Annotated in this window: 50 protein-coding genes and 1 pseudogene (1 of these 51 running past the window's edge); 5 read left to right on the plus strand and 46 right to left on the minus strand. The window is 69.3% G+C overall.

Translation table 11 applies throughout. The features are described from left to right. Window positions 1–212 (plus strand): hypothetical protein (locus ACIBBH_RS32675; protein ID WP_399410859.1); only part of this gene is annotated, 212 nt, incomplete at its 5' end. After that, window positions 212–478 carry a hypothetical protein gene (locus ACIBBH_RS32680; RefSeq protein ID WP_399410861.1) on the plus strand — a complete coding sequence of 89 codons (267 nt, stop codon included), beginning with the start codon at window positions 212–214 and terminating at the stop codon, window positions 476–478. The genes ACIBBH_RS32675 and ACIBBH_RS32680, both read left to right, overlap by 1 nt. A gap of 184 nt (window positions 479–662) precedes the next feature. Here ACIBBH_RS32680 and ACIBBH_RS32685 read toward each other — a convergent pair whose 3' ends face one another. From ACIBBH_RS32685 to ACIBBH_RS32705, 5 genes are all read right to left on the minus strand, one after another. Further along, window positions 663–1,424 carry a hypothetical protein gene (locus tag ACIBBH_RS32685; RefSeq protein ID WP_399410863.1) on the minus strand — a complete coding sequence of 254 codons (762 nt, stop codon included), beginning with the start codon at window positions 1,422–1,424 and terminating at the stop codon, window positions 663–665. Window positions 1,425–1,838: 414 nt separating this feature from the next. Then, window positions 1,839–2,396 (minus strand): telomere-protecting terminal protein Tpg, encoded by a 558-nt coding sequence (tpg, locus tag ACIBBH_RS32690; protein WP_399410865.1) that lies wholly within the window; start codon window positions 2,394–2,396, stop codon window positions 1,839–1,841. A gap of 3 nt (window positions 2,397–2,399) precedes the next feature. Next, complete coding sequence (tap, locus tag ACIBBH_RS32695) at window positions 2,400–4,523, minus strand: telomere-associated protein Tap (protein ID WP_399410867.1); 2,124 nt, start codon at window positions 4,521–4,523, stop codon at window positions 2,400–2,402. A 102-nt stretch (window positions 4,524–4,625) separates the two neighbouring features. Continuing rightward, window positions 4,626–5,291, minus strand: a complete 666-nt coding sequence (locus ACIBBH_RS32700) for a hypothetical protein (RefSeq protein ID WP_399410869.1) — start codon at window positions 5,289–5,291, stop codon at window positions 4,626–4,628. Window positions 5,292–5,370: 79 nt separating this feature from the next. After that, window positions 5,371–7,203: an Hsp70 family protein gene (locus ACIBBH_RS32705; RefSeq protein WP_399410871.1), complete on the minus strand. Its 1,833-nt coding sequence runs from the start codon at window positions 7,201–7,203 to the stop codon at window positions 5,371–5,373. Window positions 7,204–8,647: 1,444 nt separating this feature from the next. Here ACIBBH_RS32705 and ACIBBH_RS32710 point away from each other — a divergent pair. Together ACIBBH_RS32710 and ACIBBH_RS32715 are read left to right on the plus strand one after the other, a co-directional pair. Next, window positions 8,648–9,238: a replication/maintenance protein RepL gene (locus ACIBBH_RS32710; RefSeq protein WP_399410873.1), complete on the plus strand. Its 591-nt coding sequence runs from the start codon at window positions 8,648–8,650 to the stop codon at window positions 9,236–9,238. Window positions 9,239–9,256: 18 nt separating this feature from the next. Beyond that, a complete protein-coding gene (locus tag ACIBBH_RS32715; RefSeq protein WP_399410875.1) occupies window positions 9,257–9,652 on the plus strand; it encodes a hypothetical protein in 396 nt (131 codons plus the stop codon). 77 nt (window positions 9,653–9,729) lie between these two features. Here the strand turns inward: ACIBBH_RS32715 and ACIBBH_RS32720 are convergent. The 37 genes and pseudogenes from ACIBBH_RS32720 to ACIBBH_RS32900 form a co-directional block, all read right to left on the minus strand. Further along, a pseudogene (locus ACIBBH_RS32720) lies at window positions 9,730–10,092 on the minus strand (Ku protein); the annotation flags it as partial. 280 nt (window positions 10,093–10,372) lie between these two features. Continuing rightward, on the minus strand, window positions 10,373–11,188 hold the full coding sequence (locus tag ACIBBH_RS32725; protein ID WP_399410877.1) for an ATP-dependent DNA ligase: 816 nt from the start codon (window positions 11,186–11,188) through the stop codon (window positions 10,373–10,375). 288 nt (window positions 11,189–11,476) lie between these two features. After that, the gene (locus tag ACIBBH_RS32730; RefSeq protein WP_399410879.1) at window positions 11,477–15,112 is read right to left on the minus strand and encodes a LysM peptidoglycan-binding domain-containing protein; all 3,636 of its coding nucleotides are present in this window, start codon (window positions 15,110–15,112) and stop codon (window positions 11,477–11,479) included. 6 nt (window positions 15,113–15,118) lie between these two features. After that, the gene (locus ACIBBH_RS32735; RefSeq protein WP_399410881.1) at window positions 15,119–15,508 is read right to left on the minus strand and encodes a pilus assembly protein TadG-related protein; all 390 of its coding nucleotides are present in this window, start codon (window positions 15,506–15,508) and stop codon (window positions 15,119–15,121) included. 68 nt (window positions 15,509–15,576) lie between these two features. Then, complete coding sequence (locus ACIBBH_RS32740) at window positions 15,577–15,969, minus strand: TadE/TadG family type IV pilus assembly protein (protein ID WP_399410883.1); 393 nt, start codon at window positions 15,967–15,969, stop codon at window positions 15,577–15,579. A gap of 59 nt (window positions 15,970–16,028) precedes the next feature. Then, window positions 16,029–16,445, minus strand: a complete 417-nt coding sequence (locus ACIBBH_RS32745; RefSeq protein WP_399410886.1) for a TadE/TadG family type IV pilus assembly protein — start codon at window positions 16,443–16,445, stop codon at window positions 16,029–16,031. A 32-nt stretch (window positions 16,446–16,477) separates the two neighbouring features. Continuing rightward, window positions 16,478–16,666, minus strand: coding sequence for a hypothetical protein (locus ACIBBH_RS32750; protein WP_399410888.1), 189 nt, complete (start codon window positions 16,664–16,666; stop codon window positions 16,478–16,480). Between the two features lie 16 nt (window positions 16,667–16,682). Beyond that, the gene (locus tag ACIBBH_RS32755) at window positions 16,683–17,576 is read right to left on the minus strand and encodes a type II secretion system F family protein (RefSeq protein ID WP_399410890.1); all 894 of its coding nucleotides are present in this window, start codon (window positions 17,574–17,576) and stop codon (window positions 16,683–16,685) included. Then, entirely contained in the window at window positions 17,573–18,565 is a 993-nt protein-coding gene (locus ACIBBH_RS32760) for a type II secretion system F family protein (RefSeq protein WP_399410892.1), read from the minus strand. The genes ACIBBH_RS32755 and ACIBBH_RS32760 overlap by 4 nt, the downstream gene beginning before the upstream one ends. 43 nt (window positions 18,566–18,608) lie before the next feature. Then, window positions 18,609–20,213, minus strand: coding sequence for a CpaF family protein (locus tag ACIBBH_RS32765; RefSeq protein ID WP_399410894.1), 1,605 nt, complete (start codon window positions 20,211–20,213; stop codon window positions 18,609–18,611). Beyond that, on the minus strand, window positions 20,206–21,087 hold the full coding sequence (locus ACIBBH_RS32770) for a hypothetical protein (protein ID WP_399410896.1): 882 nt from the start codon (window positions 21,085–21,087) through the stop codon (window positions 20,206–20,208). Before ACIBBH_RS32770 ends, ACIBBH_RS32765 begins: the two co-directional genes overlap by 8 nt. 3 nt (window positions 21,088–21,090) lie before the next feature. Next, the gene (locus ACIBBH_RS32775) at window positions 21,091–21,735 is read right to left on the minus strand and encodes an SAF domain-containing protein (RefSeq protein WP_399410898.1); all 645 of its coding nucleotides are present in this window, start codon (window positions 21,733–21,735) and stop codon (window positions 21,091–21,093) included. A gap of 85 nt (window positions 21,736–21,820) precedes the next feature. Further along, window positions 21,821–22,687 carry an ATP/GTP-binding protein gene (locus ACIBBH_RS32780; RefSeq protein WP_399410900.1) on the minus strand — a complete coding sequence of 289 codons (867 nt, stop codon included), beginning with the start codon at window positions 22,685–22,687 and terminating at the stop codon, window positions 21,821–21,823. A 23-nt stretch (window positions 22,688–22,710) separates the two neighbouring features. Continuing rightward, window positions 22,711–23,319, minus strand: coding sequence for a hypothetical protein (locus tag ACIBBH_RS32785; RefSeq protein WP_399410902.1), 609 nt, complete (start codon window positions 23,317–23,319; stop codon window positions 22,711–22,713). Window positions 23,320–23,748: 429 nt separating this feature from the next. Then, window positions 23,749–25,200: a hypothetical protein gene (locus tag ACIBBH_RS32790; RefSeq protein WP_399410903.1), complete on the minus strand. Its 1,452-nt coding sequence runs from the start codon at window positions 25,198–25,200 to the stop codon at window positions 23,749–23,751. A gap of 725 nt (window positions 25,201–25,925) precedes the next feature. Continuing rightward, window positions 25,926–26,216, minus strand: coding sequence for a hypothetical protein (locus ACIBBH_RS32795; protein WP_399410905.1), 291 nt, complete (start codon window positions 26,214–26,216; stop codon window positions 25,926–25,928). Window positions 26,217–26,334: 118 nt separating this feature from the next. Continuing rightward, window positions 26,335–26,637: a hypothetical protein gene (locus ACIBBH_RS32800; protein WP_399410907.1), complete on the minus strand. Its 303-nt coding sequence runs from the start codon at window positions 26,635–26,637 to the stop codon at window positions 26,335–26,337. Next, window positions 26,634–27,566, minus strand: coding sequence for a replication-relaxation family protein (locus ACIBBH_RS32805; RefSeq protein WP_399410909.1), 933 nt, complete (start codon window positions 27,564–27,566; stop codon window positions 26,634–26,636). Before ACIBBH_RS32805 ends, ACIBBH_RS32800 begins: the two co-directional genes overlap by 4 nt. 37 nt (window positions 27,567–27,603) lie before the next feature. After that, window positions 27,604–29,784, minus strand: a complete 2,181-nt coding sequence (locus tag ACIBBH_RS32810; RefSeq protein WP_399410911.1) for an ATP/GTP-binding protein — start codon at window positions 29,782–29,784, stop codon at window positions 27,604–27,606. Then, window positions 29,781–30,254, minus strand: a complete 474-nt coding sequence (locus ACIBBH_RS32815; RefSeq protein WP_399410913.1) for a hypothetical protein — start codon at window positions 30,252–30,254, stop codon at window positions 29,781–29,783. Before ACIBBH_RS32815 ends, ACIBBH_RS32810 begins: the two co-directional genes overlap by 4 nt. A 162-nt stretch (window positions 30,255–30,416) precedes the next feature. Next, window positions 30,417–31,094: an endonuclease domain-containing protein gene (locus tag ACIBBH_RS32820; RefSeq protein ID WP_399410915.1), complete on the minus strand. Its 678-nt coding sequence runs from the start codon at window positions 31,092–31,094 to the stop codon at window positions 30,417–30,419. A gap of 20 nt (window positions 31,095–31,114) precedes the next feature. Then, the gene (locus ACIBBH_RS32825; RefSeq protein ID WP_399410917.1) at window positions 31,115–31,336 is read right to left on the minus strand and encodes a hypothetical protein; all 222 of its coding nucleotides are present in this window, start codon (window positions 31,334–31,336) and stop codon (window positions 31,115–31,117) included. 445 nt (window positions 31,337–31,781) lie between these two features. Next, window positions 31,782–32,042, minus strand: a complete 261-nt coding sequence (locus tag ACIBBH_RS32830; protein ID WP_399410919.1) for a hypothetical protein — start codon at window positions 32,040–32,042, stop codon at window positions 31,782–31,784. A gap of 140 nt (window positions 32,043–32,182) precedes the next feature. Further along, on the minus strand, window positions 32,183–34,180 hold the full coding sequence (locus tag ACIBBH_RS32835) for a hypothetical protein (protein ID WP_399410921.1): 1,998 nt from the start codon (window positions 34,178–34,180) through the stop codon (window positions 32,183–32,185). A gap of 364 nt (window positions 34,181–34,544) precedes the next feature. After that, entirely contained in the window at window positions 34,545–35,555 is a 1,011-nt protein-coding gene (locus ACIBBH_RS32840) for a hypothetical protein (RefSeq protein WP_399410923.1), read from the minus strand. Window positions 35,556–35,648: 93 nt separating this feature from the next. After that, the gene (locus ACIBBH_RS32845; RefSeq protein ID WP_399410925.1) at window positions 35,649–36,806 is read right to left on the minus strand and encodes a C40 family peptidase; all 1,158 of its coding nucleotides are present in this window, start codon (window positions 36,804–36,806) and stop codon (window positions 35,649–35,651) included. Continuing rightward, window positions 36,799–39,189 carry a hypothetical protein gene (locus ACIBBH_RS32850; protein ID WP_399410927.1) on the minus strand — a complete coding sequence of 797 codons (2,391 nt, stop codon included), beginning with the start codon at window positions 39,187–39,189 and terminating at the stop codon, window positions 36,799–36,801. The genes ACIBBH_RS32845 and ACIBBH_RS32850 overlap by 8 nt, the downstream gene beginning before the upstream one ends. Further along, the gene (locus ACIBBH_RS32855; protein ID WP_399410929.1) at window positions 39,186–41,732 is read right to left on the minus strand and encodes an ATP-binding protein; all 2,547 of its coding nucleotides are present in this window, start codon (window positions 41,730–41,732) and stop codon (window positions 39,186–39,188) included. Before ACIBBH_RS32855 ends, ACIBBH_RS32850 begins: the two co-directional genes overlap by 4 nt. After that, entirely contained in the window at window positions 41,732–42,331 is a 600-nt protein-coding gene (locus ACIBBH_RS32860) for a hypothetical protein (RefSeq protein ID WP_399410931.1), read from the minus strand. The genes ACIBBH_RS32855 and ACIBBH_RS32860 overlap by 1 nt, the downstream gene beginning before the upstream one ends. Beyond that, complete coding sequence (locus tag ACIBBH_RS32865) at window positions 42,328–42,612, minus strand: hypothetical protein (RefSeq protein WP_399410932.1); 285 nt, start codon at window positions 42,610–42,612, stop codon at window positions 42,328–42,330. The genes ACIBBH_RS32860 and ACIBBH_RS32865 overlap by 4 nt, the downstream gene beginning before the upstream one ends. A gap of 18 nt (window positions 42,613–42,630) precedes the next feature. Further along, window positions 42,631–43,734 carry a conjugal transfer protein gene (locus ACIBBH_RS32870; RefSeq protein WP_399410934.1) on the minus strand — a complete coding sequence of 368 codons (1,104 nt, stop codon included), beginning with the start codon at window positions 43,732–43,734 and terminating at the stop codon, window positions 42,631–42,633. Continuing rightward, a complete protein-coding gene (locus tag ACIBBH_RS32875; RefSeq protein ID WP_355858445.1) occupies window positions 43,731–43,997 on the minus strand; it encodes a hypothetical protein in 267 nt (88 codons plus the stop codon). Before ACIBBH_RS32875 ends, ACIBBH_RS32870 begins: the two co-directional genes overlap by 4 nt. 41 nt (window positions 43,998–44,038) lie before the next feature. Further along, window positions 44,039–44,932: a hypothetical protein gene (locus tag ACIBBH_RS32880; RefSeq protein WP_399410936.1), complete on the minus strand. Its 894-nt coding sequence runs from the start codon at window positions 44,930–44,932 to the stop codon at window positions 44,039–44,041. 692 nt (window positions 44,933–45,624) lie between these two features. After that, complete coding sequence (locus ACIBBH_RS32885) at window positions 45,625–47,340, minus strand: DUF2637 domain-containing protein (protein ID WP_399410938.1); 1,716 nt, start codon at window positions 47,338–47,340, stop codon at window positions 45,625–45,627. A gap of 280 nt (window positions 47,341–47,620) precedes the next feature. Further along, window positions 47,621–48,694, minus strand: a complete 1,074-nt coding sequence (locus ACIBBH_RS32890; protein WP_399410940.1) for a ParB/RepB/Spo0J family partition protein — start codon at window positions 48,692–48,694, stop codon at window positions 47,621–47,623. Then, on the minus strand, window positions 48,691–49,953 hold the full coding sequence (locus ACIBBH_RS32895; RefSeq protein ID WP_399410942.1) for a ParA family protein: 1,263 nt from the start codon (window positions 49,951–49,953) through the stop codon (window positions 48,691–48,693). Before ACIBBH_RS32895 ends, ACIBBH_RS32890 begins: the two co-directional genes overlap by 4 nt. Window positions 49,954–50,358: 405 nt before the next feature. Further along, on the minus strand, window positions 50,359–51,162 hold the full coding sequence (locus tag ACIBBH_RS32900; protein WP_399410945.1) for a hypothetical protein: 804 nt from the start codon (window positions 51,160–51,162) through the stop codon (window positions 50,359–50,361). Window positions 51,163–51,249: 87 nt separating this feature from the next. Between ACIBBH_RS32900 and ACIBBH_RS32905 the strand changes: the two genes are divergently transcribed. Then, window positions 51,250–52,068 carry an endonuclease domain-containing protein gene (locus ACIBBH_RS32905; RefSeq protein WP_399410947.1) on the plus strand — a complete coding sequence of 273 codons (819 nt, stop codon included), beginning with the start codon at window positions 51,250–51,252 and terminating at the stop codon, window positions 52,066–52,068. Window positions 52,069–52,215: 147 nt separating this feature from the next. Here ACIBBH_RS32905 and ACIBBH_RS32910 read toward each other — a convergent pair whose 3' ends face one another. The 4 genes from ACIBBH_RS32910 to ACIBBH_RS32925 form a co-directional block, all read right to left on the minus strand. Then, window positions 52,216–53,571, minus strand: a complete 1,356-nt coding sequence (locus ACIBBH_RS32910) for a hypothetical protein (RefSeq protein ID WP_399410949.1) — start codon at window positions 53,569–53,571, stop codon at window positions 52,216–52,218. 307 nt (window positions 53,572–53,878) lie between these two features. Continuing rightward, entirely contained in the window at window positions 53,879–56,368 is a 2,490-nt protein-coding gene (locus tag ACIBBH_RS32915; RefSeq protein ID WP_399410951.1) for a Helicase associated domain protein, read from the minus strand. A gap of 153 nt (window positions 56,369–56,521) precedes the next feature. Then, on the minus strand, window positions 56,522–57,478 hold the full coding sequence (locus ACIBBH_RS32920) for a hypothetical protein (RefSeq protein WP_399410953.1): 957 nt from the start codon (window positions 57,476–57,478) through the stop codon (window positions 56,522–56,524). Continuing rightward, window positions 57,475–57,671, minus strand: partial view of a hypothetical protein gene (locus tag ACIBBH_RS32925; protein WP_399410955.1) — the end only. Its footprint extends 805 nt past the window's final position; 197 of the gene's 1,002 nt are visible here — the last part of the coding sequence; its start codon lies beyond the right edge, outside the window; the stop codon is at window positions 57,475–57,477. Before ACIBBH_RS32925 ends, ACIBBH_RS32920 begins: the two co-directional genes overlap by 4 nt.

Raw genomic sequence — 57,671 nt, forward strand, 5'->3', positions numbered from 1 at the left:
GCCGGGCGACCGAGGGGAAGACGATGAGCGAGCGGGGCAGGGCGCGGACGCTGCGGATCGCGATGTGGGTGCTGATCGTGGTCGGCGTGCCGCTGTACCTGGTGTGGCTGGCCTGGGCCGGCTACCGGGCCGGCATCGGCTGTCCGACGGCGACACAGCACGGTGGGCGCCGGTGGTTCTGCTGCCTCCGGCCGCCGTGGTGTTCTGCGTGATGACTGGCTGGACGTGGTGGACGAGCTTGATGGCGCGCTCCGGCTCGCCGTTGCGGGAGCGGTGGGTGCTGGCGGCCCTGGTGTTCACGGCGGCGGCGTCCGTGTTCTGCGGCGTGGTCGGGGCGGACGACCCGTCGGTATCCACCGGCCTGCTGAGCGTGGTGGTCACCGGCCTGGGCATGGTCGGCTCTCTTCTTCATCCCAGCCGCCTGCTCTCGCCAGCTGCCGGACGTCATCCGTCGGCGCTCTGCCCAGGCGCCGGGTGACCTGGGCGCGTAGTTTGCCCAGCGCGGTGTGCTGGGCAGGCCGATGCGTGCATGAAAATTCGGGGGCCCACATTGCTGGCGACGCGCGCAGGTTCGGTCAGGTCTGGCACTGGCAAGACGCAGGGCGGATAAGCTCCGCACCTGGTGGGGCGCCCGAAACTGGAACTCGGGCGCCCCACCGCCGTCAGATCACCTCGGGCATCCGTTCCCTCAGGCCCGTGCTTCCCTTCCGTTGGACGGGCAGTTCTGATTCGTCCACGTCATGGAACGTGAACTTCAGGCATGAAATCCCAACGTCCCGTGCGTGTGCGTTCCATGCCTTGACCATCACGCCGTACATAGCCACCCGGTCCTTGAAAGCACGCATGCCAGCCCGGTGCTCCATACCCCGGCGGCGGAGCGCCAGGATGGGCGAGTTGCTGGCCAGCTCTGCGCCGCTCTTCAAGCGCTCCAGGAACAGCCCTAGCTTTTCCGGACAGCTTCCACGTGCCGCTTGGGCCAGCACGGCAAGCAAGGGCGCCGGGGGGAGGCGGCAAGCACGGAAGATTCGATCTGCTGCCTGGGCATAGTCCTGTACTTCTGGCCAGTCAGACAGCATGTCCAGGCAGGGCTTCACGTCCATCGCGAACTGGAAGCTATCCGGGACCTGTCCGTCGTTGGCTCGACATGCTTCAGCGAACCGAATCATGCCCAGGGCGCCGTGAATGCTGTTCGAGTGTTTGACGCGGAGAAACTGCGTTGGGCGCCTTGCCAGCCCCGTGTCTACCACGCCGAACGTATCGGGGTCCGCGCCGATGATCACCCACATCTGAACGGTGACACCGGACTGCACTACAGCGGCCAGCCTGTGCTGTCCGTCAATCAGTCGGCCAAGTGCATCGAAGGCGATGGGCTGGTGGGTGAGGAGGTATTCGCCAGCGAGCATCGCCGCGACCAGGCTGGCCACCGCCCGCTGAGACATGCGTCGGTTTTCTGGCCGATTGAACTGAAGCCAGGAGGCCGCAACTTGGGGTGTTACGAGGTACACACCACTTGCTTGTGGAACAAGAGGTGCGGGGAGGGGAAGCTGACTGGAACGCAGCTGCCCCTCAGCGAGGAGTCCACTACTCATAGTGACGGATCTTAGGGGCAAAAGCTCCTGGTGTCACATATCGTCAGGCGATTTGCCGTTATCCTCCTACGGAGAGTAACAACCTCTGTTTGGGGTGCGCCGCTCGCGAGTGCGGCAACGGTTCCACGAGCCAGCCAGAGGTGCGGCGGAAGCTCGTGAATGTCAGCCCGTCGACGGATCACCCGGCGGCAACAAGAGGGGGCCCCGAACCGGTGCGCGGCTTCGGGGCGCCACGGTGCGTGCGGACGATCACAGCTCGATCTCGATCTGCTCGATGTCGGTGAACTCCACGCCCAGGCCGTGCGCGCGGGTGTTGTTGGCGCGGAAGTACATCTGTGCGAGGCCTTCGGCGGCGATCTGCTGGAGCTGCCGCTCGGTGGCACCCTGCTCCCGGGCTGTGAACAGGCGGTCCGCGAACTCGGGCGGTAGGGCCTGGGTGATGTCCCGGATCCGGGCGTCGTCGGTCGTGCCCGGCGCTGCGGTGAACCCGAAACGGGCCCGGGTGGAGACGACCAGACCGGCAGTGGTCGCGGCCTTCTTCTTGGCCTTGGCCCTGACCTGCGGCTGCCACCGCTTTTTCACCTCGCGCTCTATGCGCTCGCGCAGCTCGCGGCGTGGCCGCTTCAGCTTCCCGGCCACGTACCGCTCTACGGTGCGCTGGGAGATCCCGAGCGCCTGCGCAGTGGCCGTTGTGCCCTTGAGCTGCTTGACCAGGTACTTCATCTGCGCCTGGGCGCTTTGCGGGATGCGGCGGGTGAACGCCCCCTCCAGCGCGCGGTCCAGGCTGTCCCCGATCGACTCAACCATCGGCTACTCCCCTTCTCCGGCCGTCGTGTCGCCCTTGATGAGGTTGGCGATGTTGAACACGCCGCCGTGCTGCTCGAACTGCTTCTCGGCCCACAGGACGGTCCGGGTGCCCTGGTGCTTGACCATCCCCGGCGAGATGCCGAGCCGGAAGGTGCCCGGCGTCGGCTTGCCCTCGGCCATGAGCGGCAGCACGTCCAGCGGGGACGGGCCGGGCGAGGGGTAGGCGATGGCGTCGGTGCCGATGGCGACCGGGTAGAGGTCGGCCGCCGCGGCGGTCTTCATCAGCTTGCGGTGCAGGCTGATCCGGTTGTTCGCCAGCACGGCGGCCCGGATGTCGGGGCGCCACGTCTCCCGCTTGAGCGCAGGATACGGCTCGTAGTACGGCACCTGGCCCCGGCTGCGCTGGCGCAGCTTGCCGATGCCGCCCTTCGCCGTCGCTTTGATCGCGCCTGCCAGCAGCGCCATCGTCGGGTCCACGCTCTTGGCGCGGGCCATCGCGTCCAGGAACTCCTGGCCGCTTAGGTCCGTGGTGACGCCGAGGTCGGCCATCGTCGCCACGTAGGCGTCGCGCAGCTGCTTGTACCAGGGATCCAGGAAGCGGCCGGTCTGGGTGCGCACGTACGCCTCGATCGGCGCGACCTCGAAGCCCAGTTCCTGGGCGTAGGCGACGGTGGGCGTGGCGTACCAGGCCGGGCCCGTCGGCCGTTCGCCGTTCGGGGTGAACGGGGAGGGCAGCCGGTCGCCGTCGACGGTGCGGCCGTTGATCTGCACGCGGGACAGGTCGACGTGGGACAGGTCGACCAGCCACGACCCGGGCAGTGACGGATCGAAGGGCGGGTTTCCGGTGAGGTGGGTCGGACCGTTCAGTCCGACGGTGAGGCCGTTGGCGGCCGCGGCGAACGACATGTTGACGTCGATCACGACCAGGTACGGGTTCATGCACTCGTCATCGGTCAGCGGCCGGCACCAGTCGTAGGGCTCCTCCATCAGCATCTCCGCCGGGGTGCGCATGTGGTGACGGGGGAACTTGCCCTTGAGGACCGGGGGCTCGTCCGGGACCTCGCACTCCACCACGGGGTAGAGCTGAGTGAGGGCGTCGGCGTTGAACGCCTGCTTGAACGCCCCGGTCTCCTCGTCCTTCTCCGCGCGCGTCGGCGGGCGCAGGGCGGTCATCAGCTCGAGGCCGGTCGTCGCGGTGGTGCCCCGCGGCGTCATCACCCGCTCCGCGTACGTGCCCAGGTACAGGGCGAGATCCGCCGGGTGCATGCCGGGCAGCTGCGGGTCGTCCTTGTTGTCCCACTCCCGCGCGTCCAGGGCGTTCCAGGCCGGGATGCACAGCTGGACGCAGTGGCGCTTGGATCCCTCGGCCTTGCGGTAGATCCGCGCCCACGGCCCGAATCCGCGCTGGGTCAGCAGCCAGCTCCCGCGGGCGAGCTGCTTGACCACCTTGTGGCTGTCCTTCAGCCGCCCGGCGCGCCGTTCCTCTTCCGACAGCTCGGTCGGCAGGCCGTAGCGCTCCAGCGCGGCCGGGGTGAGGACCAGGACCGGGTCGGCGTCCTTGCCGTGGCGGTGCAGCCGGGCCTGCCCGAGCTTCGCCTCGGTCAGCGTCCACTCCACCAGCGCGGGCAGGGACTTGGCGGGCACGTCCAGGACCAGGCCGCCGACGCAGTACGCCACCACCTGGTCGCCGTCGACGTCGACCACGGCCAGCGGGCCGTTCTCGAACCGCGGGTCGGCGGCCGCCGTGTTGGCCGGCCTCTTCGCCGCCTTCCTCGCACCCGGGCGCCGGGATGACGTCGACGGCCTGGTGCTGCTCGCCGCCGGACGCGACGGCGGGGCGCCAGCGGGCGCCGAAACCGGCTCGGGTTCCGGGGCTGGGGTCGGGCCGGTGAAGGCTTCCGGGACCGCTGGCGCCGGGGCAGTGGCGGGCGCGTCGGCGGCCCCCGCCCCTGCCGGCAGCCGAACAACTACGCGCCGCAGTCCACACCCTGCACCTGCGCGCATCTTTTGACCAGTCGCTCTTGCCGACCCGCGTCTGGCAGGCCTGCGGCGCACCTCCCGGACGCGGGGCACGCCGCAGTGCTGAGGGACTGCCGTCCGTGTGCCGGGGTCCGTGGTCGCCGGCACACGAGTGGTGTGGGTCAGTGGCGGTCGCCGCCCCGGCGGTCGCGGCGGTCGCCGCCGCCGGGGACAGGACGGGTCGGGCCCACGCACATGGGGCCTTTTCCGTCAGATGGTATAGACGAGCTGGCGGCTGTAGATGCGCCCGTTGACGAGGTACGCCGGCGCTACGAGGAAGGAGATCGGCGCATCAGGGTCGCACGACGCCCAGGCTTCCTGTCTGCCAGGGTCCGGGGGCGCTCCTACGGTGTGGGCGTAACTCCATTCATGTGCGAGCCCGACCTTGGCGATGCGGTCCGTCAGAGTGACACAGTCGGTCCGCAGCCGGTTGATCGCGGCCTCGATGCCGGGGTCTTCTGCTAGACGAAGGGACTGCTGGATGGACCAGCTGGACGCTGGCCTTTTGTCCAGGAGCTGTCGGATGAGCATGGACATGAGGTGCGCGGTACGTTCCCGGCGGGGCCGGTCCGTGTCGAGGTCGGTTCTGTCGCTGTACTGGCGGGCGAAGTTCTGGACTTGCTGCTCAATCAGTGTCCGGGTCTGGCGAGAGAGTTCCTGGTGCTCGCAGTGCTGTATTCCCGCGAGATCGTCGCGGCGATCGAGTTGGGCGGCAAGGAGGGTGCCGAGCTGCCGTTCGAGGCGGCTGATGTGCGCCCACATGCGCTGATGCTCGGTGGCCCCGCGTCGCACCTCGAACTCCAGCGCGTCGATCCGCTGAAGGGCGGTCTCCAGGGCTTCTTCGTTGCTTGGTACGGAGGCCGGGGGGATGCGCATGTCCCTGTCGGCGCCTGTGGGCCAGCTGTCAGTCTCCCGCGGAGGTTGCCGGGGCTCACGGAACATCATGAGTCTCGGATCAGTAGTTGGAGTGGAAACGGACCTGTGTAGCGGCTTCGCCGCCTCCTTGCACCAGTTCGGAGCGGACCTTGACCTCGGTCTCGCCGAACTTCATGAAGGTGCGTACTCCGCGCTCTTTCCGGTCGAAGCGCATGACCGGGCCGAGGTCGATGGTGACCTCTGCCAATCGGTCGCAGCCGTCGTCGGTGACGTATCGGGGCTCGGTGTCCCGGGTGGCGAAGACGCCGAACGCGATCTCCTTCTGGTCGTCGAACAAGGGCAAGATCACGTGGCAGACCTCGGCGTCCGTCGGCACTGACTGTCCGGCTGTGGCGAAGACGTTGAACCGGTCCACGCACCTGTCCCCGTCCGGTGTGCTCAGCCGGGACGATTCAGGGTCGATGCCCTCTTCGAAGCGCATGGCGGTGTCGATGCCGTAGGTGAACCGGCTGCGGCGGGCGCGGGTCTGAGGGTCGTAGCAGAAGTGGACGGCACCGGCCAGGACGGCGATGTCGGGGTTCGGCGGCACAACGATGGTGGCCCGGGTCGCGAAGCGTTCTTTGATGGCCTGCTGGAGGTACGGCGAGTTGCTGAAGCCGCCAGCAAGGACGATCACGTTGGGGACGTCGGGGTCGCTCTGAGCGGATTCCATCTCGTTCAGCTGCGCCTCGACGAGGTCGAGAGTGCCCGGGACGACGGTGTCGAAGAGCGCATGCAGCTGGGCAGGGGCGAGGACGATGGCGTCGTCGACCTTGTTCTGGCGGCGGGCCAGCCGGCGTCGGCCTGCCGCCCCCATCCTCCGGTCGATCCCGGTGGGGATGAGGAGGTTGACGTTCTCCTCCTGGTCGAGCCTCACCGCGACCTTGGCGCGTTCCCACTGGTCGATCATGTGCAGCAGGGCATCGGGGCACGCCTCGCGGATGTCTGCCATGACGTCCTTGCCGAAGGCGTCGAGGAGGTATTCGCTCTCGACGCGGCGGTTGAGGAAGTCCGAGCCGAGGCGGTCGCCCAGAGACCGCCCGATCTCGATCATCTTGCCGTCCTGGTCGTTCTGATAGGCGGTGATGTCGACCGTTCCGCCCCCGCAGTCAACGACCATGAAGCGAGCGCCTGGGGCCATCAGCGCGGGGCCGGCGGGGCCCTGGCGTGCTCCGGATACGCGGGCGTAGTGGGCGGCGGCTTCGGGTTCCAGAGAGAGAAGGACCCGGCCGTCTTCGCCGGGCAGCCCGGCGTTCTTGATCACATCACGGTAAATGGCCTTCTGGTAGTCGGTGAAGCAGGCGGGCACCGTCAGCACCCAGCGGACGTCGTCCTCGTCGTAGCCGCTGGCGATGATCTGCTGAAGCATCGTTTGCACGACCTGGCGCAGCAGCAACGTGAGCAGGTTCGCGGTCAAAAGGTCGCGGGAGCTCACGCCGCAGGCGTTGTCAGTGCGTTCGGGTTCGGAGGTGTCGTCGACCGGGCTTGCGCTCTCCTCCGCGCCTTTGCCCTCCTCCAGAGCACCGAGGTCCATCTTGAAGCCGTGGTAGTACTTGGCTCCTACCGTGCGCAGGGCCATGCCCTGGGTGAGCCACATGCGCCGGGCTTCGTAGCCCCACGCGATCATCTCGCCGCTGGCATCCAGGAGGAGCGCTGAGAGGTTCTTCACGGTGGGGCCCGGCTGCGATTCCCAGTTGTCGAAGAAGCGAATCTTTCGCGTTTCGGGAGACTCGTTGTCTGGTGACGCCGTGGTCCAGCCTCCGCCGATCGCGTAGGTCCCGATGTCTACAGCAGCGAAGACGCGAGCGTCGAACACTATGCGTTCCTTACTTGGATGGCGCCGGGGGATGAGTTCCCTGGGCGGGTCCGCCACTGGCGGAGCAGTCAAGGTGTCCCAGGGGGCGGCTGCGCCTATCAACTCCCAGCCCTGACAGGAACGCGATATTCACCCGAGCAGACCAATGTGACTGTGCAATTTTGAGCATTCTGCGCATTTCTGCACAGCGTGTTGACCTTCGGTTCACCGCCGACGGTTCTACGCTGCCGCGCATGGAACTGGATAGGCGCAACATGTCGCATATGTGCGTGCCGGGGTCCCCAACCTGGATCGCACCGCCGCCGGAACCCGCGGCCGGAGCAGTGATCCGTGCGAAGCTCACGGAGTACCGGCGCATGTGCCAGGAACGGGATCGCCTGATCCTGGAAGCGAAGAAGGGGGGCTTCTCCGAGGTGGCCATTGCCGAGCTCTCAGGACACTCCCGCAACACAGTGCGGAGTGTCCTAAAGAGCCACGGGATCTCTTAAGGCAGCTCCGATCGGCCCAACATTGCTCAGCCACAGAACGTAAGTCCCGACTCAGAAAGCTTGCATTCGACGTGCGGAGGTACAGGAGCCGAACGGCCGCCAGGCCGGGCGGCGGAACCCTCCACTGTCCGCAACCACGCTTACTGTTGTCGCCTGTCCGTCACGGTCGTCACCACCCGAGACTCAGAGCCGCTGGTTCCGCCTACGGTTCGCCACGTGCCCACGGAGCCGCACGCGAAGCCGCCTCAGCCACAGAGCGCACCCCAGGTGGCTCACACCGCGCACGATGAATGGGCAGTCGACATGTTGGTGATGAGGACACCGACACGTCCTGGACTGGGTGGACACGCGTTCTCAGTCGAGCGCCTGGGGGAGGCTGTGGCCGCAACATCCAGCCGACGCTAAGACACCCGCGCCTCGCACCGATCCCTAAGCTGCCTGACCGCTCAGGCCCATCGGCTTTCTCTGTCGGCTTAGGGCGAGAGTTAACACCGCTGCAGCGTCGGGTACTTGGGGACAGTGCGGTGACCTGGGGAGACGAAGTAGCGACGGACTGTGTCTTTACTTAAGAGGCGTCGGGGGAAAATGGCCTCTGACCTGCGGCTTTGTGGATGCCAATGTCGGTGGCCACCGACATTAAGGGAGCTGGAATGTCGGCTGGCACCCACATCCGCCTCAGAAACATGCGGCTGTCCGCAACTCTCTGTAGAGACATGTGAATAGCCGCAAGTTTTGCCCTCTAGGCGGGGCAATCGGGGTTCCCTGCGGAGCCGGGTGGAGAAGTGTCTCGCCGTCCGTGAGGTACTCGTGGGGTGGGCGCGTGTGCCGCGCCAGACGCCACCCGTACAACTGGGGCACCCCTTGCACGGCTCCGCGGTGGCCCACTCCCGGGTGATGTCGGTGTCCGCCGACACAAACTTGCGGCGAGGAGCAACTCTTCGGCGCGTAACATGCGGATGGTCGCAAGTTTTGCCGTACAGTGCGCAGCACCTGTACGCGAAAGGATCATGTGCATGGACGCAGCGGCAGAGGGCCTGCGCGCTTGGCGCGCGAGTCCTCGACCCCAACCGCCCAAGCCGGTAAAGCCCGTTGAGCAGGACGGGGGTACCGATCTCGCTCGTCGGATCGCCGAGCAGTTCGGCAAGGGCCCGGTCCACGAGGTCAAGACGGTTGTCTACCGGCGTCCTCCTCACGACATGCTTGGCGAGGCCGGCTACTCGCTCGTGTCGAACTATTTCCTGCGTCGTGTCCTGCCGTACTGCCTGATGCACAACATCATCAGCAAGCTGCAGGCGGCCGTGCTGTCGAACATGATCGGCAGGCAGAAGAAGGGCAAGATCGAGGTCACCCACGCCGAGATCGCGGCCGAACTCGGGGTTAAGCGGACCAGCATCGGCCACGCCCTGGACGCGCTCTGCGAGAAGAACCTCATCCGCAAGGTCAAGAGGTCCTCCTACCAGCTCAACCCTCGCGTCGCGTATAACGGAAACGGCCAGGAGCAGCACGACTTCCTCGCCGAGCTGCGCGCACTCGCCCTCGACTCCAAGTTCCCCGACGAACTCGCACCCGAGCTCACGCTGTTCTCCCGGACCGAGCTCGGCTGACCGAAGGGATCCCTCGCCATGATGACCACCACGGACTTGCTGGGCATGCTGCACCAGCTGCAGCTCACCCCCACGTCGATCGATGTCCTCTCGGTGATGGTCGCGCACCAGGACCCGGGTGGCGCCGTGGGCATGAAGCAGTCCGAGATCGATGAGATCCTCGGCGTCGGCCAGGCATCTATGAGCCGCGCCATGGCCCTTCTGGTCGACCGCGGCATCGTGCTGCGCTCCGGCGGCGGCCGCGGCCACCGCTACGCCCTCAACCCGGCCGTGGCCGGCTACGAGTCGCAGCACGAGCTGGAGAAGGAAATGACCCGGCAGCTCGCCCTGGGCGGACCGCCTCCGATCAAGGTGCCCGGCTACACCAAACGGCCCCCCAAACCGGGCAAGGGCGGACTGCGGTCCGTCGCCTGAGAAGGTCTACCACGCAGCAAGGCCCCGGCGGGATCGTTGGTTCTAGTGGTCGTTGCAACACCCCAGTTCAGGGGTGGCAGGTATTCCTTGCCGCGCGGCGCGACGTAGTACGTGCGGTCGAAGTAGACGGGCTCGATGACGTCCAGGTCGACGAAGTCGCTGATGTCGATGGTCTGGGAGCGGCCCGGCGCAATCTCGTCCAGCTCGTCGGGCTCGACGACGACGTACTCGCCCTCGCCCAGCTCGAAGCCCTTGACGATGTCATCGGCTGCAACCTCGTCGCCGGTGCGTTCGTTGACGCGCCGGTTGCGGATGCGGTCCGAGGTGCCGCGCTGCAGCTGATGGAAGTGGACCGTGTGGTCCTCCGTGGCCGTGAACAGGCCGACCGGCACCGTGACCAGCCCGAACGTGATCACACCTGTCCAGATCGCGCGTGCCATGACCGCCCACTCCGTCCCGTCTGCCCAGCGGGCGCACCCAGTGAAGGCGCGTGTGAACTCCACGCTGACACTGCTCGTCTCCCTGCGCGCCAGGTACGGCAGGCGGACCACACCGCCAGTCGCACGGGCTGCCCGGCGCCGCCGCGCGGTAAGACCATCGTGCCGATCGTCCGGGGCCGCCCTACCTTGGGGAACGCTGGGCAACGCAGCTGCCCTGGCACAGAGGCCGTAGCGGACCTGCAGGTCCACATCCTTCACCCTTCGGCCAGCCGGACATTCATCAGCTCTCTTCCCCGAACGGGGGGATCTCGGACGGCGCGAGATCGGTGCGCACGCGCATGAGCCGGACCGGCTGCCTCCACCGCCCCGACGCATCCAAGGACACGTCGAAGGCGCCTTCCGCGACGATGATCGCTTCCACCAGCTGGACGTGGAGCTCCTGCCGTGCGCCCCACCCGACCGAGAAGGTCCACCCGGTCCACGGGTGACCGGGACGGCCGGGCTGGAGCTCGCGGGCGAGGCTCTGGCGGGCGGCCGCGTTCAGCACGGCGGTACGGCCGACGTACTGAAGCTGGCCGGCTGCGTTGAAGCGTCCGAGGAGGGCCGTGGTCGGGGTGGCCAGCGTGCCCGTGACCGCGCCGATCACGGCCTCCGTGCTGTGCCGGGACCGGTACTTCCTCCACCCTCTCCATCCGGGCACGTAATTTTGATCAAGGAGTTTGAACACGAGGCCTTCCATGCCCACCGACGACCACTGAAGCCATTCGGCGGCTTGCTGCGGATCGGTGGTGGCCGGGCACAGCGTCCATGGGGGTGGAAGCTGCTGGCCGGTGAACAGCTCTTCCAGTGCCTTGCGGCGCTCTCGGTAGGGCTGCCCAGTCCGATCGGCGCCCAGGCGCAGCAGGTCGAAGGCGACGAAGTGGGCCGGCCATTGCGCGGCCGCCTGGGCGGCTGCTCCTGCTCTGCGGTGCCGGCGCTGTTGTAGCCGTTCGAAGGCGAGCTGGTCGTTCTCCCACACCACCAGCTCCCCATCGAGCGCGGTGTCGTCTGGCAAGTCGGCGGCGGCGGCAACAATCTCGGGAAATGCCCCGGTCAAGTCGCCTCCGGCGCGGGAGCGGATGGTTCGGTGGCAGGGTGTGCTGGTCGGTGACGCGTAGGTCGTCGTCGAGGTAGGCGACGTCGATGGTAAAGCGCATGCCGAGGGTGTGCACGCTGCGGGTGGCGGTGAGCAGCAGCGCGCCGTCGATGCCGTCGCGGCCGAGGAGGCCACGGGTACGGGCGGCGCGTGCGGCGGCGATCTCCAGCGGGACCGTTGTGCTGGGCGTCCGTACGTGGCCGCGGCCGGCGCGGAGTTGCTCCTCGGGTATCGGCACAGTTCCTCGGTTCAGCGGGCTTGGATGGGCCGGGGCAGGAGGTTGCGCAGGAGTTCGGCGGTGTCGGCTTCCATTTCGACCCCGCCGCCGATCGAATCGTTGATCTGGCGCAGACGTGCGGCGGCTTCGCGGAGCGCATCGATGTCACCCACCGCATGGTGCGCGAGGAACAGCGCGCGGTAGAGGGTCTCGCTGTCCTCGACGGCGAGCAGGCCCTGCTGTGCGGCCCACAGAGCTCCGCGGGGGTCGCGGGCTTCGCGCCGGCGGGTGGACAGTTCGCTGGCAACGTCCGTGATCGCGGAGACCATCTCTTGGATGATGGGCTCGGCCCAGGCGTAGCGCTGGGGGTCCATGCCGGCGAAGGGGCGGCCGCGGACCAACGCCAGGGCGCGTCGCAGGGCCAGGTCGCCGTCTTCGCTGTGGTCGTTGAGGCCTTGGCGGGCGTGGTTTTGGAAGGTGAGCCAGTCGCAGGTGACGTGCGGGCCGAGGCGGTAGCGCTTGTCTGGGGTGTTCTGAACGCGGGGCAGGTGCTGGTTGCCGTCGGCGTCCGTACCGAGCCAGGAGCGGGCGCGGCTGATGACGGCGTTGCGCATCTCCTTGTTGACGCGGGATGTGGGCCACAGGGCGGAGTCGACGGCGTGGTGGTCGCTTCCGGGATGCAGAGCGAGGAAGGCCAGGAGTTCGGTGGCGACGCTCTTGCGGTTGGAGTCGACGCGTCCCATGGCGCCGTCGATGGCCAGCGGCCCCAGCAGAAGGATGGATGGGCCGTTCGGGGTGGGCTCGTCGTCCGTGAGCGACTTCCCGGTCGGTGGGTTGTCCGGGCCGGAGGCCCGCCGCCGCGGGATGCTCCGTGCGGTGAGGGCTGGCGCGGGGGCGTCGTCGTCCTCTGCGTCGCTTGTGAGGACGTCGGCGAGGGACTCCCCGGGCGCCTCATCGGCCGCGTGGTCGTCGGCTTCCGGCTCGGCAGGAGCGGGGATGGATGCGTGGACGGCGGACGTGGGAATGGCGCAGGGCGTGGCCAGTGCGAGGGACACATCGGCCGGGCTGGCGGCGGGGGCTTCGGCCGCGTCGCCTGTGTCCTCCTCCTCGCCGGCCAGGACGTCGGCGAGGGACTCCCCAGTGTTCTCCGGTTCCTTGGTCAGGGTGATGGCCGGGGTGACCGGCACGGGGAACTTCTGCTCCGGGGCGGAGGCCTCGTCGTTGAGGGCCTCTTCCTCAAGGGCGGCGTACTCGTCGGGCAGGCCGTCGAGGCCCTGGTCATCGTCCTCGAGCAGGTCGGCGTTGACGGGGGCTGCGGGTACGTCGGTGTCCGTGTCGGCGGTGGTGAGCAGTTCCATGGCGTCGTGGAATCGGTCGTCGTCGAGGCTCTGCAGGCGGACCAACAGGCCGGAGTTCGGCAGTGCGACCAGCGCGGTGGGGTCCTGGCAGTTCAGCGTCCAGGTCTCGTCCGGCAGGTCGGCGGCGGTGCTGGCGGTGATGACGGCGCTGGCGGTGCGCGGCTGCTCGGTGAGCGTCGACAAGAGGCGCTCTGTGGTGGGCCCGTCGGGCAGCTGTTCGGCGAGGACGATGTGCGGGGTCCAGTCGCCGGCGTCGTCGCTGAGCCGGGCGGCGCGCGGCGAGTCGGCGCCCAGGGCGATCAGGGCGCTGCGCTGGTCGCCGGTGTGAGCAGTGAGTTCGGCGGTGGCGGCGTCGATGTCCGCGGAGCGGGCCACGCGCTCGGGAACGGCCGTCTCCAGGCCGGGAACGGTCTGGCCGAGGGCGGTGACTTCGAGGTGTCCGGCTACGGGCGTGTTGGCTAGCTCGACCGCGATGGCCTGCAGGACGTGCCGGGCGGAGTCGGCGTCGCCGTCCAGGTGGAGGAGACCGATGTGCTCCAGGTCGACCAGGACGTAGCGGCCCTGGGCGTCCCAGCCGATCGAGACGAGGGCGGGGTAGGGAGCGCCGACGCCGTCCAGGGCGTCGGTGTCGGCCAGGTCGGGGTGGTTGGCCGAGCAGGTCCACAAGTCCTGTCGGTCACCGGGCGCGGTGAAGGGTGCGCAGGGCGGGGCAGCTTGGGCGAGGTGGAGTTCGAGGCGGCTTTCGTGCAGGACCACCCCATTCAGGGCGGGCAGGTCGCGCCCGGCTGCTTGGAGGTTGAGGGCGAGGCTGCGCAGGGCGACGTTGAGCAGGTCGAAACCGGTGGGAGCCTGCACGCTGCGCAGGCCCTGCTCGGTGGCGGCGGCGCGGCCGTTGGGCATGGCGATGCGTCGTCCGGGCCGACGGCGGTGCTGCTGCCGGCGGCGCCGTACGGCGAGGGTGCCGACCAGAGCCGCGGCGACAACGCCGGTTGCGGTCCATGCCATGACGGCGCTGACCGGGCTGGCGCTGTCCTCTGCGGGTTGGGCGGCCGGAGCGGGGGTCTTGGCCGGGGAGGAGCTGTCGGAAGGGGCAGGGGTGCTCGGGGCGGCGGAGGACGGCTCGGGAGTGGGGGTGGCCGAGGGTGCGGGCGTGGAGGCCGGCGGGGCCTGCTGCTCCTGGTCGCGCCCGGTGTCCTGGTCGTCGGCGCTGGGTGCCGTGCTGTCCGGTTCGTGGTCGGCCGGCTTGTCCTGGGGCGGGGTGGCGGGGGTGTCTTGGCCGGTGTCGGGCTCGGTCGGTGCCTCGGCGTGCTCGCTGGTGTCCGGCAGATTGAGCCGCTGGCCGGGGATGATCAGGTCTGGGTCGTGGAAGTGGCAGCCGCCAGGCTGAGCTTCACCCTCGTTGGCTTTGTAGATGTCCCGCCAGGCAGTGGGGTCGCCGTACTCGTCGCCTGCAATCGACCAGAGGTTGTCGCCGGGGGCGACGGTGACCTCGTCGTGCTTGGGTGCGTGCCGGGCGCTGGAGGTGCTGGCGTCGGAGGCCTTGTCGCCGTCGTCGTCGGCGGCGCCCGGAGTGTGGTGCGGAGCCGGGCTCTTGGCGGCGGTGCTGTCGGGCGCAGGGGTGGCCGTAGCAGCGGTCGCAGCAGCGGCCGGCGCCGAAGGGCGGGCGTCGAGGGGCAGCTTGATGACCGCGTTGGCGGGCAGGTACTGGTCGCCGGAGGCCAGCTCGGGGATGTCCGGGTTGAGGGCGGCGATGTCGCGCCACCGCTGCCCGTTGCCGAGGTACTCCTCTGCCAGGTCCCATGGGGTTTCGGTGGCGGATTTGACCGTGTGGGTGGGGAAGTCGGTGCTGGGCGTCGCCGAGCTGGTCGGCGTTGCGCTGGCGGTCGCAGTGGGGCCGCCCACGGTCTGGGTGACTGCGACGGCCGGCGTGGTGGTCGCGGCCGAGGCGGCGGTCGGGGCCAGCAGGACGATGCCGCCGACCAGGAAGCTGGCCAGGGACTGCATGCTGCCCAGGCCGCGGATGCGGGGTGCGGAGCGGCGGCGGGCGACGGCAATGATTTCGACAACGACGCTGAACGCGAACGCGGCCCAGGCGGCCCAGCCGATGCAGGTGAGCGCGACCAGCCACAGGGTGCCGTCGTCCTGCTCGAGCAGCAGGCTGAGCCCGCCGGACAGTTCGGTGGGCTGGTGGCCGAAGGTGAGCAGCGCCAGGGGGACACCACCGACCAGGGCGAGCAGGAGAACGAGGCCGGTGAGGGCACGCAGCAGCGCGCCGACGGCGCGCAGCGGCTTGGGGGTGCGGTGGGCCATGTCGGCTCAGCCTCCAGCGGCTTGGGTCTGCAGGTGGGCGGTCGCGGTTCCGTCTACGTGGATCGTGCCCACACCGAGCAGGGATGCAAAGTGCGTGGCGTAGCTGTCGCGGACGGTGACCGTCAGGGTCTGCCCACCGTCGGTGATCTGCACGTCTCCTTCGACGTTCGCGGCGGCGAGGTAATCCAGGGCGGCCGCGCGCGCTGCGTCCGGGTCGATGGTGATGGCGGTGCCTTCGATCGCCTGGGCAGGGTCCAGCTGCTGACCGGCGGTGCGCGCGGCTTCCTGCGCGAGAGAGGTGGCCCGGTTTGAGGCGTTGAGGGCGCCGCCGCCATCGACGAGCAGTCCCATGACCATGAGGATGGCGAGCGCGGACATCGCCATGAACAGCGACATGGAGCCGCGGTCCCCGCGGGCGACAGCTTCAGTACGGGCTCGGGCGATCAGGCCTCGTACGGCGTGGATCACTGCCGCCCCCGGTAGGTGTCGATCGGACTGGTGAAACTCGCCGTGAGGGTCTTGGCGCCAGGCAAGCCAGGCAAGCCGATGTCCGACAGACGCGCGGTGCAGGAGATCGTGGCGGTCACGGTGGCGGCCTGGCCGACGTCGAGGGAGTAGCCGGATGTGTCGACGGCGACTTCGGTGGACTGGCAGGTTACGCCGTCGCCGCTGAGGCTGTCCTCGGCGGCCGCGCGGGCCTGGGACTGGGCGCTGTCGGCGTCCCGCTCGAGGGAGGCGGCGCGGGCCGCGGCATGCGCGGCCGCGTCGACGGCTCCGTCGGCGTCGACGACGCGACCGAAGGCGATCATCAGGCCGAGCAGGGCGATGATTGCCGGGGCGATCACCGCGACTTCCACCGAGGCGCTCCCCCGGTCCCGGCCGGCTCGGCGCTGACGCGCGGTTTGATGGAGGCGGATCATGGGTTGGTCCAGCGTTCGATGGGGCCGTGGGCGTCCTGGGTCACCGTCAGCTCGAGTCCGGGGACGAGGGTGGCCACATGCCCGGTGACCGTGATGTGGATCTCCTGGGCTGTGCTGCCGGCGGAGGAGACAGACGCGCCGCGCACGCTGCCGCCGAACTTGGCAAGGAACTCCTGAGCCTGGGCGACGCCATCGCTAGGGCTGGAGCCGAACTGCCGCCCCGTGTCCACGCCTTGCCGTGCCGCGGACTGTGCGACCTTGCGGGCATGGTAGAAGAGGCCGACCTGGATGATCGTGAAGACGAGCATCAGCACCACGACGGCCAGGACTGCAACCTCGACGCTGCCGGCGCCGCGGTCGGGGCGCAGCCGGGCGGCGAGGGTCCGCCAGCGGCCACTGCCTTGCGCCTTCACCTACTGCCCTCCCCTGATCGTGAGTGCGGCCCTCACCCACCGTTGATGATGCCGATCTTCTCCGCGACCTTCGTTTTGATCGCGGCGACCACGAGTCCGGCGACCACGATCAGGACGGCGGCCATGACGGCGAGTTCGGTGGTGGACTGGCCGGCGTCGCCAGCGTTCTTCAGCTGCTCCCAGCGGGCCCGCAGCAGGGTCGTGAGGTAAGTCAGGTCCATCGGTTAGTCCTTTGTTTCAGCTGCCGAGAATGGTGATCGTCAGGGGGATCATCACGAAGGTGATCATGAGGATGACCCCGAAAGTTACCGGGAGGATCATGGCGGCGGATGCCTCGTTGGCCCTGGCCTTCTGGTCGGACAGAAGCGCGATCCGCAGCTGCCGTGCCTGGGCCTGCAGGGTTGTGTAGACGGCGGCGCCGTCCCCGGCTAGGGCGAGGGTGTCGGCGGGCCGGGTCAGTTCGGGGATGTCGAGCTCTTCACCGAGCTGCTTCAGGGCGTCCCACGGTGTGACGCCGGCCAGGTCGGCCTGGTGGAAGACCTGCCGCATCCGCTCAAAGATGAAGTTCTCGCCGACGCGGGCGGTGTCTGTGAGGGCCTGGGCGGCACCGGAGTTGGCGACCCGGGCGAGGGCGACGCGCTCGAGGTAGGAGGCTGCGGCGTGCCGGACGATCAGGCGAGCCTCGGCGGCCTGCTTGGCCACTTCGCGGCCGGGCCACAGCCAGAACAATGCCGCCAACCCGAGGGACAGGCCGGCGGGTACGACGAAGGGAAACGGTGCGCCGCCCATGGCCAGCACCGCCTGCAGCAGCAGGGGAATGACCAGGCCGTAGAGCGCGAACAGGACCCGCTTGCCCAAATGTTCGGCCGGGCTGATGCGCAGCAGGTTCAGGTCGCGCAGCGGCAGGGCGATCCGATCGCCGAGGTCGGCGAGGAGTCTGTTGCCGACCCTTTCGGGAAGCGAGCCGGTGGGGGCGAGCGCGTCGGTCGGCAGGAAGGTGGGGACTTTGCTCGCGTCCAGCCGGTCCAGGGCGCTGGTCAGATCGTGTTTGGCGGGCCAAGCGGCGCGCACGCCCAGGCCGACCAGGATGCCAGCAGCGGCCGCGGGCGCGATGACGTTCAGGGGGATCATCGTGCGTCCTCCGTCCGGGCAGGTGCATCGGCCGCCGAGACCCAGGCCTGCGGGGCGCCGTCGCCGGCGCCGAGGGCGTAGCCGAGGACGATCTCCCGTGTGCGGTGTTTGCCGGCCTCGATCAGGCGCGGGTCGGGGGCGGTACGGGCGATGCGGCGCAGCATCATCAGAGTCCAAGCGAAGCCGCCGCCGAGGAGGGCAAGCACGATCTGACCGGCGGGAGTCTGGTACCAGCCCGACCAAGCCTCGTTGAGCATGCAGCCGAGCACGACGATGAGGACGACGATGGACACCATGCGGGCGCTTTTGCGGACCTTGGCCCGGTCGGCCTCGACGTCGCGGGCGTCGGCGGCCTGCTGATGGATGGTGACGGCCATGGCCTCGAGCGCGTCGGCGAGGCCTGGCCCCTTGTAGACGGCGTGCGACTGGAAGAGCAGCACCACGTGGTCGAAGACTCCGTCGTCCATCTCGTCGGCGAACAGGTCGAAGGCGTCGTGGGCTTCCATGCCGGAGCGCAGCCGCTCGGACAAGGCGCGCACGTGCGCCGCGATCGGCGCGGGAGCGTTCTTCGCGGAGGAGCGGATCGTGGCCGGCAGGCCGATACCCGCGGTGTGCACGCCAGCGAGATGGTTAAGCCACTGCGCGAGGGCCTCGAGGCGTTCGATGCGCGCCTGCCCGGACGTGCCGGGGTTGAGCACGAATGGCAGACCGATGACAGCGGCGCCGGCGAGAAGTCCGTGGATGGGCCAGCCCGTGTACGCCCACACGCCGAGCGTGACGAGGGTCGCGGTGGCGACCAGGTAGCGCCAGCGGGCCTGCCACTTCTCCGGCAGCTCGGCCCGGGCGCGTTGGACGCGCACGGCGAACTGGCGCTGCGGTTTGAGCGGGTCGGGCACCCGTCCGCGGATCTCACGCACCCCCACGATGAGGGCGACGACGGCAAGAACGGTGAATAGGGCCGCGATGAGGGCGAGTTCGGAGATGGTCACCGTGCCTCCCCGGAGTGCGGCCAAGGCGTGAGGACGGGTGGCCTCATGAGGAGGGGCCCTTTCGCTGCAGGGGCCCGCCCCATGCGCCCAGCGGATTGTCGGTGAGCCAGGCGCGGTGGAACGAGGGGGCGCCCTCGAGGTCAGAGAACCTCGACTTGTTCTCCAGCTCGCCGATGAAGGAGGGCATGTTCTTGAACACCGCTCGCGGCTCCCGCGGGCCAGCAGGGCCGAAGACCTCGGTGGTGGTGGGGCGGCCGCCTTCACCGACGACGTCGTGGACTTCGTAGACGTGGCTGACGTAGCGGTGCTTGCGGCCGCCGTACTTCACGTCGTCCCAGTCGTAGGCGATGTAGACGACGACGTCGACGGAGGCGGCGATCAGGTGGTGGGCCGCCTCGGTGGCCATCCCGGCCTCCGTGCACAGCTGCACCAGGCGGCTGATGATGGCGTGCGGGCGGCGCACGTGCATAGTGCACATCGACCCAGAGCCGCCGGCAGACATGGCCTGCAGCATCGGCACAATCTCGGTAGAGCGGACCTCGCCGACGACAACCCGGGTGGCGTTGTAGCGCAGGGCGGTCGCGAACATGTCGGAGATGGTGACCTCGCCGGCCTTCTTGTCGCCGAGGATCTCACCGTTGCTCTGCCGAGCTTCGAACGCGTAGGTGACGGGCCCCGGTTTACCGGAGGCGGCCGGCTCGTCCAGGTACAGCTCGCGGTCGGACTCCAGGGTGACGAGACGTTCATCCGCGGGGATTTCTCGGCCGAGCGCGCGCAGCAGGGACGTCTTGCCGGCGCCCATGTCGCCGACCACGAGGATGTTCATTCGGGCTTGCACGCAGGCCCGCAGGAAGTACTGCAGGATCGGGTTGAGGGTGCCCCATTGGCGCAGCTCGTCCAGCCCGGTGTCGCGAAGCCGGTGCTTTCTGATGACGACCGACGGGCGGCTGGTGAGCATGGAGGCGGTCACGCGGGAGCCGTCGGGCATGCGGAAGCCGACCATGGGGGTGGACTGGGTCAGGCCGCGTTCGCCGTGTCCGGACAGGCGGGCCATCCGGTTGACCCAGGCGATGAGTTCCTCATGGGAGTCAGCGACTCGGTCGATGGTGCGGCGCGGCCGGTCGAGGTACTCAACGTGGGCCCGCAGGCCGTCGACCATGACGTCCTCGACGCCGTCCTCGTCGAGCAAGGACTGCAATCGGCCGCCGCGGTACATGGAGTTGAACACCGCGGTCGCGATGGCCTGCTCCTGGGCCTCGGTGAGCGGCACATGCGTCTGGGCGTACTTGGCGGCCCAGTCCGCGACGGCGGTGGTGACGAGGGAGCGGGCGAGCGCCCGCCGGTCAGCTTCCTCCATCAACCGCTGCGGGTCGCGGGCGGTGAGCTGCTTGGACACGTCCGCTTGCAGCGTCTCGATGACCTCCCAGCCCACCGGCAGCTCGCCGGGCAGGTCGGCCAGGCGGGGCACCGCGGCGGGGTCGGTCCGGGCTGACGGGACGGCGGCCGACGGGACCGGCGGCACGGCGGGAGCGGGCCGCTCAGGCGCGCGGCGCTGGGTGAGGTGTCCGGCGAGGAGCCCGGCGATGTCGTCGCGGCCCAGGGCCGGCTGGTGGCCGTTGACGCCGGGCCGCTGGTGGGTGTCAGCCATGCTTCACTCCCCCTTCGCTCTGTCGCTGGTTCAGCCGCTGGAGGATCCCGGCCAGCTGGGGCGTGGCAGGTGTAGGTGCGTACTGCTGCTGGAGCTGGCGGCGGTTGGCGGCGGCCTCGATCTGCTCGGAGGCAGTGCGGGCGTGCCGCAGCAGCGGGCTGCGGCCGTAGCCGCGGGGTGGGCGGCCCCCGGCGGTGAGGTAGTGGGCGACGTCTCGGTCGTACGGGAGGGCGGCGATCACCGGTGCGCCGAGGGCTTCTCCGACCTGGTGGGAGCGGAAGTCGCCTTCTTCGATCAGTAGTAGTCCGAGCGCGTCGGCGCCGGAGCCCTGTTCGTGCAGGGCGGTGCGCAGCGAGGGGATGACGTGCCGGGCCAGGGCGAGGGACTGCTCGGTGCCCCGTACGACGAGCAGGACCATGTCGGCCCGGTACAGCAGCGGCGCCGGGGTGAGGGTCGGGTGGAGGTGGCCGGCTTCCAGGGCGAGTCGGCCGCCGTCGATGTAGACGTCGTGCCCAGCCTGCTGGGCCATCACGTGCAGGACGTCGGCGAGCGCGGGCCAGGTGCGGGTCAGCGCGGCGGCCTGGGCCGGGTCGGTCAGGCCGGGCAGCAGTTTGCGGTGCCCGGCCTGGTCAAGGTGGCATAGGTGGGCGGCGAAGGCGTTGGCGAGGGCCTCGGGGCCGGTGCGTTCGGCGCGGGCCAGGTGGTAGAGGCCGAAGCCGGCGTTGACTTGGCCGCCGAGCAGGCCGGCGCGGATGGTGCCGCCGGCCGGGTCGCACTCGGCGAGCAGTGAAGAGCGCTTGGAGGCCAGGGTGAGGGCGAGCGCTGCGGCAGTGACGCCGCAAGACTTCGCGGAGATAAGAGCGGTGACAGGCATGGGCTAGTTGCTCCGCGGCTCCCGGACGAGGGCGATGCGGCCCTGGGAGGCGCGGCTGGCCAATGCCGGGCCGTCGCTTGTACTGACGGCGAGGTTGACGACGACCGCCCCGGAGGCGTCCGGGCGGGATACCGACACGACGACTGCCTCGATCGACGAGTCGGTGGTGTCGTCGTTCGACGTCGTCGTGCTGTTCTGGGTGGGGGTAGTGACGGCGAGGACCTTATCGCCTGGCGCCAGGGTGCCAGAGGGGGCCTGGCCGCGCTTGACGAGGACGCCGACCTGCTGTTTGTCATCCCCGAGGCCGGTTCCGGCGGCCAGTTGCGAGGCGAGTAGCAGCCCGCCCTTGCGTAGGTCGACAGCCGTGCGCTTGCCCATCACCGACGCCTTGTCCGCGCCAGGCAGCGGCGAGAGTGCCGCGTCGGTGGATACCTCGGCGACCGTGACGTCCGCTGCTGTCAGGGCCTGGCCGGCCGGGACATCGCGGGCGACGGCCAGCACCTTCGTCCGGTCGCTGGCGGAGTTCACGGCCCAGGCCGCGGCCAGGCCGCACACCACGGCGAGCACGATGCACAGGGCGGCCACCGACCATCGGCGTTCCCGTTTGACGGGCGCCGTTGTGGTGATCGGCAGCTCGGAGTGGTCCAAGCCGGTCGGGCGTGGTACCGGCGGCGCAGCGGAATCCATGACGGTCAGGGGCCTTTCGAGTGGTGTCTCACGTGCGGTGGCGCTGTCAGTTGAGAACCTGCACTTCACGTACGCCGACCGCGAAGGGGGTCTGGCGTACCTCGTTGAACTGTCCGTTTTCGGCCGGACCTGCAGTCACTTGCCAGTTAATGGTCCAGGTGGCAGTCGCGGTGCCGTGGAACTTGCCGCCCTTGGCTTCGGTAGAGGCTTCCTCGTAGATGTGGCCGCAGTCCGGGGACGGCGCCTTGCCCATCGAGGACTCGTACTTGGTGCCCGGCCCGTTGCACACGACCGGATCGGTGCCGTCGCCCATATCCCAGTTGATCGACGACACCTTCGCGGTGGCGGTGACCGTCACCCCGGCCAGAGAGGCGGATGCCGTGTTCGGCCCATAGGTAGTGGCGGTCTGGTGAACCCACATCCACATGGGCATGCCGACCACGTACCGGCCCGCGGCGCGCGGGCTGGCGATGTCCGGACCGGTCAACAGCATCTTGTCGACGGCCTCCCGCGCTAGTTGCTCCGGATCGACGTTGATCGCGGGTGTTCCCGCCGCCCAGAACACCTGCGGGACCACCTGCGCCCCGGCGGCCGCACCGAGGGTGTCGCTGAGACACACCCGGACGTAGATCGCTCCGATGCCCGGCTTGTGCCCGTCCCAGACTGGGTTGCTTGCGGGGGGCTGCGGTTCGAGCCTCTCCACCGTGCACGTCTGCGGCGTCGGCTTGCTGTGCTTCTTGCCCGTGGCGTCGCCGGAGGACCTGCCGCCCTGTTGCTGAGATCCGCCCGCCGTGCCCGGATCCTGCCGGCAGACCGTGACCCACTTGCTCGTGCCCTGGCAGTCACCGCCGATGACGGGGTCATCGGCGGCAGACACGGGGCCGGCGGCTGTGCTGAGCGCGGCGATCGACATCAGCACAGCGAGCGGAAGTCGTCTCAGCATGTGCGGTCCCCCTCCGGAGTCAGCTTAGTAATCATCCACTGCTTCCCCCACTTCTCTGCCTTCCCGGTGGTGATGTACCGCAAGGGCTGATTCGAGGGGAACGGTTGCACCTCGCCCGACTTCTTCTTGACGGTCTTCCAGTTCGAAATGTCCAGGCAGTCCTCCACGGTGGCGGTGGGAGTGCTGCCGGACAGCGTGATCGCGGCGACCTCCGTCCGGTGCTTGGGAGTACCTGTGGTCGCGGTGCCGGCCTTCTTCATGACCAGCACGTCGCCCATCACGCCGCCGAGCGCCTCTTTCGTGGCGTACTTCTTCAGGTCAGTGCCCTTGATGTCGCCCTGCGCGTAGGCCTTGACCTGCTCGGTCCAGAAGGCGTCGTAGGCGCTCAGAACGGCCTTCTTCTCCGCTGCCTGTGGGTCTGCCGAAGCGGTCGACGATGGCTTCGACGACGTAGGGGCCGAGGTGTGCGCGGAGCCCTTGCTGTCGCCGTCGGAGGAGCTGCACGCGGCCAGGGTGAGCGCAGCGCACAGGGCGAGAGATACAGCACCGAAATTCCGGAAGCGAACAGCGGAACATGGAATGCGATGTGCGCGGCGGTTCACTTTGCCTCCCCGTGCAGCGTGCCTGATGCGGACTGCCGGCGTGTGGTGTCCGCCCTCGGCTCGCTGGATGAAACCTGGTCGAGCTGCGCCAATGCGCTTTCTGTAGTCGCCAGGTTACGCATATACCAGCCAACATCCCAATACCTAAAGGAAGATACTGAACGCATCTCGGTACGTATCCGGCCACACCACTACCTTGAAGTCGACAAGTTGCTCTATGCACACGCGACTTGGCGGAAGTGGCGGATAGTGGGCCGCCACCACGATCATCCGTGTTTACAGCTCGATGGGCCCTGTCATCTCGTTGGGGAGTCCGTATCCGCTGAGCACAATCGTGTCGTGCCGGCGGCTGAGTCGGTGGATCTGCCGGAGGGCCCGGCCAGCGCTGATGACGCTGAGCTCGTTTTGTGATCGCGGCGGGCACCATGGCTAGTGCGGCTCCGGGGGCGCCGGCGGCAGGTACTCCCACGTACTGCGACGGTTCTCCGCTTCGATCCGGTACTCCGCGGCCTCTTCGGCCTGAGCCCACAGGGTTTCGCCGGCGACGACTGGGGGCGAGTTCTCCAGCAAGGCGTCGATCTCCTCCCTAGTCAGCCGTACGTTCTTCGGGTGCGCACCCGGAACGTTGCACTCGGGTGCGGTCGGTGTGCTGCGCGGCTCTGTGTGACGGGCCAGGACCCGGCGGATCTCCTCGAAGGCGGCGGCCGCGCGGGCGGCCGCGGGCCGGAAGGTACGGGCCTTCCGGGCCTGCATCACGGCGTACCGGGGGCCGTGTGGGGTGGCACCGTCGTCCCAGGTCGACGTCTCGGGCTGCCGGTACGGCGCGACCAGGCCGTCAGGTAGGAACAGCGCGCAGGTGTTGACCCGCCGGCGGATCTCCGATGCCACGTACGAAGCGGCATGCCGCGGCCGCAGCGGCACCGTCCAACGCGCCAGCTCCCGGGCGATCTCCTCCCAGGTCCATCCCGCCTCGAAGAACGGCCGCAGACCATAGGCCAGTTGACGCACGCACGACCCCTGGGTCCACCACGTGTGAAGCTGAACCCACCGGGCCTCCTGCATCGCAGCCGCTGCCCTCGCCGCCGACCAGCCGGTCGCGCCCTTCGCACGATGGTTGGGGGACTTCTCCCGACAGGCGCGCTCGCGCGTCCTGTCTTTAATCCCCCTATCTACAGCACCGGAAGTACGTGGCTGAGGTACCACCACAGAAGGGGTGCACTGCCCCGAGTTATCCACAGGCTCCGTCTGCTGAAGCCCGTGCCGTTCCCGCTGCTTTTTCACAGCCTCCGCGACCGCCAGCTCGCGGCCGGCATCGGTGACACCGACCTGCCGGGCCGTGTACCCCTCCCCCTCGATCCGGCGGCCCATGGCCTCGTCCCACACCCGCGGCGCGACCGCCGCGAACAGGGTGGCCGTACCGCGATAGCCGTGCTCGCTCGTCCAGGCGGAGCCGTACCGGGTGCGCAGCACATTCCTCTTCGACCCGTGCTCCACATAGGCGATGAGACCGAGTTCCCGCAGGTAGCGGGCGTGATTGAAGACCGCGCGCCGCTTCAGGCCGAGCTCGCGGGCCGTCGCCTCCGCGCTGAACGCGAAGTGTCCCTCGCTGCTGCGCGCCATCCGCTCGGCGAATACCTCGGCGAGCCTCAGCGTCGTACGGCCGGCTTTCGGGTGGAACCCGGAACCGACCATGAACCGGGCGGCAGCGAGGAAATCTGCGCCGCGGCGCAGACGCCGTGACGCGGTCGTACTGATCTCCTGCGCGTCGCTGTCACAGACGAGATCGAATGTGTGACGGGACGTGTCCGCGACCAGTGCGGTCTTGGACACATCCGGGCATGCCGCCGGGTTGATATGGCGGCACGCCGAAACGTGCTGCATTATGTCTCCTGTCTTCGGAGCTCCGGCGCCGAAGCGCACGAAGCCCCGGTGACGGTGCTTCGAGGTTCTGGGAGAACCGAAAATCTGTCCGACCTGGGGAGGTCGGGCACTTCGCCTGACCAGGGATTAGGCCCCCTGGAGATGGCGGTGGCAGTTCGGCCGAACGGCCCGGCGGCAACCGGGCCTCGTGGCCAGGGACGGCAGCGGTGGACCTGGGGAAGGCGCCGCTGGGATCCGCCCCTTCGATGGGTTACGTCATCCAGCCCCCCTCAACGGGGACCGCGGCAGAGCCGCATGCCGGACGGCATGCGGAAATCCGCCAGGGGGCCGGAGCTGACACGGCCTCCACCTGGCGGCGCTTGTTGTGTCCCGAGGGACAGTTCCGGGTACGCTGCATTGCAGCGAGACCTCGTTTCCCAAGACCTCGGTCCCGCGATGTGCGAGACGCATTTTCGAAGAAGCTTCCTCGCACCGACTCGGCCCCCGTGGCGCGAACCAGGTTGTGGCGACCTGGTGCCATGCGGGGCCTTCGTCGTGTCCGAGGTGCCGTTCCAGCCTCCGGGTGGGCGCAGAGAACGGCGCGGGTCCACCCTAGTGCCATCGCTGCGCCAATCGGCACACGATTCACGTGCCTATCCCCCGTGTCGTCGCTCGCCTGTTCTTGACGTGTCGTCGTGTCGCTGGTCTGAATCCAACGATCGTGCCGTACGGCCGGTGACGTGCGCTCAGGACGCAACGCGGTGCTCCCGTGCCACGGGAAAATCGGCCGCATGCGGTGCCGGAACGACCGTCGGGCGGGACGTCCACGGCCCCAGCAGAAGGTCCTCTATCGTTCCGCGGCCGCCGGTCTGGTTCTGCCATCCCTCCAGTACGTGCTGCACGATGGAGCGCGCGACCAGCTGGTACTCGGCCGGGCAACGTTCGTACTGGGCGAGGCCGGCGAGGTTCTTGGTGTGGCAGTAGGTGGCCATCATCTCGGCGATCAGCAGCGAGAACAGCTTCGGCAGCGGCCTCATGTCGGCGCAGGCTCCCGTCGGGACGCAGTCCGGTGCAGGGATCGGGGCCGGAGCGGCAGGGCGGGGAGTGCGGCGAAAGCGGAAGAGTCGCATCGAAGGCTCCTTCGTGGCGGGGTGGTCAGGTCTGCGGGGCGGTGTACGCAGCGGTGATCTGGTCGAGGAGGCTCTGCGCTCGAGCGGTGTGCTGCGCCACCCACAGGCGCAGTTGGGCCTCGGTGACGGTGGCGCCGGTGGGCAGCAGGAACCGTGCCGGCGTCCGGCCGAGCTCGAGCGCCTTCTCCAGGTGGCCCACGGCGGTGGTCAGTTCGGTGATGAACGACTCCGCACCCGCCTTTGCCGAGGTGCCGCCGCCATCGGCGTACGGAACGAGGGGGACAACGACGGCGGAGGCCACGGCGGGTCCGTGGTGGTGGGCGGTCATGCGGCCGGTGCCTTAACGGTCGGCTGGGGTCGCATCAGGGCGTCGACGGGCTCGGCGTCGCCGAGCACGGGAATGAAGATCTTGCTGAACGGCCCGTGCTCGCGCAGCTGGTCGAGGGTGGTGATGCCGGCGCGCAGGGCGGTGGTGGCGAGGACCGGGTCGGCGGCCGAGAGACTGCGCAGGTCGGCGATCCGGCGCTCGAGCCGCTCAGGGGAGGCTCCGGTGAGGACGAGCAGGATGCGCGGGAAGGCCTGGGAGGGGTAGCGGGAGCGCCAGGCCGGTGCGGTGGCCGTACGGCGTGCGGGACGGGGACCGCGGCCGGCCGGGGGTTGAGGCACGTAGCGCTGGTAGGCGGCGTAGGCGTGGAGCTTCTGGGCGAGACGCGCGATCGTCATCTGCGTCCGGTCGACCTCGACCATGAAGGTGAGCAGAGTGCGCTGCCGGCCGGAGACGTGCACGTAGTTGACGACGGCATCCGGGATCAGGCGCAGGTCCTCGCCGGGGCGTTGTTCGTCGCGGTAGGCGTGAGCGATTTCCGGTGACCAGTCCAGCGGCCCGCACTCGTGGCCGAGGGCGCGGGCGTGCGTGACGAACGCCAGGCCGGTCTCCACGGTGGCGAGGGTGTGCTCCTGCAGGGGGCCGGCGGCCGCCTCCGGGCTCATCCGGTACGGACGCTGGGGCAGCAGCCCGGTCGCTTCGACCGCGGTGGCGCCGGCTTCGGTGAGCCACCACAGCAGATCGGTCTGTCCGTGGGCGCGCCGGCCGACGCGGTCGACCAGGCCCCGCTCGCGCAGCAGGTGCAGCTGGCGGCGGATGTATTCGGCGCGCGTGTGGTGCGGAGTGAGCATCCGGTGCAGCTGCTGGGTGGAGATCAGGCGGTGCTGGTACAGCGCGTTCAGGGCCTGCTGGCCAACATCGTTTGCGCCCATCGGAGTTGGCGTGGGGTAGGGCATAGGGTGCTCGTTTCTAGTCGACGACGCTGGTGGGATCGCTGGCGGAGCCCTGGGCGGGGCGGCGCCGGGTGTGGTGGGCGAGGACGACGTCGTTGAGTTGCTCGAGGGCCTCGAGGATGTCGCCGAGCGGGCGGCGTCGCAGGTTGGTGTCGATCGCCGCATCGAGGTCTTTGACACCAGCGGGGTTGTCGTAGCGGGCGAAGACCTCCTCGACGGGCAGACCGCGCACCCTGAACGGGCTGGTGGGCTCGCCGTCGAGGGTCAGCGACATGATGTAGTGGTACTTCGGCAGCGCGGTGACGGTCTCCGGGGAGACCTGGCCGTTCCACCGCTTGACGATGAAGTCGGCCTCGTCGTGGTCGGCGGCGCAGGTCGCCAGCAGCGACCGGTTCTGCAGCAGCGCCTGACGGGTGATGGCGCTCAGCCGCAGCACCATTTGGGTCATCCCGGTCAGCCGGACTTCGTACTTGCGGAGTTGCTCGCAGATCGCGGCCACGAAGCCCTTGCTCGAGGCGTCCAAGGCGGTGAGCTCGTCGATCCACGCCCAAAATGTGGCCCGCTGCTCGCGTGGGGTGTCCTGCCGGGACAGGCCGGCACGGTGCAGATCGTGGACCAGGAGGCATGCGACCAGGCCGTCGGCCTCCGACCCGGAGGGGCATACGAACACCACCTGGCTGGTGTCCATGGCCTCGCGGACGTCGTAGCCGGAGGTCGGGTTGCCGAAGAACGCCTGCAGCGCCGGCGAAGTGTCGAGCCGGTCGATCGCGTAGGTGACGGTCGGCACGGCCTCGTTGGCGACTCGGGGGAACGTCTTCTCCCAGTAGTCGCGCGCGCTGGTGGGCAGGTGCGGCAGGAGGGCCTCGCGCCACTCCTCGTCGACGAGCCACGTCCGGATCTGGAAGAGCGTGGCCTGCGCCTCGGGGTGGCCCTCGCGTACAGCTTTGAGGTTGAGCAGGGCCAGGGCCTGCGCGGCGCGGGCCAGGATGGTCCGGGCGCGCGGGGCATGGTCGCCCCAGTCCTGGGCGGCGGCGATGCCCTCGGTGACCGCGCGGACAACCTTCTGGACGTCCGAGGTACGGCGGCGCTCCATCGACAGCGGGTTCCAGGAGACGACCAGCTGGTCCTCGTCGGCCTCGGCAAGGTTGATCTCCCACAGGCGGGAGGTGATGTGCGGGTGGGCCAAGTAGGGCTTGGCCCGGGCCCAGGCCTCGCCGTGCGGGTCGAGGAACCACACGCCGTATCCGTTGTGCGCGAGCGCGATGGCCTGCACGAGGGCTTCCTCGGTCTTGCCGTGCCCGGACTTGCCCAACACCAGGGCGAACAGCAGGTCCTGGACCCGGGCGGCTCCGATGCGTTCGCGGCCGTTGGGGTAGGTGACCGCGCCGAGCGGCACCAGGTCGCGCTGTCCGGTGTAGACGGGCAGGTTCGCCGGCGCCGGCGGTACGACACCGCCGGAGCGGACCACGCTGGAGGCGGTGCAGCTGCGCGTGGGCGGCTTGAGGAAGCCGCACAGCTCCGGGACGGTCATCCACTGCCGTCGGCGCGGGCGGAACTCGCCCGTGGTGAAGCGCCGGTCGAAGGAGGAGACGGCGCGCCGCGACCGGGGCCGGCGGGGCTTGAGGTAGTTCTCGCCGGACGTGGCGGCGAACACCGCCAGGAGCTGGTTCATGCGGGCCCGGGCGGCCTGGGGATGCCGCGCCTGGGTGCGCAGCAGCAGCTGCACGGCGAAAACCGGGCCGGCGGAGGGCTCGAACTTACCGATGCCGTCGCGCACATCGGTCATGCGCGGCAGCCGCTCGCCCCGCGATCCGACGGAGGTCTTCCCGCCGCTCCAGGCCGCGCTCAGCGACCCCATGAAGCCCGCCGCGCCGAACGAGCCGGTCAGCCGCTCGCCGTACGCAGACGGTCCGCGGCGCCGGGCGGCCGCCAGCAGCCGGCGACGCCGGCGGGCCAGCTGACGCTCGGGAACGGGCAGCAGATCCAGGACGACGTCGGCACGCTCACCGTCTTCGGTGCGCACGCCGGACAGGGCGGTCGCGAGCTGCTGCAGCGGGTCGGGTTGCAGGCCGAGCGAGGCCAGCGGCCGCTGGTCGGGCAGCGCGAGAGTCAGCTCGGCACGCTCGACGTACGTGGAAGCCGGGCCTTTGCGGGGTGCCGTGGCGCGGGGCTTGGCCAGGTCGACGAGGGTCGTCACGAGCGGCTCCGGCGCGGGGTGGGCAGGTCGAACCGGACCGGCTGGATGTCGCTGCGGGACCCGCCGGCGCGGATCTCGACCTCGGCGAAGCCCGGCATGGTCAGGACGGCCTGCGCGTGGGCGTGGCCCTCGAGGTAGCAGTGCATCCGACCGTTGCGGGCGCTGTAGTGCAGCCGGGCGGCCCGCCCGCGCCGCGGGGTGCTGCTGGCGGCGTAGCTGACGCGGCTCAAGTGCTGGGACCAGCGCCGTACTTCGCCCTCGCCAGGGTCGAAGGTGGATGTCGGTACCGTCTCGACGCGGACGCGTCCGGCCAGGGCGTCGCGTACGAGCAGCGCACGCCGCCAGGAGATCCCGCACGCGGCGATGAACCCAGCGGCGACCACGATGGCCATGTACGGCGCGGCGACGGCGATCCAGTGGGCGATGTCGAGCAGCAGCTTCGCGCCGTCGGGGAGGGAGCCGCCGTTCATGCGGGCGCCTGGACAGCGGAGCAGGGGGTGGCCTTCACGGTGACCTCCGGGTGGTCGTGGAGAACTTCCTTCACCCCGACCAAGTCGGGCCGGCGGGCCCGTTGTGACACCACCCCCGATACTTTGCCGTTGCTTTACTTTCGGTGTGGTCCGCGGCGGCTGTCAGCTGACTGATGCGCTGGACAGAGTGCTCTCCACGAAGGCGCGGACGATACCGGCGGCCTCGGCCACGGTCACCACCTTCGTCCACTTCGACGTCGAGGCGTGGGCATGGCAGTACAGGGTGATGTGGTGCACCCCGTGGGCGTACTCGCCGCGGTAAGCGTGTGGCCGACGCCGGCAACGACCGTGCCGTTCGACGTCTTCCAGATGATCGAGGACGACGTCGAGGTGAAAGCGGCGCGGCAGGGTGCGTGCCTTCCGGCAGCCCCGGCACTCCAGCAGGTGTTGGACACTCCCCTCCCGGCGGAGGAAGGCCACGCCCTTGCCTTCGAAGGTGTTGCAGCTCGAGCAGACCGGGCCCCTGACGAAGCCGTGCTCGTGACAGTGGTCCCAGATGAACGCCCGGCTCTCGCGGCACAGGCAGCACAGATAGTCATCAGCGCGGTGGGTACGGCGCAGCGAGCTGTAGGCGACGCCCTGCAGGTGCCCCTTGTAGGCCTGGAAGGCCTCGCCGGAACAGGCCGGGCACAAGGTGACGTAGCCGCTCGCGGTGGTGGTGCGCCATGCACAGCGACCTCCCTGGCGCTGGCAGCCGGTGCAGATCTGGGCCTGCTCCGCGAGGGTGCGGTCCCGCTCCTGCCAGCGATCCAGCATGTCCGCGTACACGCGAGGGAGCACCCAGTGCGTCCCGGACCAGGTCAGAAGCTCGGGCGAGTGCCGGCAACGGTGCGCTCGCCGTAGAACGAGACGAGGTCTTCGAAGGTGAGCTCGCCTGGAAGGCCGTGGGGGCCGATCTCGTACCGGCTGCTCCAGACGTCGGTGCCGAGGTCGTCGGTGATTTCGGGATCGAAGACGTCGAAGTCGTCGGTGGGGCAGGTGGCGATGGGGGCAGCGGCGCCGATTTCCGCGTCGGCGGGCACGCCGCGCGGCGGCGTAGATCCAGTAGTTCAGGGTTCGGCGCCAGTCGGCCCGACTCCAGTCGTCGAAGGACTCTCGGTCCTCGAAGTAGCGGCGATCGGGAACCCGGGCGTCCACGACGTCGGCGGTGTCGACCGTCATGGCGGCGAGGGCTTGGCCAGCGCGACGGATGTCTCGGTCGTCGTACTTCCAGCGGCCTTTGTCCTTGTATCCACGCACGGCGACGTCGCCGACGAACACATGGCCGTGGACGAGGAACTCGCCTATGCCGGGGATCAGTTCACCGGCATCGAGGGGCAGGCCGCAGTCTGTGGTCAGATCCGCCAGGATGTCCCGGGCCAGCTGTGGGCTGATGAGCATGCCCGGATGATCGCAGCAGGGTCTGACATTGCCGGAATGCCGGTTCCCGGCTCCGGGCGGGAGCCGAGAACCGGCGTGGGGACAGCGTTACGACCTACGCCAGCGGCGGTTCTGCCGGGGCAGGCCGAGCCGGGCCTGGACGGTCCGCTCGAGTCGGTCGACGAACTCGTCCGGGGTGTCCGGGCGGAGGGGCAGCACCCAGTACCTCGCCCACTCCTCGCGCTTCGAGCGGGCGCCGGTCCTATGCCGGCGAAGCCGGGCGACCGCTGCTCCCCGATGTTGGGGTCGGGTCGGGCGGGTCCGGCCGGCGTAGCAGGCCATGCCGTCGGCGTTTACGACGATGTACACGGCCCGCTCCTCCCGGCCGCTGTCCTCCTCGATGCCAAGAGGACAACACCTGAACTCCTCGAGCCAGGGAGAAGCCAGGCGTGCGAGCGCGGCGTACCGGTCCGGCGTCATCGTGACGACGCCGGACCACACGGGAGCAGTCACCGATTACGCGGCTTGGGCTCGGAGATGAAGCGCAGGTCCGCCGTGAGGTCCTCGATCTGGTCGAAGGAGGCCTCAATCTCGACCCAGGGCAACGGGTCCGTCGTGCCGTGCTGCTCCCGCAGGTCGACCAGGTCGCGCAGGCGGTACACGGCTTCGTTGAGCCTCTCCTGGAACAGGGTGAGTGCGTCGGCCTCCTGCTCCGCGGTGGTCTTGCCCTTGCCCTTGCCCTTGACGGCGAAGCCGTTACGGACGGCGCTGCGCAGGTGGGCGTTGTAGGTGGAGCCCTTCCAGCTGGTCGGCTGGTCGACGAGCTCCTTGCGCTCGGCGTCCCACCAGCGGGGCGCCTCACCAATGCGCACCCTCTTGATGGCGTCGGCGAGGATCTCCCGGCCCTCCTTCCTCTCCAGGAGGCCCTCGACGATCTTCCCGACGCTCGTGCGGGCGATGGTCGTACCGGTGATGGCCTCCGCAGAGCCTGCCGCCGCAAGGAGGTGCCCGCTCATGACCAGGGCGATCATGCCGAGAGCCCCGAGCAGGAGCGTGGCCTGGGTTTCCTTCGTTTCTGCGCGCTCGAGCAGCTTGTCGATCTTCTCGTCGGTGTCGACATTCTCCACGACCCACGGGTTATCGACCAGGCTCTGCCATAGGCACCCCGTCTCCAAGGCGGTGCGCTTGGACTTCAGGTCCCGGCCCGCAGAGTAGGAGCGCAGTCCCAGCTCGACGATCGGCCCGTTCCGGCGGCTGAGGACAAGGTGGCCCGACGTCTGCAGCTTGCTGCGCACCAGCGCATTGAAGGGAGTGCTCTTGTGTGTCAGCTGCTGCATGACCAGGGCGAAACGCAGGTCGGGGAGGACGGGGCTGAGGTCGAGGGCCTGCATCGCGTCGGTCACGGTCCCGCGACCGATCAGCGCGTCGCGCAGGGCCGGCGCCTGGCTCGGCGCCTCGGGGGCCAGGAGCCCCTCGGCGTACAGGCCGTTGATGATCTCCTCGGCGGTGACGGCGTTCTGTGCGCCGAGGTCGAACGGCTTGCCGCCGATGTTCATGCGCATCAGCAGGGCGCGGACCGCGGCGGGGAAGCGCTGCATCCGGCGGTCGGGGTCGTCGTCGCGGTAGCCGACGATGACCTGGACCGGGACGGTGATGGCGTTGAGGGCCATCGCCGCCTCGTTGCGGCTCTTCATGTCCGCCGGCGTACCGGCGGGCGGCTCGGCGAGTCGCCTGTGCTCCCGCTTGATCACCTTGCGGACGAGGTCGCGGCGAGCGGCCAGGGGCATCTGCATCAGGTGCGAGGGCAGAAGCTTCACGATCTCCCGGCTCGACTCCCCGATGAGGGAGTCGTCCACCCATCCGCGCGGCACGGTCACGCGGTGATAGCAGAAGGAGAGGCGGCAGTTGCCGTCCACGGCGGTGATGTCGGTGGCGGGCTCGCCCGCCTCGGAGGTGAAGGTCGCCGGGACGAGCATCAGGGGACGCTCGACCAGCCGCTCCCCCACTTCCTGGGGGTTGTCGGCCAGGACACGCTTCGCGGAGCGGTCGACGGATTCCAGGATGTCCAGGTACTCGTCGGGGTGCATCAGGACGGCGTGGTCCGGGTGGGACTGGGGCATGGCCAGCGCCTTGCGCCCACCGGCCGCCCGGGGGTCGGCCGCATAGGAGGCCTCGGCCAGCAGCCGGTCGTTCTCGATCGCGAGCGAGACCATGGGCGAGTAGGCGCGGTAGGAGATGACCATCAGCCAGCCGGTCTCCACGCGGTGCCGCTCGACGCGGATGCCAGCCAGCGTCTGCGGCTCGACCGCCCCCAGGACAAGGCGGCGGCGCACGTCGGCGGGAAGGTGGACGTCGGGGTGGGCCGCGAGGTAGGCCTCAGCCTTCTCCGTTGCACTTACCGGAGCGAGCCGGTGCTCGAAGGCGTCGTTGCTGTTGCGGAAGTCGGTGACCGGGATAACCGAGATCTCGTTGATCGGCTCGGGCTCCGGCGCAAAGGTGTCGCTCATCGCGACCGCCCTTCTGGGTATGGCCGCGCACAAAAAATATGGCGCGACCTGCGGAAGTACGCGAGGCAGCACCATTCGGAGGAGCTAACACCCCAAGTCGCCGTCAGAGGACCGCAGTCCGACCGGGGCGTACTCGGCGTCGGTGGGTAAGCCGTCGGCAATCCGGTTGCCCACCCCGGGAATTGGGGGCGGGGAGACGCGGGTCGTGCGTACTCAGACCGCAGTCCTGTACGCAGGCGTCCGGCCGCTGCATCAACGGCGTCAACGAAGCAGGGTAGTACCATCCGACCCCTTAGCGGAAATGGTTTTAGAAAGCCCTGATGGGTGGCCTGTTGAGGACGGGGCGGCGTCGACGTCCGCTGCTCTACAGAGGCGGGCTCGCCGAGAAGAACCCGCCGATGCTCCGCGTCAGCCGGGTTGCCTCCGACAGCCCATACCGGAACGCGAGCAGCGTGTAGACCAACACGAGGAACCCCACGAGGGCCAGCGGCACAAGCAGTTCCACGGGGGCGCCCAAGGGGGCCAGGGCGATGAAGGAGGCGGTCACGATGACCGCCGCCCATAGGCAGGCGGTGGCGAGGCGGCGCCCGTCGAGCCGGTCAGGTTCGAGTGGTGCTTCCTCGGCCAGGGCTTCCGCCGGCAGTACGGCGGTGAACCGGCCAGCGGCGATGTTGTTGGCGGCGAGTGCCGCGAGTTTGGCCAGCTGCTTCGCGGACGCCTCGCGATCGCCGGCAAGCCGGTCCGCGGCCTCGATGAAGGCGGCATCGACACGGTTGAGGTGTGTGGCCAGTGCGCCGCGGAGCATGCGGCGATTGCCAAAGTCCGCGGCGGCGTGGCGCGCGAACGTCCGTAACGGCAGTCCGAGGTGGGAGACCTGCTGGCTGAGGTTGATGGCCTCGGTGTACCGGGTGTCGGGGCGTGCGACGGTTGCGCTGACTGTCAGCAGGCTGAGCAGCGGGTACAGCGGTTTCGAGCAGCGGGCTATCGTCTCCCCCTGCATTGCCGCCTGCACCAGCATGATGCCCAGGATGAGCACAACGGGAATCTGAAACTGCCACATCGTGGTGAACCAGTTCACCTTCGCCCACGAGCAGTCAGTGGTCGGTGACGGCTCCAGTTGCCCGCCGGGCCGGCACGACCCGCGGTAGAAGGCGATCATCAGGAGAACGAACGCGCCCATGACGATGACGGCTTTGAGCGCCATACGCGGGAACTGCCCCCGCTCGTACGTGAGCGCTTGGCGGATGGTGGCGGCCTCCAGCTCGAGGCCCAGCTCGGCTGCCGCCGTCTCCGCGGCGGTCACACGCTTCTCGACGCACCGATGATGCAGCCGCAACAGCGGGTGCATCCACGACGGTTGGGCCGCAGCACTCACGCTTCTCCCCCCGAAGGCCAGCCTGTCGGGTAAGCCTATGAGCATCCACCGACAGCGCACCTTCAGCAGGCGAGGCATCAGCCTCGCCTGCCACTAGACGATCCGCCGTACGACGAGGATGGTGCCGTGCGTGGCGACCTTGGCGACCTCAACCACGCGGCCAGGCCTGGGCGCGTGTACGAGGAGTCCGTCGCCGATCGCCATCGCCACGTGTTCCGGCCGGGACGCGGAACCCTCGGTGAAAACGAGGTCGCCGGGCTGGAGGGACTTGGCGTTCGCGGGCACCGCCCGCCCGTCGTGGATCTGGGTGTAGGTGGTGCGGGTGATCTGGATGCCGGCGACACCATAGGCGCGCTGCATCAGCGAGGAACAGTCGCACCGCCTGCTGGGATCGTCGCCGTGCGGATCCGTGCAGCTGCCGCCCCACTGGTAGGGAGTGCCGAGCTGCTGCAGGGCCCACTGGATCGCGGCCCGGGCGGCGGGCTTGGCGGTGGCGGGGATTTGGTAGCCGTCGGGCAGCTTGCCGGCCTCGATCGTCCCGTACTGCGAACCGTCGGTCTCGGTAGTGCAGTTCAGTCCGTACGGGTTGGCGACCGCTCCAGTGGGGCTGTCCACGGAAGCACCGAGGGTGGGAGCGATGGCCTTCTGCAGCGCGGTCGCCAGCGGCTCGTGCTTGGCGTACGCCTCCTTGTAACCGCTCTTTTGCACCTTCTGCGCGGCAACCGTGACCGGCATCGACTCCCAGCCCTTGACCGACTTCAGGGCGTTGTAGAACTTCTTGCTCGCATAGACGGGATCCATGATCTGTTCGCGGGTGCCCCAGCCCTGGGAGGGCCGCTGCTGGAACAGGCCCACGGAGTCCCGGTCACCGTGGTCGAGGTTGCGCAGGGCGGACTCCTGCAGGGCTGTCGCGAGCGCGACGACCTGACCACGGGCCGGGATCCCGAGCTGGATCCCCGTCGCCACGATGACCTTCGCGTTGGGGAGCTGCTCCTTCGGGTACGGCAGCCCGGACACCTTCACGTCGCTGCTACCGGAGACCAGGGCGCTGACCTTTTCGGCGAGCTGGGCGGTGTCGGCGTCCAGGCCCGCGCCGCCCGGCCCCTCGCACTGGAGCTGGGCGGCGGCGGTCTGCGCTTCGGCTTCTTCGCCGGCCTGAACGACGTACGAAGCGACTCCTGACATGAGGACCACGCCGAGCAGGAACAGCGCGAGGCTTCCACCCAGCCACTTCTTCGTGCGGCTACTCATCGTCGGCGTCACCCGCTGCGCGGCGCTGCAGCTCTGCCTCTTCCAGCTCGTTCAGGTATGCCTCGTAGTCGTCCTGGGAGGCCCGGTTGGGCTGCAGGCTGCGCCGGGGCGTGGGCGGCGTCCGGCGGATCCCGCGGTCCAGACGGCGCCGCAGCTGCTGCTGTCGCGCCGAGTTGGCCGGCTGAGTCGGAGGCTGGTGGCGGGGCCGGTGCCGGTTCGGGCTGCTGCCCTGCCGGGTGCCGGACGGGCGGGCGGATGTGCTGCCTGGCCGGTGAGTCGGGCGCGGGGGCGGCGTCCGCCGCGGCGGACGCGAAGGCCGCGGCGGCGAGGACGGCCGGGGCGGAGCGGTGGTCGGGCGCGGCGGGGTCGCGGGCGCGCCGGTCGACGACGGCGACACGGGCGGCAAGGGCTGCGGATGTGATCCGGGCGGCACCCCCTGGTTTTGCGGGGCGGGGGCAGGCGCCGGTGGCGGTGTCCCGGGGGCGGGGCGTCCGGGCCGTCCGGCGGGGCGCGCGTTGCGGGGCCGGGCCCGGCCGTGGCCACGGCTGAGACGGGACATCAGTGCGGTCGCTCCGATGGACTGCGGCATCGCGTAGCCGATCGCGGTCAGTGGGTTCCCGGTGGCCAGCGCGGTGGTGGCCAGGGCGCCGCGGACCAGGCCTCGGGCCGCCTTGCGGCCCAGGTGCTGAGACTTGGGGATCGGGGTGGCGGCGGGGGTGAAGATGCTGCCGTGGGTGCCGCCGATGCGGCCGCTGGAGAGCTTGGCCTTGAGGTTGTTTGCGATCTGTGTTGTGCGGGCCTGGAGTGTCTTGCGCTTCTTGACTGCGGCGATGCATACGACGTCGACGGCGAGGAATCGCAGGGTCAGCTCGCGTCCCCAGTCGGTTTGTACGGGGTCGAGGACCGTCTTGAGGATGATGATGAACACCGCGAGCGAGGTGACCGCGATGAGCATCTGCGCCAGGCGGCGCCACACGGAGGCTGCCCAGTCCCAGAGGAAGGCGCGGCCGATGCCGGGGATAGTGCCGGCGATCAGGGCGGGTTCGCCGCGGATCGCATCCCAGGCGAGGGCGCACTGGGCGGTGAGGAAGTTGCCGGCGAGACCGACGATGAGGACGGTCACGATGATCGAAGCGATCAGGAGGAAGAAGGCACCGCCAAGCTTGTCGAGGCTGGCCTGCTTCGCGGCGTTGATGTCGCCCTTGACGCAGTCCTCTTCGAAGTCCTCCATCGGGACGCCGCCGTAGTGGTTCACGGCCCACTTGATGGCCCATTCCTCCTGCCAGCGGATCCCGCTGGTGAGGACGTCGTCGGGGGTGAAGTCGATCTCTCGGTGGAGGTCGGTGACCTTCTTGACGACCTTGTCGACCTCGCGGTCGAAGGCGAGTTGCTCGATCCGCTTCTGGGAGTACTCGACGGCGCACTTGCCCTCGAAGACCTGCCCGTACTGCAGCAGCATGGCCGGCTTGACGATGAAGGCGTCGGTGAGCGCATCGGTCAGGGGCCGCGTCAACGTGTACGAGGTGGCGGGGGTGTTGACGTCGTTGTTGGCCCAGGGCGTGGTGGGGTCGGCGTCGAGGATGACGTCGGCGACCTCGAGCGCGAAGCCGCGCGTGACGGCGATCGCGCCGTCCTCCCCCAGCAGGGTCTGCGGGGTGGAGGACAGCAGCGTCGTGGTCAGCGCCGCGAGGACGATGGACAGGGCGGCGTCGCCCCAGCCCTTGGCGCGGTCCCCGAAGAAGATCCGGCAGGTGCAGATCAGTGCGCACATCGCGAGGAACAGGCTGGGCAGCCCCATCTCCATGATCACGCGGCTGTGCAGGGAGTTGGCGATGGCCAGGGCCGGGGAGAGCAGCAGCTTGGCCAGGCCGAAGGACAGCGTCCAGCCGATCAACCAGCAGCAGAACGCGATCAGCCACTTGGTGACCATGAAGCAGCCCTCGGCGAGGAGGTTCATGATCCCCAGGTCCCAGCGGGTCCAGCCACCGGTGTCCGACTTCACGGTGTAGACGCTGATCGGCAGGTTGTTGGCGTCGGTGACGTTGAAGACGCCGAGGATGCCGCCCTCGTCGGGCAGCTGCTTGCGGACGTCGTCCGCCATGGCCTCCCTCAGCGCGGCCTGCGCCGACTTCGAGAACTTCTCGTTGGCCTCCTCCATGAACCGCTGGGCTTCTTCGAGTTCCTTCTGGCTCGGCGTATTGCCCGCGTTCGGGGTGGTGGCAGTGGCGCTCGGCGTCGGTGTCGGCGTGGGGGCGGCGTGCGCAGGCAGGGAGGTGAGCAGGGTCAGGGTGGTAGCGGCGATGGCGGCGAACAGCACCGCTATGCGCAGCCGGGCATTGCCCAGGGCGCGCAGCCGGATCCGCCAGAGTCTGATCGCCCTCATGCTGCGGCCCGGTAGTCGCTGGGCGTGGTGTGGATGGCGCGGGCCACAGCGGCGTCGAAGGGGATGAGGACCTTCATCAGCCCGACGCGGCCGGCGAGGTCGCGGTAGAGGCATTCGCCGGCGCGGGCGATGCGCTCTTCCTCGGGCAGGTCAATCGGGGACAGCCCGGAGGTGACCAGGTCGAGGAGGTCGGGGTCGGTGGAGTCGACGCCCAGGAAGTCGAGTCCCCGTACGGCGAGGGCTCGGGTGGTCTGCCGGAACATCAGCCGGTGCGGGATCAGGCCGCGGATGATGGCGCCCTTTTCGGAGCCGGCGGGGCCGATGTCGTCGGGGTCGTGGGATCCGACGTAGGCGGCGGCGTTGTGCTTGCGGCCGTCGCGCATGAGCTCCAGCAGCAGTTCCAGGCCTTCGTCGGAGCTGGTGAGGTACCAGCACTCGTCGAAGACGGCGACCGCGAACTCCTCCTTGGAGGCCATGGCGGTCTCGCGGGCCACGGCGGCGATCAGATACATGACGGCGCGGCCCAGGACCTTCTCGAACTCCAGGCGTTCGATGCGGTGGTCGCTGGCGAGCTCGGCCTTCTTGGGCAGCTGGAGGGAGTTGACGGCGAAGACGACGGCGTCGGCGCGGCGGGTGTCGACGACGGGCAGCGTGTCGTCGAAGACCACCGCGGCGAGGTCCTTGCGGGCCACGGCCTTCAGCTTGCGGGCCAGGGCGCGGGCCGCCGGGTCATCGGTCTTTCCCCGGTCGGTGAGCTCGTCGACGAGGGCGCGCATCGACGGGTTGGGCCGTGCCAGGACCGCTTCGACGGCTTCAGACAAGGCGACGCCCTCGAGCTCCATCGGCTTGACGCCGAGCAGCAGGGTCAAGAAGCTCTCGCAGAACCGGGCGGCGATCTTCGGGCTGTCGGCGTTGAACAACCTCAGCGGGTCGAGGCTGACTTCGGCCTGCTGGTCAATGCGGATGACCTGGGTGGTGCCGGGGCAGGCCTTCGCGAACCGCACCCACTCCTCTTCCTTGGTGCGGTCGACGATGACGGCGCGGCCGCGGGAGTTGGGCTTGCCCGGCTGGTGGCCGCGGGCGAGGACGTTGTAGACGGCCGTCTTCAGCCCGACGGACTTGCCGGCGCCGAGCTCACCGATGAACGCCATGGACGCGGAGGCATTCTCGCGGGGGCCGCGGGCGGGGTCGACCAGGACGGGCCGGGCGCCGCCGGAGGCGAGCTGCAGCCCGAACAGCCCTCCGCGGTCGTCGCCGAGCGCGCTTCCGCACCAGGGCATCGACAGGGCGAAGTCGTGCGCGAGGAGGGTCTGGGCGTAGCCGGTCAGCACACGCGGGGTGCGGCAGCCGGGCAGCATGGCCCGCCACAGGTTGGCCTGCTCCCCCACCGGCCGGGCGAAGGTGTAGTCGGTGGCGCCGAAGTCGTGCGCGAGCGCGGCCGCCCGGTCCTGCACGTCGTCGGGGCTTGCTCCCCATACAGCGAGCGTCACCATGGCCTGGATCTCCACCTCGCGTTCGGAGGAAGAGATCCGCTCACGGAATTCGTCGTTGTCGGCCTCGTTCTTAGCGATCGAGGCGGGCGGGCCGGCCGGGTCGCCCTCGTACTCGGCGGCCTGGGAGCGCAGGTGCCGTGCGCGGCGGCGGCTCTTGGCCTCGGCCTTGCGGCCGGGGGTGATGACAAGGCGGGCCGCCCAGTCCACGGGGTAGGCCAGGTCGTCCAGCTGCTGCAGGTAGGCGGCGCCGGGCAGAGCGAAGGCCTCCGGCATCTCGGACAGGGCGAGCATCGCCTGGTAGGAGTCGCCCCATTCGCTGGACACCTGCAGGTACCGGCGCTGGAAGGGGTTGCCGGGGACCGGGCGGCGGGTGTTGAAGTCTGTGCCGCCCTCGGCCAGGAGCATCTCGCCGAGGGCGGCGACCGTGCGGCCGCGGCCGCGCACGGCCGGCTCGGTGCCGTCCGGGAGGAACGGCTCGGCCAGCCCGCGCCGCGCGCTGTGCCCGTAGATCCACAGGATCTCCGCCTCGGTCGCGGGCCGCATCGCCACGCCGGTGGGCCAGCGGGCTTGCATCCGCTCGGCCTGCGCGGCCCGCTCGGCGATCTCGCTGGTGCTGATCGGGGCGGGCATCAGGCCGAGCGCGGTGGACACTTCGGCCCGCGCGGCGCGGAACGCGGCGGCGAGCATGTCCTTTTGTGAGGTGGCCGGCAGCGGGACGGCGAGCCAGTCGGTGCGCCCGGTCAGTTCCATCGCCTCGAGCTGGTCGAGGACGGCGTGGCCGAGCTGCTCGTAGCGCGGGCTTCGGGCGAGGTCGACGTCGGCGACCATCGCGCGTACGACGGCGATCGGGTCGACCTGCGGGCACAGGCTCAGCAGCATCGGCTCGCCGGTGAGCGACTTGAACAGCGATTCCAGTGCCTTCAGCCGGCGCTTCTTCGCTGCCTGCGGGGCGTGGGAGTAGTTGGCGGCCGCCACCCGCCACACCGCCCAGACGGTGCCGGACGTGGTGAAGATCAGGTTCTTGGCAATGTGCCGGATCGGCAGACGCATTAGTTCTCCAGGTCGGTGTGTGCCGTCGGGGTACGGCGGGCGAGCAGGGCCTGCACCCCCGACGCCATGGGCGCAGGCGCCGCCGCTCGCGCCGCCGGCGGCGGGGCGGTCTGGGCCGCCGGCCGCCGGGGCTGTGCTGCCCGGGCCGGTGCCGGCAGCGGGGCTTCGTCGACGTCGGGATCGGCGAGGGTGACGCGGGGCGCGTCCCGTTCGGCGCGAGAGGGCCGAAGCGGCCGGCCGTGGAGACGGCCCCAGCGGGGGCTGGCGAGCATCAGCACGACGCTGGCCGCGGCAGCGGCCGGGTTACGGCCGTCGATGTGCAGGTGCCGCATGGCGAAGGCGGCACCGAACGGGACGAGGACCAGGACGAGGACGTCGCCCAGACCGTGCCCGCCCCAGATGGGGCGGGACAGGACCAGCAGGCCGACCGAGAGGACGATCGCGGCGAGCTGGGTGAGCGTGTACGGGCCGAACGGCAGCCGGAAGTTGGGGCCGCCGTTGACGCTGCGGACCACACCGTGGACCAGTGGGGCGCGCCGGGCCTTGGTGTAGCAGCGGCCGACGAAGTCCTCGTCGAGCTCTTCGGCGGCCGGCCTCACTGGTCACCCTGGACGACCGTGTTGCCGCCGGTGTCGTACTGCTTGACGGTGTCCCCGGTGGTGTCCTTGATCGTGGCCATGTTCGCGGACAGACCCCACACGACCCCGGCGAAGATCACCGCCATCAGGGTCGGGCCGGGTGCACGGGTCTTGAAGCCGACGACGAGGACGAAGATGCCGCACAACACCGGAATGAAGACGTTGAAGATCAGCGTCTTCATGTCGGTACCGAAGCCGGTCCCGATGGTGATCCAGTCGGCGGCGAGGGATACGGACTGCATGGCGAGGTGCTCCTTCGGTCAGGGAGTTGAAGCGGTGGTGGGGGCTGCCTGCGCGGGCAGGGCCGGAGACGGCGCGCCATCAAGGGCGGCGATCTCCCAGCGGCCGGCGCGGGCCTTGAGGGTGAGCGCGTAGGAGAGGGGCACGCGGACCTTGTCGTGGTCGGTGGCGCGGACGGTGACGACCAGGCGGCTGCGGGTGCCGTCCTTCGGCACAGTGCTGACGGGCTCGGTCCCCTGGTCGCCTTCGATGCGCATCTGGTCGACGGCCACGCCGGCGTAAGGGGCGGGCGTGATCGCGGTGAGCTTGGTGCCCGGAGCGAGGTAGCGGTCCAGCTCTCCCGACCCGGTCAGGTAGGCGAGCAGGAACTGGGTCACCGCTTCGGTGCGCGGGTCGGAGCTCACGGCCGGCTGCTCCGGCCCGTAGATCAGATCCGGGGCCTTGATGCGGGCCGGGGCGGCGACTTCAGCCGGCATCGACAAGGCGGTGTAGCCGGTCGCCCCTCCCCCGGCCGGGCCGACGGCGACGGGCACCTGGAAGTAGTGGATGCTGTCCGCGGCCGCCTCAGCGGCCGAGGGGCGGGAGTCGCCGGCAGCAGTGTCGGCTGCCTTCGTCTCCTTGGCGGTGGGCTCGGTGTCGGACACGATGCGGGCCGCGACGGTCACCGACCACACATCGGGGTCGGTCTGCCGCAGCCGTACGACGGTGAGTTGCTCGCCGTGACGCCGTCCGGGCTCGCCCTCGAGCTGGAGCTCGGCGGCCGCCGGGTAGTACGCGGCCAGCTTGTCCTGGTCGCCCTCCCCCGCCCGCAGGTACTGCGCCACGAACAGGGTGGCGAACCCGGCGGCGCCCTGGGAGCCGGTGCCGGCCGGGGCACTCGCTGCCACGGTCGGCTGCGCGGTGGACGTCGTCGAGGCCCGCGCCAATGCTGCGCCGCCGAGGACCGGGCTGATCAGGAGCAGGCCCCAGGCCGTCCAGCGCAGCAGTGCGCTGGTGTTGGCGCGGGCGCCGGTCGACCAGCCGCCGACGTAGTCGTCGTCCGCGGCCGGCTCGTCGACGTCCCACTCCTCTTCCACCGCAACCGGCGCATCTTTGGCGGGACGGCGGGCGAGAAGGCGCTTCATGCCGCGCCTCCCGTCGCCAGCAGGTTGTGGCCGGCCAGCTCGGCGATGCGGGCACGCAGTTCGGCCTCGGGGCGGCGGCGCAGCGCCTCCAGCGAGGCGAGGACCTCAGCGGCGTCGTCCGTCAGGAAGCTGCGGAGCTTGTCGTGGGTGGTGGTGTCGAAGGGGGTGTGGACCAGGGCGGCGCCCAGGCCGATCAGCAGCCGCTGGGCGCGGGTGACGCGCTCTTCGTCCTCGTCCAGTCGGGTCCTCGTACGGGTGGGCATGCAGGTCTCCGTCTCTTCTCGGAATCGGATTCGGGTGGTGGTCAGGCCGCGGGGCGCAGGCGGGACTTGAGCCGGTCGACGGCGCGGCTGCGGCGGCGCCTCCAGGCGGCGGCGGTGGTGCCGGCGCGGTGCGCGGCCTGCGCGTCGGGGACCGGGCTGGTGGTGTAGTGCCAGGCGATCGCTTGGCCGTCGGCGTGGCTGATCGAGCCGTGCTCCATCGCCTCCAGCACGAGTTCGAGGAGTTCCAGGCGTGCGCTGCTGGCTTCCGCTTCGCCGATGGCCGCTTCGGTGGTGAGGCCGGCGGCGTGCGCGGCCTGGTGGATCGCTGCGGCGTGGGCCCGCGCGGCCGGACCCGGGGTCGGGTCGGCGAGGTGCTCGGCGGCCGCGAGGTCCTCGCCGGCCGGCTCACGGTCGGCAGCGAGCTCACGGCAGACCCGGCTGAGCGCGTCCAAGGCGAGGTTCGCGGCGGGCCGGCCGGGCCGGGTGTGGATGCGGCCCGAGCGGGCGACCTCGAAGAGTGCGGCGATCACGATGTGCCCGACGTCGTCCCACGTGCGTCCGCCGGTCCCCCGCACCTGCCCGCGCGTCATGCGCACCGCGGCCGGGAGCATGGCCTGCACGGTGATCCGCGCGGCGAGCGTGGCCGATCGGTCATGACCGGTCGCGCGGACCAGGAGACTGCGCAGCACCGCATCGGTCAGCGCGTCGGACAGCACCCCGGGGCTCGGGCGCAGGGCGGCCAGGAGTTGCTCCGGGCCGAGGGCGCGCACCCAGGAATCGGTCACGGCGGCGACGTCGTCGGCGAGGCGATCGGTCATCAGCCAGTCGGCCACCGCGGCCCGTACGGACGCGTCCTCGCACAGCTCCGCCCACTCCGCGTCCAGGCGGGCGAAGATCCCGCGGGCGGTCGGGGTGGTGGTTCGCAGGTCGAGCACGGCACTGGCTCCTTTCGGATCTCGTGCCGTGAACTCTCCTCACCGGGGCGTGCCCGAAGGCTTGCCCAAACCCCCAAAAGAGCAGGTGACAGGCTTGCCCATTTCAAGGCCCGCCGGGCACGCCCCCGCTGGGCAAGCCGCCCGGCAGGGTGGGCAAGCCCCGGTGACCGGGCCGCGCAACCCCGGGCAAGCCCCTCCCCGCCCTGGGCAAGCCGCCTGATCGGCACGGCCCGCTGGCCGTACGCACCCGTGCCGGGCGCGCCCCTGGCGCGCGTCTTCGACGCAGGAGCGATGACCGATCCGCGACCGGGAAGCCGTGACCGATCCGGGTGGGCAAGCCGCCGTCGACAGAGGGGTAAGGCGCGCTTCGCGACGGCCGGATCGGTCACGGCGGTCCATGACCGATCCACGCCGATCGGTCATGACCGATGACCGGTCGACGGGCTATCGGTCATCGGTCACGCCAGCGGATCGGTCATGACCGATCCGCCCCAGCCGCCATCGGTCACGCGCTCAGCGGTCGGCGAATCGGTCACGGCCAAGACGCGCGACCGGACGGACGGAGCGCCACCGGTCGGCCTTCCCGTGCCGTGAACGCGCCGGGGTCCGTACATGCTCCGGGCCCGGACATCAGCGTCCGGGCCCGAAGCATGGATGGTGTTGTGGGAGCTGTCGCTGTCCGACCGGGAGGGTCAGGTGTTGCGCACCGACCGCAGGTGTGCGCGGCCTCGCTCGCGCTGCTGTTCCTTCATGATCTCCTTGGCCTTGATGACGTCGCGCTGGCCGGTCTTGGGAGACACCTGGTTGCGGCGAGCTGCTTCGGCGCCGGAGAACCTCTTGCCTTCGGCTTCTGCCTCGATCAGCCACTGGACGACGCGCTCGATCCGCTGCTCCTCGGTCAGCTCCCCCACTGGCGTCTCGTCCACCTGCTGCTCGGGAACGCGCGCGGTGGCCTCGCCGGTGTCCGTCACCGTGGCCTCCCACGTGGTCGCGTCCCCGTTCGTCCGGCCCGTGACCGATCCGGTCGTGAGGTCGAGGGCGGTCTGCCGCGGGAGGCGGTTGCCAGCCGAAGGCTGGTCGGCGGTCGATGCCGTGGGCACCGGCTCAGCGACGGGAGCCTGCGGTGCGGCGGCCGGCGTGACCGATGGGCCGCCGACGTACGGGGCCTCAGTGACCGATGCGGCGTGACCGAGCAGATCGGTCATGCGGGCCTGCGAGAACTCCGTGACCGACGGATCGGTCACCCCGCTCTGGGGAAGATCGGTCACCGACGGAGCGGTCTCCCACTCCCCCGGGTTCTCGACGCGGCGCCGCAGCTCCTTCACCACCGGGACGAGTTCCTTCTCGGCGATCGGGCCGCCGTGCGACGGGTCGGTGATGCCATAGCTGTCGGCGAGGAAGAGGGCGAACTGGCGGGTGTTGGGGAGGTCGCCGTAGTGGTTGAGGTACTCCGCATACGCGGTGGGGAAGTTGGAGTGCGAGTCCGCCGTGAGGCCCAGCGTGGCCTCCTCGGCCGCCGCTTCAAGGGGCTCTTCCGGCTGCACGGCCGCGGCTTCCTCGAGGGTCGGCGCCTGTGAGGCCTGGCCCTCATCCTGGTGGCCTGAGACGTCCTTGGTCGACGCGTCGGCTTCCAGAGCCCGCTGATGTTCGGCGCTCGCGGGTGCCAGGGGCGTCGGGTCGGCGGCGGGTGACGGCCCGGCGAGGACCGGCATGGGCTCGGTGATGCCGGCGGCCGCCAGCCCGGCCGGTGCGGTTTCAGCGAGCGGCACCCCGTAGCGGGCAAGCCGCAGCGGCATCAGCGACTCGACCGGCGCCTTACGCCGCCACGCCCGCCCGAACCGTGAGCGCAGCCGCGCCTGGTAGACGAGCCTTTCCTGCTCCAACTTGATGACCTGGTCGTAGGAGCGCAGTTCCCACAGCTTCATACGGCGCCACAGCAGGAACGTGGGCACAGGGGAGAGCATCCAGCGGGTGAAGCGGACTCCCTCCATGTGCTTGTCCGCCGTGATGTCGGCGATCCGGCCGATCGCGTGCCGGGCCGCCTCGACCGCGACGACGAACAACACGGGGATCACCGCGTGCATGCCCACGCCCAGCGGGTCCGGCCAGGCGGCCGCGCCGTTGAAGGCGATCGTCGCCGCGGTGAGCAGCCAGGCCGTCTGCCGCAGCAGCGGGAACGGAATGCGGATCCAGGTCAGCAGCAGGTCGAGTGCGAGCAGGACACAAATGCCCGCGTCGATACCGATCGGGAAGACGTAGGAGAAGCTCCCGAATCCCTTCTTCACGGCCAGCTCGCGGACGGCCGCGTAGGAACCCGCGAAACCGATGCTGGCGATGATGACTGCACCCGTCACGACCACGCCGATGAGAACGCGGTGCATCCGAGTCAACTGCAGTGGCGCGGCCACCCGTACTCCCCTTCTGGATCAGTGGTGAACAGGTTTCACCCTGTCATGTACGCCGTAGCCGTGGGAGGACCTGCGCACGGTGCTGGCTGGATTGCCGTGGAGGGCGGGGCCGGTTTTGCTCCGCCCTCCACTCGGCTCTTGCTGATCGCAGCTGTGCTCTGCCGGTCACGCATCCAGCAATCCCTCGTCCCTCGGGACGGCGGACGCGCTGGGTGACCGGGCGCCAGAGTCGAAGCCCCGGTCGCCCACGATCTGTGCGGTAGCTGCGACGGGGTGGGGCTCACTCCGTTAGCAGCTTGGCCAGCGTGAGCCGGTCCTCGTCTGTCATGTGCTCGCGGAGGATCCGGTCGAGCGCCTTGGGATTCCCCCACGGAAGATGAGGCGTCAGCGTCGAGGCCGGCTCAGGAGCGGAAGATCCAGTAGTGCTGCCGGTACCACCCGCAGCTGAGGCCTCGTGGGTGATAACTGAGTTATCACCCACGGCGGTACCAGCCTGGTGCTCACTGCTGGGCTCGGTGATAACTGAGTTATCAGTCTCCGCAGCGGGGTGCGTGGGGGACTGTTCCGGGGACTGGGTGATAACTGAGTTATCACCCAGAGGACCGCTAGAAGCATCCCCCTGCCTGGCGGCAGCGCGCTGCCGCTTCTTCTCGGCATCGGTCTGTGCGCGTCGGTCGGCCTCTTCACGCTGCCTCTCGGGGGCGACCTTCGACAGGTTGCGCACGTGGGAGACCTGTCGTCGTCCGGCTTCAAGGTCCGCCTGGAGTTCGGGAGTGAGGGCAAGCAGGGAGAGCTTCTGACTGATCAGAGGCTGGCTCATGCCGAGGCGTTTGGCAGCCTTGTGCTGCGAGCCATAGAAGTCGACCAGCCGCTGCAAGGCCTGGGCCTCTTCGAGCTCCGTGAGCCCCTTGCGCTTGGCGTTGGCGATGAAGGCAGCCTCGAGCAGGGATTCGTCGGTGCTGGCGAACTCATCACCCAGCATGACCTTTATGGTCGGCAACCCGGCCTGGCGTGCAGCCTTCAGGCGGCGGTTGCCGTCGATCACGACGTAGTTGGCTCCCTCGTCGAGGTCGCCTTGCCTGTCTGGCCGGTTGGCCAAGTAGGCGTCGACAGTGGCGATGGTGATGGCCACAATCTGCCCGACTTCGCTGAAGCTGTCGACGAGGTCGCTGACGTCCCCGATTTCCTCGCGGGGGTTGTCGGGGTTGAGGCTGACTTCGGCGGTGGGAACTGATGCGGCGGCGGCGGGTGGTGGATCGCCCGTTACTGTGGCGATCATCCGGCCCCGCCGGCTCTGCGGGCCACCGAATGCGGGGGCACCGACGCGCTCGGCCGCTTTCTGGCGAGTGCTCACACAATCTCCCTGACGATCCGGCGGATGACCTTGGCCTGCTGGCAGGTCGGGGCGTACGACATCAGCGCCTTCTTGTTCCTCACGGCTTCACGCTGGTCTTTGAGTCGGCCGATGACGCCGATGACCCGCGGCTCTTCGAACGCCTTCCACGCTTCGAGGGAGGAAGTGATGACGTAGCCGTCGCGTGCGTCGTAGAGGTTGACGACGAGGCCGAGGTAGTCGACTTCGATGCGCCAGTCGGCTTGCCCAGACTCGATCTGCTCCAGCAGCAGTTCGAAGGCGTCGGCGGACGAGTCTTCGGCCTGGACGGGAATGAGGACGCCGGAGTTGCCGCGCTCTTCGTCTTCACGGCGACGCCCGTAATAGATCGCCGCGTCCATGCCGACTCCAAGGCTGGGTGGGCAGTCGATGACGATGACGTCGTAGTCCGCTTCCAAAGGCTCCAGGACTCGTTCCAGGGTGGCCTGCCGGTTCCGGTCCGTGGAGATCATGATGTCGAGAAGGAATGCGTCTGCGCAGGACGGCACTACATCCAGACGGCCCCCGAATCGGTCGTCGTCCAAGGTGACGACCAGATCCTTGACCGAGCCCCTCTTCTCGGTGCCCGCCATGTACTTAGCCAGGCTCGGCTCATCGATGCCGATCGTTGGCAGTCCGAGCTGGTTGGTGAGGTGCCCCTGTGGGTCGTAGTCCACGAGCAGTACCCTCAGGCCGAGCCCTGGGTGGACTTCGTCTTGGTGCGTCCGCCCAACGGCGTCACCGGACAATTCTTCACCGGTGATCGTGGCGTCCGAGAGCAGGGCTACTGCTTCCGAGGCGACCAGGACCTTGAGCTCGCTGTCTTCGGCGCAGGCCCCAGCGATGCCAGCCGCCACCGCTGTCTTGCCCACGCCCCCTTTCTGGTTGCACACGACGATGCGCCGGGCATAGCGCCGCGCGGCGGGAGCGGCATTCTCTCGCAGCCAGAGCGCAAGGGACTGGGCCAGGCCCTGTACCAGCGGGACTTTGCGTTCGGCGCAGGTCTCCTTCAGTTGTGCCCACTGCCCCGGCGGCAGCCAACTGGACCAGGCAACTCCCCCACTCGTGTCGACGGGGGCGAGTTTCTCGTTGGTGGTACGCCACATCTCGATGGCCTGAGACGCAGCGTCCTGGATGTCCACGCCGAGCTGAGCGGCACGGACTTTCAGGTCCTGGCGCAGCCAGGACGGCAGCTTGGAGACAACCTTCTCCCTGTCTCCTGCGGGGCTGGGGGTAACCATGAGGTGAGTTTACTAACCTGAGCGTGGGGGTGTGGGAAGTGACCCTCGCCTGCGAGTCGCGCTGGGTTGGCGGACCGAATAGTCCTCCTGATGCCTGTCTGGGATGAGTTGGGCGCCGACGCTAGACGCCGTCGAGCACGCAGCGACCAGGTGACCAACCACGCCGAACGGCGAGCCGGTGGCTACGCGACAAGACGTTCATGCCCTCCCGTGAGGAGTTCCTCGCCATCATCGACATGCTCGGGAGGGGACACCGACGAGTTCGATTTCCTCTGGTACGAGGGCTATGAGGCACACGAAGCGCTCAAAGGCCTCCCCGACGCAACCCCACCCGCGCCTGCACAACGCAGGGAAACACAGCGGCTGATTTCAGCTACTGATGGGTGACCGGGGCGACCCCACAGCTCAACCAGTGACGACCTCAGCTGCGGCTGCATAGGCGAACTGCGCCTGCGGGGTCGACGCCGGCGGCCGCCCCGTTGTTCGCTCCCTCTTCCTCATCTCACGGACCGCAGCCTCCACGTAGGTTCGCAGGCTGACCAACTGGGTGGGTGTTTGGCAGCTGGGCAGCACAGCGGCGATCTGGTCAAGCCAGTAGGTGACTTCACCGTCATCGTCCAGGCCGCTCCGATGCTCAAGTAGGCGTAGTGCCACCGGCGCGAGCAGTGCGTGGCGCCGCGCGGCCTCTTCCTCCGCCCGTCGATCGGCGGCGGCACGGGCAGCTGCCCGCCGCTCGGCCTCGAGGACGGCTTCCGGGGTGCGCCGTACGGGCCGGTCGCCGCGGGAGGCGTCAGTGAGCGTGGCGGCCTTCAGGCGTTTCGCCTTGTTGTACGCCGCGCTCGGGGTGTTCACAGCGAGCGCTGGCACCAGGTCGGCCCACTCAACGCCCACAGCCCGCGCATGCTCGACGGCCCTCGCCTGGTGCAGGTCGGCCTGCTCACGGAGGTACTGCCACATCCTCACGCGCGCGATCGCCGCCTGGCGCTGCGCCTTTTCGTTCTTCAGGGCTCCCGCACTGGCTTCGAGGTACAGCAGCGCTCCGAACAGCTCCTCATCCGCTGGCATCCCGCCGACGTTCTCGTCCTCGGCGTCTTCGTGCAGCTGGCGCAACTCGCCGATGACAGCTGCCGTATCCAGGTTGCCGATCCGGACGGGTGGCTTGAGCAGCGGCTTCGTGGGAGCAGCCGACTTTCGGGCGGGACGTGCCATGACGATGAGTCTGCCCACTCGGAGTGATTCACATTCTGTGAATCACTCGATCCGTCGATTGTCAGTGCCGGCATCTACGGTCACGCCATGGACGTCGTGACGCTGGACGACCTGCCCGAGCCTCGCAGGGAGACACTGCTGTGGAAGCGAGCTTGGTGGATGACGTACGAAGACGTCGACGAATGGGTACGCGAACGGGCGCCCCATCCCTGCCTGCGCCGTCCGGTAGGTACCTGGGACGCTCAGGCCGCTCGCGCGGTCCTCGGCGACGACGGCCGCTTCCATCTGGTCGGCTCCGCAGGCGTGCTGTGTGGTGGCGGCGTCTTCAAACGGCCCACGCCGCTTGCGGGCGGCAAGGTCTGCGGGACCCGCGTCCGTCACAAGGTGAGCGTGACCTGGGTGTCTGATGGGACGCCACTGCGGGCGGGCACGACCCTGGGTCGACAGCAGTACGAACGCGGCGAGGTCTGGTTCGAGAGCGCGGAGGTCACGTGGCAGGTGATCCTCACAGACGTCGAGCGTGTCCCGTCTTTGACACAGCAGGCCGAGCGGTGTCCCGGGTATCTGCGCGAGTGGCCAGCCCCATTAGGAACGTCAGCGGTCGCACGAGTCCGGGCTCGGCTCATCGAGCAGCTGGGTGAGGCCTGCCACACCTGCAGATCACTGCCCGGTGTCCACGCCGACCACGACCATGTCACCGGCCAGGTCCGCGGACTGCTGTGCGTCGACTGCAACACGCGCGTCGACAACTGCCCCCACCCCAGAGGGTGCCTGTTCGCCTCTTGCCTGGCAGAGCCGCCGGCCGCCGAGCTGGGATTGACGTACCCCGGCTACCGCAAGGTGTGGGCCGCCGAGCGCGCAAAGATCGAGTTTGTCGGGTTGGATCCCTACGCCCATCTGAGATGACCTCGAAGACGGCCGCCCTCACGCTGATGGCACTCGACTCCCCAATTGGGGAGTCGGCCGTATGGGCCCGATTTCATGGGTCCGAAGGCTTCAAATCTCCCGCTCCGGGCCTCTGCAGGTTGCAGGAAGTCGCGCTCGAGGAGGGACTCACATGCCGAGAGCGGCGGCCAGTTGGGTGTAGCGGTAGTACGGCTCGTCCTCTGGGACGACGCTCCTGACGCGTTCGACAAAGCCGCGCCAGAAAGGCTCATCGAGTGGCCGGAGGTGTGCGGTGTTCTGGTAGAGGACCACAGCGTGCTGTGGCATCTCAGAGGCCATCAGGCACTGCCCGTTGTCTGTCCACGCCTGTAGCAGCGCGCCCAACTCCGGTAGACCGAGGTAGGGAGCGCAAGGCAGGACAGCGAATCGCGTCAGCGACTCCGCCATGCGGTAGCTATACGCGGACTCGGGTCCCAGCAGTTCTGCCAGGAACTTCGTGAAGTAGCGGCCCGGACGGTCGCTGATCACCTGCGCCCGCTGCCCTGGATCGAGCCGCGTGAAAGCCGCGTCGAAGCCGGGCAGCTTCTGACGCACTTCATCAACGCCGACGAGCGAGAGCAGACGAATCTCATCGCTGGTGAGCGGCTCCGCCGGGCCGCGCTGGGTACTGGCGACTAGCCCTTCGATCTGCCCCTGGAGTGCCGGAGTGATCGCGTTCCAGAAGACGTCGATGTCTCCCAGGCGTCCTACAGCGCGAACTTGAACGTCTCGAGGTTTGTCGCCGAGACGCCCGATGTTCTTTTTCAGGTACTCCGCCACGAGGCTGCGGTTGCGCGCGGCGAAGAGACGGAGACAGTCGGCCATCCGATCGCCAAGCTCGTCAGCACCTGGGGGATCAGGGAGCCCGTCGGGTTCCAGGCACGCTACCTTCACGGCGACATCTACGATCTGCTTGCGCACCGTCGGCTTCACCTGATCGTAGAAGGTGTGCGTCAGGTACTCCTGGCTTCCGGTGAATGCCGGGTCTGCAACATGCCGCGTGAAGCGCTCCACGACCCTGCGGCCCTGACTCGGGGGATGGATCAAAAGACCCTCGATCGCCGCCACAAGGTGAGCCCGGGCGTACTCGGTAGTGGGAGCGTAGAAATCTCCGAGGGGACGTAGCGATGGGTGAGCACAGAGATGCCGGTCCTCCCTGAGACGCTCCAGCTCTCGCTCCTCCACGAAGTCCAGCAGCTCAAGGTCCCGAGCCACCGACAGCAGTGAACTCTCGGCCTCCTGCATGGCCTTGACGTCATTGTTGGCGCGCGCCGTGTCGATTTTCTGGACGAGAACGGTGGCTGCACCTTCGCCGTCTTCGCTCAGGCGCCTCAACTTGTCGATCAGATCGGAAGCAACCGCGCTCCAGGTGAGGATGATGCACGCACGGGCAGACCCCGTGGTGTAGGTACGGTAGGCCTCACCGATGAGCGGGCGGACATCCGGGTTCCAGACGTGGCCGAGGCTCTCTTCGAGGTCCAGCACGGGTTTCCCCTCCCGAGCGAGTGCTGTCATGCAGGGGAGCAGTGTGGCATGTCGATGCTGGCCACGGACGGCCCGGATGCCTTGACTCTCGAGAACGGAGGCCTACAGGAGTAGCTAGGCTGATCGGCCGTCGCGGTCCGCCGCGCGCGAGCATCAGTCAGGGGCGAACCCATGACCACTGGAAGCTACCCGGAGTGGTTGTGGCGCGAATCGAGCAACGCCACTGCTCGACTCCCCAATTGGGGAGTCGAGCGTATGGGCCCGATTCATGGGCCCGAGGGCTTCTACGCGCGGCGCGATGCCGGCGTCACGCCCAGCGCATCCCGAGGGCGGTGAGCGTGTTCTTCACCTCGTCGGGCTGGTTGGCCTGCCGGGCGCGCACGTTGTTGATCCAGGCGCCAAGCCCGACCTCGGTTCCGTTTACGGGCTCGCGGTGGGAGCGCGGGACGTCGAGGTGTCCTTTCCGGGCGTGGAACTGGCGGGCGGCCTCGAGGTTGAGCGCGCGCTGCTCTGCGCGGCTGAGCTTGCGCGGGGCGGGGGCGGGCGTGAAGCCGAGCATGCCGCTGAGCATCCACTGCTGGGTGACGGTCAGTTTGCTGAAGGCGCGGCCCTGAGCGGTCAGCCACTTGCCGATGTCCGCGCCGTCGACGACGAGCTCGCCGGCCTTTGAGGGGAGGGCACCGCCGGTCTGGACGTGGTGCCAGGCGAGGCGGAAGTGCCGCTGCCAGTCGATGGGCCACGGCGGGCACCAGCCTGAGTCGATGTCTTCGAGAACCTGGCGGCGCCGGTCGGGCAGGGGAGTGATGGTGCTGGCCGGCGGGGTGGTGCCCGCGGCCTCGTGATGAGCGAGGACCTCAGCGCGACGGGCGGCGGCTCGCTGGTTGCTCAGGAATTTCCCCACGGGGTAGTCGCCGTGCATGGCATCCGTGGGGGCCGCCAGTCCGATGTGGGGGTGGTCGGTGGCCCAGGCGGCGGCCGCGGCAACGCCTTCTTCGAAGGTGGCGTCGAACTCTGACCAGATCATGCCGAGCTTCTCGGCCAATTCGATGCGCTCGGGGTCGAGGGTTCCCTCGTGGTAGTAGCGGCGCAGGTCGGCGATCCACACGCCGAGCGGGAAAACTGCGGGGGACCAGTCGGCGGGGGTGCGGTAGCCGTAAGGGACGCGCAGGTCCTCGTGCTCGGCGAGGTAGCGGGTGGCGGCCTGGATGCCGCGCCTCCAGTGCACCTTCTCCGGGTTCAGGACGCGCATGCCGATGAACGCGGCGATCTGGCGGGGGTCGTGGGCGGTGGAGAAGGAGAGCAGCCCGCGGGTGATGTCGTCAGCGCCGTCGTCCCGCTCGTCCGTGTCGTCCTGGGGGTCGTCGGCCGGCTCGGTGTCGTCGGTCGGCTCGACGGTGGGGGAGGGGCGGGACGGGGTGCTGGGGGAGGCGAGGGCTTCGATGATGCGGGAGTCGTGGGCGCGTAGCGCGGTCAGCAGCTTGGCAAGCGGCGCGTAGGAGGGGGAGGTGAGCAGCTCGTCGGGGGACTCGCTGGCGCCGAGGAGGATGGGCACGGCGATGGTGGCGAGCTTGCCTTCGCCGGGGTGCATGCGCAGGGCCCGGCCGACGGCCTGGACGAGGTCGGGCATGGAGCCGCGGACGTCGGCGAAGAACACGGCGTCGCACTCGCGGGTGTCGACGCCTTCACCGAGGACCTTGACGGAGGACAGGAACGCCGGCCCTTCCCGGTCGGCGGCGAACGCGCGCAGGGTACGCGCGCGGTGGTCGGCCTTGTGGTCGCCCGACAGCCAACTGCTCCAGAGGGTGTCGCGGTGCGGGTAGCGGTCGGGCTTTTCCTTGTACTGGGCCGTGGCCATGCGGTGCAGGCCCTCGGAGAAGGCCTCGGCCTCCTCGAGGCGACTGTGGAAGGTCAGCACGCGCTTAAAGCCCTGCTCGGCCGCGGACTTCAACGCCGCGGTCTGCAGGGCGGCCAGCCGAGCGGCGCGTACGGCCTCGGTAGCGTCGCCGTCGGCGGCGAGCTGGAGGGTCTGCAGGTGCGGGTCCTGGATCTCGATGCACAGCACCTGGTAGGGGGCGACGATTCCCCGATCCTGGGCTTCGGTGAGGGTGAGGCGGTAGGAGACGGCGCCGAAGGTGCCGTTCGGGTCGTCGTCCATAGAGGCGACGAGCTCGCCGGCCGCGCTGTTCTCGCCGGTGTCCTGGTCGCCGTTGTCCTCGCCGGACGCCCACAGGCGCGGGGTGGCGGTCATGTAGAGGCGGGCGGTGGCGGGGATGCGGGAGTTGTCATGGACGAGCGCCCACGGCTTGCCCATCCGGCCGCTCGTGCGGTGCGCCTCGTCGACGACGATCAGGTCCCAGGGTGCCAGGCCCATCTGATGCGCAGCCTCGATCGTGCCGAGGGAGGCGTAGGTGCCGTAGACGGTGACCGGGCCGCCGCCGGCGTCCTTGAGTAGATGAATGAGGGCGGCGGGATCGGTGGTATTGGGAAAGCCGACATCGCTCTGCCGCAGGGAGGACACACCGACGGCGGGGCCTGCGCGGCCAGCGAGGCGCCAGGCGGCGGCGGTCTGCGTCAGCAGCGGCCGCGACGGCATCAGGACCAGGACCCGGGCGGCCCGCAGTTCCTGGGCGACGCGTACGGCGACATACGTCTTGCCGCTGCCGGTCGCCTGGATGACCTGGGTGCGCAGGCCGTCCAGCGGGAGGACGGAACCCGCCGGGACCTCGAGGGCCGGGACCGCAGCCGTGACGGCCTCTGTCTGGTGTTCGCGCAAGGCCACGAGCGGCTGTGTCTGCATCCCAACGTGCCTTTCTGCAATGTCGCTTGTGATGGTCTCACCCGGGAGGCAACGGTGTCCGTCACTCTCAGGAGGGTTACTGCTGTGGCGGCCGCCAAAACAGTCCGGGACTGCCGAGCCCGGCCGATTCGGCGGCCGCCGGGGCATGAGCGGTCAGTCGGCGTCGTCGACAGGGTCGGCGTCTATGAGGCCGCCGATGCCGGTCTCGCACAGCAGGGCGTCATCGTGCTGGACGCCCTCCGGCCACAGGCCCACGCCGGGGCGTTCGTCGATGACGACGCATCCGCCTTCGCTCAGGAAGTGAGCGAACCAGGCGATGGCCCGGTCGCTTCGCTGCACCGTGCGGCCGGTGATGTTGGCGGGGTCGGACCAGGGATAGACGGCCACGGAGCCGATCTGAGAGTTGCCCTCGTCGTCGACGACCGTGCCGAAGGTGCCCATGCGTACGTCGACGCGCATGCAGGCCGTGCAGTAGCAGTGCGGGCTGACCAGGTCGCCGGGGCGGCGGGCGTGAACTTGCCACACGGGCCAGTGGTTCGTGCGCGGCAGCCACCCGTTCTTCTTCTGCTCGCGCACCAGTCGCGCGCAGCATTCGCAGGCCTTCGGGAGCCGGCCGTGGGCGGCGATCATCGCCTCGTACTCGGCACGAGTGTCGGGCAGGTAGAAGTCCGCGACGTCCCCGCCGTATCCGGAGCCCCAGTTGGGCTTGCCTTTGTGGGCGAGCGGCAGCAGGTCGGGTCCGCTGGAGGCCTCCCGCAGCAGCGGCAACAGGGCGGCGGTGTCGCCGTCGGCCGGCCACACCCCGTCCGGCAGCACGGTGACGATCCGTGCCGCTGCTGCTTCCGCGTCCGGGCGCGTCAAGTAGGGAAAGCGCGCGGCCACGATGCCGTCGGGGGTGGAGATGGTCCACGGCTGGATGCTGCCGCCCTCGTAGGCGGGGTGCTGGCGCAGGACTCGCTCGCCGCGCGGCGGGAAGGACCAGCCGGTGTGCACGACCAGTCCAGCCAGCTGGAGGTAGCCGATACCCGGCTCGATCTTCACGTCGTCGGCCACGGCCGGGGCGAACTCGATCTCGGTCGCCCCGGCGGCCCGGGAGGTGCCGGCGCTCACGCCGACTCCTCAACGGGGTGCGGCTCCATGACGACGCTGCGGCCGTCGGCGCCGATGACGACCAGCGGGCGGCCTTCGCCCGCCGCGTTGAACACGGCGAAGGTGACGTCCTGGTTGCAGTCTTCGGCGAAGTCGACGGGGGACTCCAGTGCGCTCCGCACCACTTCGCGGGTCTGCTCGAGCGCCGCCGGCC

This window comes from Streptomyces sp. NPDC051636 (genome assembly GCF_044453765.1).
Taxonomy (GTDB): Bacteria; Actinomycetota; Actinomycetes; order Streptomycetales; family Streptomycetaceae; genus Streptomyces.

Bases quoted from the DNA above. Each gene is read 5' to 3' on its own strand.
- ACIBBH_RS32680 (WP_399410861.1), top strand. From the start codon at position 212: ATGACTGGCTGGACGTGGTGGACGAGCTTGATGGCGCGCTCCGGCTCG.
- tpg (WP_399410865.1), bottom strand. From the start codon at position 2,396: ATGGTTGAGTCGATCGGGGACAGCCTGGACCGCGCGCTGGAGGGGGCG.
- ACIBBH_RS32700 (WP_399410869.1), bottom strand. From the start codon at position 5,291: ATGCGCATCCCCCCGGCCTCCGTACCAAGCAACGAAGAAGCCCTGGAG.
- ACIBBH_RS32710 (WP_399410873.1), top strand. From the start codon at position 8,648: ATGGACGCAGCGGCAGAGGGCCTGCGCGCTTGGCGCGCGAGTCCTCGA.
- ACIBBH_RS32715 (WP_399410875.1), top strand. From the start codon at position 9,257: ATGATGACCACCACGGACTTGCTGGGCATGCTGCACCAGCTGCAGCTC.
- ACIBBH_RS32730 (WP_399410879.1), bottom strand. From the start codon at position 15,112: ATGGCCCACCGCACCCCCAAGCCGCTGCGCGCCGTCGGCGCGCTGCTG.
- ACIBBH_RS32735 (WP_399410881.1), bottom strand. From the start codon at position 15,508: ATGTCGCTGTTCATGGCGATGTCCGCGCTCGCCATCCTCATGGTCATG.
- ACIBBH_RS32750 (WP_399410888.1), bottom strand. From the start codon at position 16,666: ATGGACCTGACTTACCTCACGACCCTGCTGCGGGCCCGCTGGGAGCAG.
- ACIBBH_RS32755 (WP_399410890.1), bottom strand. From the start codon at position 17,576: ATGATCCCCCTGAACGTCATCGCGCCCGCGGCCGCTGCTGGCATCCTG.
- ACIBBH_RS32765 (WP_399410894.1), bottom strand. From the start codon at position 20,213: ATGGCTGACACCCACCAGCGGCCCGGCGTCAACGGCCACCAGCCGGCC.
- ACIBBH_RS32770 (WP_399410896.1), bottom strand. From the start codon at position 21,087: ATGCCTGTCACCGCTCTTATCTCCGCGAAGTCTTGCGGCGTCACTGCC.
- ACIBBH_RS32780 (WP_399410900.1), bottom strand. From the start codon at position 22,687: ATGTCGATCGCCGCGCTCAGCACAGCCGCCGGCCCCGTGTCTGCCGCC.
- ACIBBH_RS32790 (WP_399410903.1), bottom strand. From the start codon at position 25,200: ATGCAGCACGTTTCGGCGTGCCGCCATATCAACCCGGCGGCATGCCCG.
- ACIBBH_RS32795 (WP_399410905.1), bottom strand. From the start codon at position 26,216: ATGAGGCCGCTGCCGAAGCTGTTCTCGCTGCTGATCGCCGAGATGATG.
- ACIBBH_RS32800 (WP_399410907.1), bottom strand. From the start codon at position 26,637: ATGACCGCCCACCACCACGGACCCGCCGTGGCCTCCGCCGTCGTTGTC.
- ACIBBH_RS32805 (WP_399410909.1), bottom strand. From the start codon at position 27,566: ATGGGCGCAAACGATGTTGGCCAGCAGGCCCTGAACGCGCTGTACCAG.
- ACIBBH_RS32815 (WP_399410913.1), bottom strand. From the start codon at position 30,254: ATGAACGGCGGCTCCCTCCCCGACGGCGCGAAGCTGCTGCTCGACATC.
- ACIBBH_RS32835 (WP_399410921.1), bottom strand. From the start codon at position 34,180: ATGAGCGACACCTTTGCGCCGGAGCCCGAGCCGATCAACGAGATCTCG.
- ACIBBH_RS32845 (WP_399410925.1), bottom strand. From the start codon at position 36,806: ATGAGTAGCCGCACGAAGAAGTGGCTGGGTGGAAGCCTCGCGCTGTTC.
- ACIBBH_RS32850 (WP_399410927.1), bottom strand. From the start codon at position 39,189: ATGAGGGCGATCAGACTCTGGCGGATCCGGCTGCGCGCCCTGGGCAAT.
- ACIBBH_RS32855 (WP_399410929.1), bottom strand. From the start codon at position 41,732: ATGCGTCTGCCGATCCGGCACATTGCCAAGAACCTGATCTTCACCACG.
- ACIBBH_RS32865 (WP_399410932.1), bottom strand. From the start codon at position 42,612: ATGCAGTCCGTATCCCTCGCCGCCGACTGGATCACCATCGGGACCGGC.
- ACIBBH_RS32870 (WP_399410934.1), bottom strand. From the start codon at position 43,734: ATGAAGCGCCTTCTCGCCCGCCGTCCCGCCAAAGATGCGCCGGTTGCG.
- ACIBBH_RS32875 (WP_355858445.1), bottom strand. From the start codon at position 43,997: ATGCCCACCCGTACGAGGACCCGACTGGACGAGGACGAAGAGCGCGTC.
- ACIBBH_RS32895 (WP_399410942.1), bottom strand. From the start codon at position 49,953: ATGGTTACCCCCAGCCCCGCAGGAGACAGGGAGAAGGTTGTCTCCAAG.
- ACIBBH_RS32900 (WP_399410945.1), bottom strand. From the start codon at position 51,162: ATGGCACGTCCCGCCCGAAAGTCGGCTGCTCCCACGAAGCCGCTGCTC.
- ACIBBH_RS32905 (WP_399410947.1), top strand. From the start codon at position 51,250: ATGGACGTCGTGACGCTGGACGACCTGCCCGAGCCTCGCAGGGAGACA.
- ACIBBH_RS32915 (WP_399410951.1), bottom strand. From the start codon at position 56,368: ATGCAGACACAGCCGCTCGTGGCCTTGCGCGAACACCAGACAGAGGCC.